At 47.0% G+C, this 56,596-nt stretch carries 56 protein-coding genes and 1 pseudogene (1 of these 57 cut by a window edge); 28 read left to right on the top strand and 29 right to left on the bottom strand.

What is annotated here, in order from left to right; all coding sequences use genetic code 11:
* Both JCM15548_RS06310 and JCM15548_RS06305 read left to right on the top strand, forming a co-directional pair.
* On the top strand, positions 1 to 793 hold the 3' portion of the coding sequence (locus tag JCM15548_RS06310) for a class I SAM-dependent methyltransferase (RefSeq protein ID WP_062123552.1). Its footprint begins 29 nt before the window's first position; only the last 793 of its 822 coding nucleotides appear in the window; the start codon falls outside the window, past its left edge; the stop codon is at positions 791 to 793.
* Positions 794 to 812: 19 nt separating this feature from the next.
* Positions 813 to 2,057, top strand: a complete 1,245-nt coding sequence (locus tag JCM15548_RS06305) for an ABC transporter permease (protein ID WP_062123549.1) — start codon at positions 813 to 815, stop codon at positions 2,055 to 2,057.
* On the opposite strand, the gene dusB is transcribed toward JCM15548_RS06305, so the two are convergent.
* A complete protein-coding gene (dusB, locus tag JCM15548_RS06300) occupies positions 2,017 to 3,036 on the bottom strand; it encodes a tRNA dihydrouridine synthase DusB (protein ID WP_227625532.1) in 1,020 nt (339 codons plus the stop codon). The genes JCM15548_RS06305 and dusB overlap by 41 nt on opposite strands.
* Positions 3,037 to 3,225: 189 nt before the next feature.
* Between dusB and JCM15548_RS06295 the strand changes: the two genes are divergently transcribed.
* The 4 genes from JCM15548_RS06295 to JCM15548_RS06280 are packed head-to-tail and all read left to right on the top strand — an operon-like array spanning position 3,226 to position 6,005.
* The gene (locus JCM15548_RS06295) at positions 3,226 to 3,603 is read left to right on the top strand and encodes a hypothetical protein (protein ID WP_157482465.1); all 378 of its coding nucleotides are present in this window, start codon (positions 3,226 to 3,228) and stop codon (positions 3,601 to 3,603) included.
* Positions 3,604 to 3,635: 32 nt separating this feature from the next.
* Positions 3,636 to 4,805, top strand: coding sequence for a tetratricopeptide repeat protein (locus JCM15548_RS06290; protein WP_062123537.1), 1,170 nt, complete (start codon positions 3,636 to 3,638; stop codon positions 4,803 to 4,805).
* On the top strand, positions 4,778 to 5,233 hold the full coding sequence (locus tag JCM15548_RS06285; RefSeq protein ID WP_062123526.1) for a LytS family sensor histidine kinase: 456 nt from the start codon (positions 4,778 to 4,780) through the stop codon (positions 5,231 to 5,233). The genes JCM15548_RS06290 and JCM15548_RS06285 overlap by 28 nt, the downstream gene beginning before the upstream one ends.
* Positions 5,226 to 6,005, top strand: coding sequence for a LytR/AlgR family response regulator transcription factor (locus JCM15548_RS06280; RefSeq protein ID WP_062123523.1), 780 nt, complete (start codon positions 5,226 to 5,228; stop codon positions 6,003 to 6,005). Before JCM15548_RS06285 ends, JCM15548_RS06280 begins: the two co-directional genes overlap by 8 nt.
* Here JCM15548_RS06280 and trpS read toward each other — a convergent pair.
* Positions 6,002 to 6,991, bottom strand: a complete 990-nt coding sequence (gene trpS / locus JCM15548_RS06275) for a tryptophan--tRNA ligase (RefSeq protein WP_062123513.1) — start codon at positions 6,989 to 6,991, stop codon at positions 6,002 to 6,004. The two genes, JCM15548_RS06280 and trpS, sit on opposite strands and share 4 nt — an antisense overlap.
* A 348-nt stretch (positions 6,992 to 7,339) precedes the next feature.
* A complete protein-coding gene (locus JCM15548_RS06270) occupies positions 7,340 to 8,110 on the bottom strand; it encodes a phosphatase PAP2 family protein (RefSeq protein ID WP_062123510.1) in 771 nt (256 codons plus the stop codon).
* Between the two features lie 99 nt (positions 8,111 to 8,209).
* Here JCM15548_RS06270 and JCM15548_RS06265 point away from each other — a divergent pair, with 99 nt between their 5' ends.
* The 5 genes from JCM15548_RS06265 to JCM15548_RS06250 all read left to right on the top strand — a co-directional run bounded on the left by JCM15548_RS06265 (position 8,210) and on the right by JCM15548_RS06250 (position 12,108).
* Positions 8,210 to 8,698 carry a DUF4890 domain-containing protein gene (locus JCM15548_RS06265; RefSeq protein WP_162198184.1) on the top strand — a complete coding sequence of 163 codons (489 nt, stop codon included), beginning with the start codon at positions 8,210 to 8,212 and terminating at the stop codon, positions 8,696 to 8,698.
* Between the two features lie 69 nt (positions 8,699 to 8,767).
* The gene (gene nadB / locus JCM15548_RS06260; RefSeq protein WP_062123504.1) at positions 8,768 to 10,363 is read left to right on the top strand and encodes an L-aspartate oxidase; all 1,596 of its coding nucleotides are present in this window, start codon (positions 8,768 to 8,770) and stop codon (positions 10,361 to 10,363) included.
* Between the two features lie 229 nt (positions 10,364 to 10,592).
* Positions 10,593 to 10,994 (top strand): RNA polymerase sigma factor, encoded by a 402-nt coding sequence (locus JCM15548_RS06255; RefSeq protein ID WP_227625531.1) that lies wholly within the window; start codon positions 10,593 to 10,595, stop codon positions 10,992 to 10,994.
* On the top strand, positions 10,973 to 11,077 hold the full coding sequence (locus JCM15548_RS23215; protein ID WP_227625537.1) for a hypothetical protein: 105 nt from the start codon (positions 10,973 to 10,975) through the stop codon (positions 11,075 to 11,077). Before JCM15548_RS06255 ends, JCM15548_RS23215 begins: the two co-directional genes overlap by 22 nt.
* Positions 11,074 to 12,108 carry a hypothetical protein gene (locus JCM15548_RS06250; RefSeq protein ID WP_062123501.1) on the top strand — a complete coding sequence of 345 codons (1,035 nt, stop codon included), beginning with the start codon at positions 11,074 to 11,076 and terminating at the stop codon, positions 12,106 to 12,108. Before JCM15548_RS23215 ends, JCM15548_RS06250 begins: the two co-directional genes overlap by 4 nt.
* Positions 12,109 to 12,147: 39 nt before the next feature.
* On the opposite strand, the gene JCM15548_RS06245 is transcribed toward JCM15548_RS06250, so the two are convergent.
* Both JCM15548_RS06245 and JCM15548_RS25135 read right to left on the bottom strand, forming a co-directional pair.
* A complete protein-coding gene (locus tag JCM15548_RS06245) occupies positions 12,148 to 13,005 on the bottom strand; it encodes an LLM class flavin-dependent oxidoreductase (protein WP_262486915.1) in 858 nt (285 codons plus the stop codon).
* Positions 13,006 to 13,031: 26 nt separating this feature from the next.
* A complete protein-coding gene (locus JCM15548_RS25135) occupies positions 13,032 to 13,166 on the bottom strand; it encodes a hypothetical protein (protein ID WP_262486914.1) in 135 nt (44 codons plus the stop codon).
* Positions 13,167 to 13,670: 504 nt separating this feature from the next.
* On the opposite strand from JCM15548_RS25135, the gene JCM15548_RS06240 reads away from it, so the two are divergent.
* The 4 genes from JCM15548_RS06240 (at position 13,671) to JCM15548_RS06225 (ending at position 18,397) form a co-directional block, all read left to right on the top strand.
* Positions 13,671 to 14,606, top strand: a complete 936-nt coding sequence (locus JCM15548_RS06240; RefSeq protein ID WP_062123498.1) for an outer membrane beta-barrel protein — start codon at positions 13,671 to 13,673, stop codon at positions 14,604 to 14,606.
* A gap of 55 nt (positions 14,607 to 14,661) precedes the next feature.
* Positions 14,662 to 15,981, top strand: coding sequence for a WG repeat-containing protein (locus JCM15548_RS06235; protein WP_083985001.1), 1,320 nt, complete (start codon positions 14,662 to 14,664; stop codon positions 15,979 to 15,981).
* A gap of 191 nt (positions 15,982 to 16,172) precedes the next feature.
* A complete protein-coding gene (locus JCM15548_RS06230; RefSeq protein ID WP_162198183.1) occupies positions 16,173 to 17,996 on the top strand; it encodes a T9SS type A sorting domain-containing protein in 1,824 nt (607 codons plus the stop codon).
* Between the two features lie 155 nt (positions 17,997 to 18,151).
* Positions 18,152 to 18,397, top strand: coding sequence for a hypothetical protein (locus JCM15548_RS06225; RefSeq protein ID WP_062123487.1), 246 nt, complete (start codon positions 18,152 to 18,154; stop codon positions 18,395 to 18,397).
* Here JCM15548_RS06225 and JCM15548_RS06220 read toward each other — a convergent pair.
* The 4 genes from JCM15548_RS06220 to JCM15548_RS06205 all read right to left on the bottom strand — a co-directional run bounded on the left by JCM15548_RS06220 (position 18,394) and on the right by JCM15548_RS06205 (position 22,608).
* A complete protein-coding gene (locus tag JCM15548_RS06220; RefSeq protein WP_083985000.1) occupies positions 18,394 to 19,149 on the bottom strand; it encodes a ThuA domain-containing protein in 756 nt (251 codons plus the stop codon). The genes JCM15548_RS06225 and JCM15548_RS06220 overlap by 4 nt on opposite strands.
* A gap of 78 nt (positions 19,150 to 19,227) precedes the next feature.
* Positions 19,228 to 19,569, bottom strand: a complete 342-nt coding sequence (locus JCM15548_RS06215; RefSeq protein WP_062123481.1) for a HepT-like ribonuclease domain-containing protein — start codon at positions 19,567 to 19,569, stop codon at positions 19,228 to 19,230.
* A complete protein-coding gene (locus JCM15548_RS06210; RefSeq protein ID WP_062123477.1) occupies positions 19,562 to 19,858 on the bottom strand; it encodes a nucleotidyltransferase family protein in 297 nt (98 codons plus the stop codon). The genes JCM15548_RS06215 and JCM15548_RS06210 overlap by 8 nt, the downstream gene beginning before the upstream one ends.
* 65 nt (positions 19,859 to 19,923) lie before the next feature.
* Positions 19,924 to 22,608, bottom strand: coding sequence for a cytochrome c biogenesis protein CcsA (locus tag JCM15548_RS06205; protein WP_062123474.1), 2,685 nt, complete (start codon positions 22,606 to 22,608; stop codon positions 19,924 to 19,926).
* A gap of 134 nt (positions 22,609 to 22,742) precedes the next feature.
* On the opposite strand from JCM15548_RS06205, the gene JCM15548_RS06200 reads away from it, so the two are divergent.
* The 4 genes from JCM15548_RS06200 to JCM15548_RS06185 all read left to right on the top strand — a co-directional run bounded on the left by JCM15548_RS06200 (position 22,743) and on the right by JCM15548_RS06185 (position 26,482).
* Positions 22,743 to 23,960 (top strand): DcaP family trimeric outer membrane transporter, encoded by a 1,218-nt coding sequence (locus tag JCM15548_RS06200; protein WP_062123470.1) that lies wholly within the window; start codon positions 22,743 to 22,745, stop codon positions 23,958 to 23,960.
* 57 nt (positions 23,961 to 24,017) lie between these two features.
* A complete protein-coding gene (locus JCM15548_RS06195) occupies positions 24,018 to 24,482 on the top strand; it encodes a DUF4268 domain-containing protein (protein WP_062123467.1) in 465 nt (154 codons plus the stop codon).
* A gap of 5 nt (positions 24,483 to 24,487) precedes the next feature.
* The gene (locus tag JCM15548_RS06190) at positions 24,488 to 25,510 is read left to right on the top strand and encodes an agmatine deiminase family protein (protein WP_062123464.1); all 1,023 of its coding nucleotides are present in this window, start codon (positions 24,488 to 24,490) and stop codon (positions 25,508 to 25,510) included.
* A gap of 87 nt (positions 25,511 to 25,597) precedes the next feature.
* Positions 25,598 to 26,482, top strand: coding sequence for a carbon-nitrogen hydrolase (locus tag JCM15548_RS06185; protein ID WP_062123461.1), 885 nt, complete (start codon positions 25,598 to 25,600; stop codon positions 26,480 to 26,482).
* Between the two features lie 13 nt (positions 26,483 to 26,495).
* Here JCM15548_RS06185 and JCM15548_RS06180 read toward each other — a convergent pair whose 3' ends face one another.
* Together JCM15548_RS06180 and JCM15548_RS06175 are read right to left on the bottom strand one after the other, a co-directional pair.
* Entirely contained in the window at positions 26,496 to 27,155 is a 660-nt protein-coding gene (locus tag JCM15548_RS06180) for a DUF6048 family protein (RefSeq protein WP_062123458.1), read from the bottom strand.
* The gene (locus JCM15548_RS06175) at positions 27,133 to 27,606 is read right to left on the bottom strand and encodes a DUF6452 family protein (protein ID WP_157482463.1); all 474 of its coding nucleotides are present in this window, start codon (positions 27,604 to 27,606) and stop codon (positions 27,133 to 27,135) included. Before JCM15548_RS06175 ends, JCM15548_RS06180 begins: the two co-directional genes overlap by 23 nt.
* Positions 27,607 to 27,895: 289 nt before the next feature.
* Here JCM15548_RS06175 and JCM15548_RS23210 point away from each other — a divergent pair, with 289 nt between their 5' ends.
* The 5 genes and pseudogenes from JCM15548_RS23210 to JCM15548_RS06160 all read left to right on the top strand — a co-directional run bounded on the left by JCM15548_RS23210 (position 27,896) and on the right by JCM15548_RS06160 (position 32,664).
* A complete protein-coding gene (locus JCM15548_RS23210; RefSeq protein ID WP_227625529.1) occupies positions 27,896 to 28,543 on the top strand; it encodes a M16 family metallopeptidase in 648 nt (215 codons plus the stop codon).
* Positions 28,471 to 29,222, top strand: a pseudogene (locus tag JCM15548_RS26190) (M16 family metallopeptidase). The gene JCM15548_RS23210 and the pseudogene JCM15548_RS26190 overlap by 73 nt, the downstream one beginning before the upstream one ends.
* Positions 29,223 to 29,318: 96 nt before the next feature.
* Positions 29,319 to 30,368: a M16 family metallopeptidase gene (locus JCM15548_RS23200; protein ID WP_227625528.1), complete on the top strand. Its 1,050-nt coding sequence runs from the start codon at positions 29,319 to 29,321 to the stop codon at positions 30,366 to 30,368.
* Between the two features lie 17 nt (positions 30,369 to 30,385).
* Positions 30,386 to 31,375, top strand: a complete 990-nt coding sequence (locus tag JCM15548_RS23195) for an insulinase family protein (protein ID WP_227625527.1) — start codon at positions 30,386 to 30,388, stop codon at positions 31,373 to 31,375.
* 275 nt (positions 31,376 to 31,650) lie between these two features.
* Positions 31,651 to 32,664 (top strand): methyl-accepting chemotaxis protein, encoded by a 1,014-nt coding sequence (locus tag JCM15548_RS06160; RefSeq protein WP_062123452.1) that lies wholly within the window; start codon positions 31,651 to 31,653, stop codon positions 32,662 to 32,664.
* A gap of 95 nt (positions 32,665 to 32,759) precedes the next feature.
* Here JCM15548_RS06160 and tyrS read toward each other — a convergent pair whose 3' ends face one another.
* Both tyrS and JCM15548_RS06150 read right to left on the bottom strand, forming a co-directional pair.
* On the bottom strand, positions 32,760 to 34,052 hold the full coding sequence (gene tyrS, locus JCM15548_RS06155) for a tyrosine--tRNA ligase (RefSeq protein ID WP_062123449.1): 1,293 nt from the start codon (positions 34,050 to 34,052) through the stop codon (positions 32,760 to 32,762).
* An 80-nt stretch (positions 34,053 to 34,132) separates the two neighbouring features.
* Positions 34,133 to 34,678 carry a CvpA family protein gene (locus JCM15548_RS06150; RefSeq protein ID WP_162198182.1) on the bottom strand — a complete coding sequence of 182 codons (546 nt, stop codon included), beginning with the start codon at positions 34,676 to 34,678 and terminating at the stop codon, positions 34,133 to 34,135.
* Between the two features lie 180 nt (positions 34,679 to 34,858).
* Between JCM15548_RS06150 and JCM15548_RS06145 the strand changes: the two genes are divergently transcribed.
* Positions 34,859 to 36,013 carry a DUF418 domain-containing protein gene (locus JCM15548_RS06145; RefSeq protein WP_062123441.1) on the top strand — a complete coding sequence of 385 codons (1,155 nt, stop codon included), beginning with the start codon at positions 34,859 to 34,861 and terminating at the stop codon, positions 36,011 to 36,013.
* 74 nt (positions 36,014 to 36,087) lie between these two features.
* Here JCM15548_RS06145 and xyl3A read toward each other — a convergent pair whose 3' ends face one another.
* The 5 genes from xyl3A to JCM15548_RS06120 all read right to left on the bottom strand — a co-directional run bounded on the left by xyl3A (position 36,088) and on the right by JCM15548_RS06120 (position 45,172).
* Positions 36,088 to 38,694, bottom strand: coding sequence for a xylan 1,4-beta-xylosidase (xyl3A, locus tag JCM15548_RS06140; RefSeq protein WP_062123438.1), 2,607 nt, complete (start codon positions 38,692 to 38,694; stop codon positions 36,088 to 36,090).
* Between the two features lie 167 nt (positions 38,695 to 38,861).
* Positions 38,862 to 39,803: a metallophosphoesterase family protein gene (locus JCM15548_RS06135; protein WP_227625526.1), complete on the bottom strand. Its 942-nt coding sequence runs from the start codon at positions 39,801 to 39,803 to the stop codon at positions 38,862 to 38,864.
* A gap of 48 nt (positions 39,804 to 39,851) precedes the next feature.
* A complete protein-coding gene (locus JCM15548_RS06130; RefSeq protein WP_062123435.1) occupies positions 39,852 to 41,603 on the bottom strand; it encodes an RNA-dependent RNA polymerase family protein in 1,752 nt (583 codons plus the stop codon).
* Between the two features lie 10 nt (positions 41,604 to 41,613).
* Entirely contained in the window at positions 41,614 to 42,246 is a 633-nt protein-coding gene (locus JCM15548_RS06125) for an inorganic diphosphatase (protein WP_062123432.1), read from the bottom strand.
* A 154-nt stretch (positions 42,247 to 42,400) separates the two neighbouring features.
* The gene (locus JCM15548_RS06120) at positions 42,401 to 45,172 is read right to left on the bottom strand and encodes a TonB-dependent receptor (RefSeq protein ID WP_062123429.1); all 2,772 of its coding nucleotides are present in this window, start codon (positions 45,170 to 45,172) and stop codon (positions 42,401 to 42,403) included.
* 330 nt (positions 45,173 to 45,502) lie between these two features.
* Between JCM15548_RS06120 and JCM15548_RS06115 the strand changes: the two genes are divergently transcribed.
* The gene (locus JCM15548_RS06115) at positions 45,503 to 46,060 is read left to right on the top strand and encodes a porin family protein (RefSeq protein WP_062123426.1); all 558 of its coding nucleotides are present in this window, start codon (positions 45,503 to 45,505) and stop codon (positions 46,058 to 46,060) included.
* A 106-nt stretch (positions 46,061 to 46,166) separates the two neighbouring features.
* Complete coding sequence (locus tag JCM15548_RS22230; RefSeq protein ID WP_173427652.1) at positions 46,167 to 46,340, top strand: hypothetical protein; 174 nt, start codon at positions 46,167 to 46,169, stop codon at positions 46,338 to 46,340.
* Here JCM15548_RS22230 and JCM15548_RS06110 read toward each other — a convergent pair.
* The 8 genes from JCM15548_RS06110 to JCM15548_RS06075 form a co-directional block, all read right to left on the bottom strand.
* Positions 46,337 to 46,816 carry a DoxX family membrane protein gene (locus JCM15548_RS06110; RefSeq protein ID WP_227625525.1) on the bottom strand — a complete coding sequence of 160 codons (480 nt, stop codon included), beginning with the start codon at positions 46,814 to 46,816 and terminating at the stop codon, positions 46,337 to 46,339. The two genes, JCM15548_RS22230 and JCM15548_RS06110, sit on opposite strands and share 4 nt — an antisense overlap.
* A gap of 228 nt (positions 46,817 to 47,044) precedes the next feature.
* Positions 47,045 to 48,793, bottom strand: coding sequence for an autotransporter-associated beta strand repeat-containing protein (locus tag JCM15548_RS06105; RefSeq protein ID WP_062123422.1), 1,749 nt, complete (start codon positions 48,791 to 48,793; stop codon positions 47,045 to 47,047).
* Positions 48,790 to 49,749 (bottom strand): pectinesterase family protein, encoded by a 960-nt coding sequence (locus JCM15548_RS06100; protein WP_062123420.1) that lies wholly within the window; start codon positions 49,747 to 49,749, stop codon positions 48,790 to 48,792. Before JCM15548_RS06100 ends, JCM15548_RS06105 begins: the two co-directional genes overlap by 4 nt.
* 88 nt (positions 49,750 to 49,837) lie before the next feature.
* Positions 49,838 to 50,767 (bottom strand): ImmA/IrrE family metallo-endopeptidase, encoded by a 930-nt coding sequence (locus JCM15548_RS06095; RefSeq protein ID WP_062123418.1) that lies wholly within the window; start codon positions 50,765 to 50,767, stop codon positions 49,838 to 49,840.
* A 12-nt stretch (positions 50,768 to 50,779) separates the two neighbouring features.
* Positions 50,780 to 51,112, bottom strand: a complete 333-nt coding sequence (locus JCM15548_RS06090; RefSeq protein ID WP_062123416.1) for a type II toxin-antitoxin system RelE/ParE family toxin — start codon at positions 51,110 to 51,112, stop codon at positions 50,780 to 50,782.
* A gap of 36 nt (positions 51,113 to 51,148) precedes the next feature.
* Positions 51,149 to 51,364: a hypothetical protein gene (locus JCM15548_RS06085; protein ID WP_062123414.1), complete on the bottom strand. Its 216-nt coding sequence runs from the start codon at positions 51,362 to 51,364 to the stop codon at positions 51,149 to 51,151.
* Between the two features lie 264 nt (positions 51,365 to 51,628).
* A complete protein-coding gene (locus tag JCM15548_RS06080) occupies positions 51,629 to 52,234 on the bottom strand; it encodes a hypothetical protein (protein ID WP_062123410.1) in 606 nt (201 codons plus the stop codon).
* Positions 52,235 to 52,250: 16 nt separating this feature from the next.
* Entirely contained in the window at positions 52,251 to 54,686 is a 2,436-nt protein-coding gene (locus JCM15548_RS06075; RefSeq protein WP_227625535.1) for a M23 family metallopeptidase, read from the bottom strand.
* 18 nt (positions 54,687 to 54,704) lie between these two features.
* On the opposite strand from JCM15548_RS06075, the gene JCM15548_RS21925 reads away from it, so the two are divergent.
* Positions 54,705 to 54,953: a hypothetical protein gene (locus JCM15548_RS21925; protein ID WP_162198180.1), complete on the top strand. Its 249-nt coding sequence runs from the start codon at positions 54,705 to 54,707 to the stop codon at positions 54,951 to 54,953.
* 140 nt (positions 54,954 to 55,093) lie between these two features.
* Here JCM15548_RS21925 and JCM15548_RS06070 read toward each other — a convergent pair whose 3' ends face one another.
* The 3 genes from JCM15548_RS06070 to JCM15548_RS21920 form a co-directional block, all read right to left on the bottom strand.
* Positions 55,094 to 55,450 carry a PAAR domain-containing protein gene (locus JCM15548_RS06070; RefSeq protein WP_369403678.1) on the bottom strand — a complete coding sequence of 119 codons (357 nt, stop codon included), beginning with the start codon at positions 55,448 to 55,450 and terminating at the stop codon, positions 55,094 to 55,096.
* 8 nt (positions 55,451 to 55,458) lie between these two features.
* Positions 55,459 to 55,596, bottom strand: a complete 138-nt coding sequence (locus JCM15548_RS26185; RefSeq protein ID WP_369403677.1) for a PAAR domain-containing protein — start codon at positions 55,594 to 55,596, stop codon at positions 55,459 to 55,461.
* Positions 55,597 to 55,632: 36 nt separating this feature from the next.
* A partial coding sequence (locus JCM15548_RS21920) for a phage baseplate assembly protein V (RefSeq protein ID WP_227625524.1) occupies positions 55,633 to 56,596 on the bottom strand: 964 nt, incomplete at its 5' end.

Below are 56,596 nucleotides of genomic sequence, written 5' to 3'. Positions count from 1 at the left end.
CGGCCAGGTTTTCAACATAAACCCCTACTTAAGAGCCCTGTTTTACAGCCTGCTGGACCTGCTGCTGTTGCGCTCCTGGCACATTCGTCGTGAACTGAGAGCCTGGCGCAAGGAAGCCCCTGTTAATGCAAGCGTTTTAGATGCCGGCTCTGGTTTTGGCCAATATGTTTGGCGACTGGCGAAAATGGGCCGACTATTTCGCATCACCGGTGTGGATGTCAAAGAAGAACAAGTGGCCGATTGCAACCGATATTTTGAGCGAATGGGCATGGGTCACCGCGCTCATTTCAGATGCGAGGAACTGGAAACCTTTAACGAAACGGAGCGTTACGATTTGGTACTATCGGTGGATGTGATGGAACACATCGAAGAGGACGAAAAAGTCATGAAAAACCTGTGCCGCTCCTTAAAGCCCGGAGGCACCCTACTCATATCCACCCCTTCAGACCAGGGAGGGTCGGATGTCCACCACCACGACCACCACGAAGGCGCCAGTGGATTTATTGACGAGCATGTGCGCGACGGATACAATATAGATGACATAAGTGAGAAATTACTAAGAGCCGGGTTTTCTTCTGTAGAAGCCAGATATTCTTACGGAAAGAGTGGCAGTCTGGCCTGGAAACTGACCATGAAGTTTCCCATTCTGGCACTCAATACGACAAGGCTGCTTTTTATCCTTTTACCTTTTTACTATCTGCTTGTATATCCATTGGCCTACCTGTTGAACCATATAGATGTGCGGGCACATCATAAGACCGGCACGGGCCTCATCGTTAAAGCCATCAAATAATGAAGGATAAGCGCCGATTATGAAAGTAAACATCGCCATACGCATAGCTGTCAGGTATCTTTTTGCCAAAAAAAGCCAGAACATCATCAACGTTATCTCCTGGATATCAGTGACAGGCGTATTGGTGGGTGCCATGGGCCTGCTGGTGGTGTTATCCGTATTCAACGGACTGCATGGGCTTATCGGCTCTTTGTATGGCTCATTCGACCCCGACCTGAAAATCGAGGCGGTACGAGGAAAGGTTTTTCAAACAGATTCTATTGACTACGCTTCCCTGGTATCAATGGATGGTGTGGCGCACATCACCGGGGTGGTAGAAGACCACACCCTTTTTCGCTTTGGGCAGCGGCAGGTACCCGGACAAATCATGGGGGTGGATGATGCCTTCAACAAGGTTTCCGGCATTGACTCCATCATTGTTGAAGGTGCCTTCCGGCTCAGAAACAAAGACATCTATGAGGGGACCATTGGCTTTGCCCTGGCCGACCAGTTGAGCCTGAGGCTCAACTTTGTTACACCCCTCATGCTTTATACCCCGGAGCGCACCAAACGGATTAATCCGGCCCGGCCCGATCAGGCCTTCAAAACATCTTACATTCAGCCTTCGGGCATTTTTATGGTGAATCAACTGGAGTACGATGCCAATTATGCCCTGATTCATATCGACAAAGCCCGCGAAATTTTAGATTACCCCGCCTCCACCGTCTCATGGCTGGGTGTTAAAGTGGCCAATCCCTCCGACGTTGAAAGCGTAAAAAAAAGCATTTCGGAGCTCTTGGGTGAGCCATACAGGGTGCGCAACCGGGAGGAACAACACGAGACCTTTTTTAAAATGATGGCCGTGGAGCGCTTAATGGCTTACATCATACTCTCCTTCATTCTGTTGATTGCGATTTTTAATGTCATTGGCACGCTTTCCATGCTCATTTTTGAGAAACGTCAAAGTATTTCAACACTGCGCAGCATGGGGGCCCAAAGGCAACTCATTCACCGCATTTTCTTAATAGAAGGATGGATCATTTCCCTGGCCGGCGCCGCTGCCGGATTGTTACTGGGAGCTGCCTTGGTTTGGTTACAACAGACTTATGGACTGATACGTTTTCAGGGAGGGGGCAACTTTATTGTTGAGGCTTATCCCGTATTGCTTCGCTGGCAAGATGTCGTCACCGTCTTTTTAACGGTTTCCATCACAGGCTTTGTGGCAGCCTGGTATCCTGTCAGGGTTATTGTTCGTCGCTATTATGCGGAGTTGCAGAATAAGTAAAACCGGCATATTTCTGCTTAACCTGCGCCAGCAATTGCTCAATTTCTTCCAGACTATTGCTTTGCAACAACTTAATTTTAATCTCCCGGAAGTTGGGCAGCCCCTTGAACGTTACAGCGATATGTCTTCTGGTATGCAAAATACCTTTTCGCTCGCCAATCCACTCAACAGTGTTGCGCAAATGACGGGCAATCAGGTCCACATGCTCATCAATTTCAATGGGAGGTAAATACGCCCCCGTATCCAGAAAATGGCGAATTTCCCTGAATATCCAGGGTCGCCCGATGGATCCCCGGCCAACCATAATGGCATCCACCCCATAGCGGTCAAAATAAGCACGGGCCTTCTCCGGTGAGTTAACATCTCCGTTACCAATAATGGGGATGTGCATGCGTGGATTGTTCTTAACAGCACCAATTAATTCCCAATCGGCTTCGCCGGTATACATTTGCGCACGCGTCCGGCCATGAATGGTCAATGCAGCCACGCCCACATCCTGCAATTGCTCAGCCAGCTCAACAATGACCTTGGAGTCCTCATCCCAACCCAATCGGGTTTTAACGGTGACCGGTAATTTCACCGCCTTCACCACTTCACTGGTAATCTTAAGCATCAGCGGCAGGTCGCGCAACATACCTGAACCGGCTCCTTTCATGGCAATTTTTTTTACCGGGCATCCAAAATTAAGGTCAATTAAATCAGGATTAACCGCTTCGGCAATTCGGGCTGCTTCCACCAATGCCTCCACCTCTTTGCCATAAAGTTGAATCCCGACCGGTCGCTCCGTATCCGAAAGCGTCAACTTCTTTTGCGTCTTCTCAATCTCCCGGACCAAGGCATCCGAGGAGACAAACTCGGTATACAACAAATCGGCCCCAAATTCTTTACACATGCTTCTGAACACCAAGTCGGAGACATCCTCCATGGGAGCTAACAACAGGGGCTCATGACGTAATTCAATACTTCCTATCTTCACCATTCCTCTTTTTCTTATCACCCAACTTATCTTTACAGGCAAACGCCCAAAACTTCATCAGGAAATTGGGTGGTTTGATGTAAAAATGAGCGACAAAGATAAACTAATTCATAATTCCAATCTAAGTTATGCAGTACTACGTTGCCATTTTTTGTATTTTGGCACTAAATTAATTAATCCATTACAGGACCAATGGAGCAACGATTACTAAAATGTTTCAATCGCACCAATAAACGCTTGGCATTTTTCCCCCTATTATTTCTCCTCATCATTGCCTTTGGTAGTTGTAATGATGACGCTGTCACTGCATCCGTATCAGAAAACATTTCCAACAAACCTGTAGCCACCGACTCCCTGGTGGTGGATCAGCTTATTGAACGCTCCAACCTCTTCTTTAATGAAACAGGCTCTAAGGCAGAGGCCTATGACGCCTTTTTGAAAGAAGCGCTGGACATTGCCGGCAGAAGGGGGCTTGTTTCTCAGGAAGCCATCATTTATAACACCATCGGGAAGCGCTATCGAAACCGCTCGCAATATGGCGAAGCCTCAAATACCATCACCGTGCGTTAAAACTGGCTCAGAGTATCGAGCAGACCCGCTTATTGGCGGATGTATACAATCAAATAGGTGTTGTTTACCGCCGAACGGATGACAATGCCATGGCGCTGGACATGCACTTTAAAGCCTTAAAACTGGCCGAAGAGGTGCAGGACACTTTCAACATCAGCGTTTCCATCAACAGCATTGGCAATGTCAACTTCAACCTGGGACGTTACCACACAGCCATTGAGTACTTTCTGCGCTCCATGGAGCTCTCAAAAGTGATGAAAAACAGTCTGGGATTGGCCATTAACAATCACAACATTGGGGAATGTCTGCTGAAACTGGAGCAACCCGACAGTGCGCTGGTCTATTTTCTGAAATCTCTGGAGTACAATTCTGAAATCGGGAGCAGGGTGGGTCAGTCGATCTGCTTCAACAGCATCGGCGCCTCTTACATTGCCAAAAATGAACTGGAGCTGGCCGAGGACTATCTGGAAAGATCACTGCAGATCAACCGAAAGCTCGGAGATCTGATGCAAGTATCCATCAGTCTCGGCAAAGTCGGTGAGGTCAACTTGTTAATGGGTAATTACCACATAGCCCGAAAGCACCTGGAAGAATCACTGGCCATGGCTGCAAAAATTGGCACCCGCTTTCAAGCCGAAGAAAGCGCCCGCTTGCTTTCTGTTTTACACGAAAAAACCAATGATTACCGCAAATCACTGAATTATTTTAAGACCTCCACCGAATACAAGGACAGTATCCTGAATGAAAAAAACATGTACCACCTCACCACCATGGAGGCCATGCTGGATACCGAAGCACAAAGGGACAGAATAATCCAGCTCAACCAGGAAACCCTCATTCAAAAATCCGTCATGGGCCGCCAAAGGCTGATGCTCACCATTATCATCATAACCTTGATCGTGCTGATTGTGGTTGCCACCATGCTGGTTCTGCAGCACCGTTTACGCAACAAGTATAACAACCTGAAAAACCAGCATAAACTGCTGCGTTCACAAATGAATCCGCACTTTATTTTCAATGCTTTAAGTGCCATTCAGGTTTATGTCCTTGAACACGACATTGAAAAATCCACCAAATTCCTGACCGATTTTGCCAAGTTAATGCGACAAGTGCTCAAACTTTCGCACTATGACTATATTTCACTTAAAAACGAGGGAGAAATCCTGGCTATTATTTGGAACTCCAGCAGCTCCGATTTATGACGCCTTTTGGTTTTAACATACACATCGATCCCAGCATAGATCCGCATGCCATACTGGTTCCTCCCATGATTACCCAGCCCTTTGTAGAAAATGCTGTGGAGCATGGCATCAAAGACCTGCACGAAAACGGCTTTCTTGATATTCGTTTTAAGCAGGTCAACAAACAAATGATTATTGAGGTAGAGGACAATGGCGTTGGCATACACCATTCCATGCAACAGAAAAATGACAAGACCAAAAGCCATGAGTCCATGGCTATAAAAATCACCAAAGAACGCCTGGATGTAATCCATAACGACTCAGGTGGCAAGGTGGGGCTGGAAATTATTGATAAGAAAGATGTCAATCCTTTTGACCATGGAACGCTGGTCAGAATTATTTTACCTGTAGTGGAACAAAACACATCCAAATCGTCAACAAATGGATAGTTATAAAGTAGTGGTGGTTGAAGACGACTTGTTTTCAAGACGTGTGGTGCGGTTGATAATAACCAATCATTTTCCTGAATTGATCGTAGTTGGGGAATGTGGCTCGGTCAAAGAGGCTCACGGTATTCTCCGGGACACAAAACCCCATTTGGTCATTCTCGACATTCAGCTGGAAGATGGCAATGCCTTTGACCTGCTCAACCAGATGAACCCGGAAGATATTGATTTTAAAATTGTATTCATGTCCTCCTACCAAAGTTATCTGGAGGAAGCCGTGCAATTTGCTGCCGTCGATTTTTTAAAGAAACCCTTTGATGAAGGAGAATTTGTATTGGCATTGGATAAAGCCATTGATTCCATCAACGACATAGAATACAACCAGCGGCTGAGTGTCATGTTCAATAATTTGAATAAAAATCAGGCTGAAAAAATCATGCTGTTCCAGTTAGATAGCGGGCCCTATACGGTTCCTTTAGTAGAAATAGAGTGCGGGGAAGCCAAACCCGGAGGGGCCATTTTTCGGCTGGTTTCCGGCTCCGACTTTAAGGTTTCCATTCCCCTTAGGCGCTACGAAATATTACTCAGTAAATATGGTTTTTTTCGCTGCCACCCTTTGTTCGTCATCAACCTGAATCTCATAGACGCCATCGATATCCCGACCTTGACCATTCGGTTTAAATCGGGGCATACCGTTCCCTTTGAGGACTGGCGGCGTCCTTCCTTATTAAAAAAGTACAACGAAGCGAAGGAGCAGGACCTTTCCCAAGGTTAAAAAGAACGAAAACCAATAATTTCCCGCACCTCCCGGACCGTTTTTGCTGCGCTCTCATGTGCCTTTTCCTTACCCATGGCCACCACCTTACGCAAGTACACCTCATCCGAAGCTATCGCCTTTATTTTTTCGCGCATAGGTTCGTTAAAAGCGATGATATCTTCGGCCAGCTGCTTCTTTAAATCCCCGTAACGGATGCTGCAAGTGCTATACTGCTCCTTAAAAAAAGCAAGGGTTTCAGGCTGAGAGACGACCGACATGAGTGTGAAGAGATTGTTCACAGGTTCACTCACCGGAGAATTGGGCTCTGTTGGTCCCGTATCGGTAACGGCCTTCATGACTTTTTTGCGAATAACCGCCGGCTCATCAATCAGATAAACACCATTGCCCTCCGATTTCCCCATCTTGCCAGACCCGTCCAGTCCGGGTATTTTCACCAAAGCCTCCCCATAATTAAAGGGCTCAGGAATGGGGAAATATTCTTTGTCATAAATCCGGTTAAAACGGGCAGCGAACTTGCGTGTCATTTCCAGATTCTGCTCCTGATCTTTACCCACGGGCACTTTATTGGCCTGATGAATAATGATATCGGCAGCCATCAAAACCGGATACGTCAATAAACCTGCATTCACATTATCGGGATGCTTGCGCACCTTCTCCTTGAAGGAAGTCGTCCGCTCCAACTCACCCACATAGGCATTCATATTGAGCAGCAAAGTCAGCTCAGCTACCTCAGGCAAATCGCTCTGAATATAAATGGTCGATTTTTCCGGATCGAGCCCGGCCGCCAAATACTCTGCCAGAACCTGACGAACATTTCCGTGCAAATCTTCAGGCGTAGGATGGGTCGTCAGCGAGTGATAATCGGCAATAAAGAAGTAGCAATTATAATCATTCTGCATCTTCAAAAAATTCCTGACTGCACCAAAATAATTTCCCAAATGTAAATTTCCCGTTGGCCGGATACCACTCACTACTTTTTCCATGACAAGCTATTCTATATCTATATTAAAAATAAAGCAAAACAAGCGTTTTGTCTCCTGACAAATAACCAACTGCAAAAATAATCAACAAAACGGCAAATAACTCCCATAAACCCCACTTTTCTCACCCCCACATCCCCACTCCCCCCTTCCTACCCATCAACCCTTCCTCCCCCATCAACCCTATTAACCCTATCAACCCAATCATCCCCATCAACCCCTATCATCCCCATCCACCCTATCAACCCTATCGACCCTATCGACCCTATCGACCTAATAACCTATCGACCTATTATCCCGCTTCGCGGGACTCCGCTTCGCTCCGCCTCCCAACCTATCGACCTATTGCCCCTAAAAAAACACCCTCACCCCCCCCGGAATAATCTCCACATTCGGATGGTGTGCAAACAGATAACCGGAAATAAAGCCCATGCCACCACCCAACATCACATCAGAGAGCCAGTGTTTATTCTGATAAACCCGGCCGGCCGCCACCGAAACCGGAACCAGGTATATCCAACGGCTGTACTCCTCTGCAAAGGGCGTAAACAAGGCAAAAGCCAAAGATGCATGTCCCGATGGCAAAGATTTATACGAATCCCTGCCGCCCGGAAAAGGTTTAAATTGATAAGCCTCTTCGTTGTTAAACGGACGCGACCTTCCGGCCAAATGCTTCAGGCCCTCAGTGGCCAGCGCCGTCACCACCACCGACTGCATGGCCTTTAGAGAAGTCGACTCCAACCTTTCATTCTTCAAAATAAAACGCGCTGCACTGTAGGTCAGCACCACCGCAGGGACCACTATGGTTTTCTCTCCGCCGGCATCCGTCCATACCGCCAATTGATCCAGGAAATCACTCTGGTTGTTCCGGATAAAATCATTCACCGGCTCATCCAATAAAAAGGCAGTCATGGACAGTCCCAGCACAGCCGGCACCATCTCTTTGATTTCAGGCGTATAGCTTCGCCCGAGACACAACGAATCCCCTCCCGACGTTTGAGCGGAAGCGGAAGTTCCCACCATTAAAAGCATCAGTAGCAGTAAGCGCCATCTGATCTTATCAGAACAACCAACCTTCTGTAAAAAGCGGCATGTCAGTTTATTAATCACAAAAACACTCATTCTGGCATGTTTTTTGGAAAGACAAGTTACGAACCTACTAAAAAATATGCATCCATTGACAATTGCAGGAACCCATTTACATCACTAAATTCATTTACCATGAAAAATTTTAAATTATCCATGATGGCATTTATGGTGGTAGCCATTTCATCCTTCACCTTTACCATGAATGCGCAACAAACCGAAATCAAGGAGCGCAAACAGCGCACCTTTGACGCGGAGCAAATGCAGGAAAACAGACTGGAAAAACTAAAAACGGAACTCAACCTGACGGAGCAGCAGGAGGCTGAAGTAAAAGCCCTTATGGACGAGCGCCAAAAAGAAATGGAGAAACACAGAACCGAGCGCGAGGAAGCCATGAAAGCCATGCGAGATAAGCACGTTGAACAAGTTAAGGCGGTACAGGAACGCCAAAAAGCGCATGACGCCAAAATGAAAGACATCCTCAGTCCGGAACAATACGAAAAATACGAACAGCTCAACAACAAGCAAAAAGAAGCAATGAAAGAAAAAATGAAAGAACGCAGAAGTGACCGGATGGAACGAAGAAAACCCAGAATGTCTAAAGAGAAACCTGTACAGGAATAACATTGAATTCGAAAACATACGGCTCTTCTTTTTTTTGTACCTTTGTAACCATTAATCAATGGTTCAACCATGCGTACAAAAGATACTTCTCACAGGAAAAAATTTGATTTTCTGATCATTGGCAGTGGCATTGCCGGACTGAGTTTTGCCCTCAAAGTAGCCAAACACGGCAGCGTTTGCGTTATCAACAAACAAAAACTGGACAACACAACTACCGTCTATGCCCAAGGCGGCATTTCTTCAGTCACCTATCAGCCCGATGATTTTGAAAAGCACATCAACGACACCCTCATAGCAGGGGCCGGTTTGTGCCATCCGGAAGTAGTACGTAAAGTAGTCACCGAAGCTCCGGAACAAATTCAGCAACTGATGGAGTGGGGCACGCGCTTCGACAAAACCAAAGATGGAAAGTTTGACCTGCACCGTGAAGGTGGCCACTCAGAACACCGTATATTGCACCATAAGGACAATACCGGGCACGAAATTCAGCGGGCCCTGACCCATGCCGTTAAAAGCAATCCGAAAATCACTGTATTGGAAGATCATTTTGCCGTGGAGATCATTACCCAGCACCACCTGGGCGAAAAGGTGAACCGTTGGCGAAAAGACATTCAGTGCTATGGTGCTTATGTGCTTAACCGACAATCCAATACTGTTGAAACCATATTGGCCAAAGTCACCCTGATGGCCTCAGGAGGCGTCGGGGCTGTGTACCAGACAACCACCAACCCCACTTTCGCCACCGGCGATGGGGTGGCCATGGTTTACAGAGCTAAGGGCACCGTTGAAAACATGGAATTTATTCAGTTCCATCCCACGTCCCTTTACAATCCCAAAGAGCGCCCCTCCTTTCTGATAACCGAAGCCATGCGAGGATTTGGCGGCATTCTGAAGCGGAAAGACGGCCAAAAATTCATGCACAAATACGATGAGCGGGAAAACCTGGCACCCCGCGACATAGTAGCCCGCGCCATCGACAGCGAACTTAAAGCGACCGGTGACGAGTATGTCTATCTGGATGTTACCCATCGGGAAGCAGACGAAATAAAAACACATTTTCCCAACATCTACCAAAAGTGCCTTTCTTTGGGCCTTGACATTACCCGGGAAATGATTCCCGTGGTTCCTGCCGCCCACTATTCCTGTGGCGGTATAAAAGTCGATATGAACAGTCGTACCTCCATTCACCGCCTGTATGCCGCCGGAGAGTGCAGCTCGACGGGCCTGCATGGAGCTAATCGACTGGCCTCCAACTCTCTGCTAGAGGCCGTGGTCTATTCGAACGCAGCCGCCAACGATGCAGCTGAGCAAATTAAAAGCCTCAACTTTTGCGACCGGGTGCCCGAGTGGAACGATGAGGGCACCTCCATTCCCGAAGAGATGGTATTGATTACCCAAAGTCAGAAAGAACTGGAGCAAATCATGAGCTACTACGTAGGCATCGTTCGGTCCAACCTTCGGTTAAAGCGGGCCATGGACCGACTCGAAATACTTTACCACGAAACGGAGAGTCTGTTTCAACGTTCGGTGGTTTCGGAAGAGCTCTGTGAACTGAGAAACACGGTGCAGGTAGGTTACCTCATTATTAAAATGGCCCAGCAGCGACGCGAAAGCCGTGGCCTCCATTTCAACGCCGACTATCCCAACCAACTCGAAACCCATTAAAATACATGACCGATCATTTCATCCCTATAAAATTTATCTCTATTTTAATATTTGTTCCGTCGCCCTTTTTTCCGCGAGTTCTAACGCTGAATATTCAGAAGCAGTTTTAAGTTTTTTCGATACGCAGAAAAATTTAAACCCTTTCTCAGAAAATCTATGTTTTTTTTGATTTTCACTGTAACTTTATTGTAGCTTTAGTTGTCCTACCAGAAACAGCAACGCATCAGGCATGACCGAACAAGCATACAACCATTGTGTCGAACTGCACGCCGACAACCTCTATCGCTTCATTCTTAAGAACATAAAGGATGAAGATAAGGCGTCGGATATTGTGCAGGATGCCTATGAAAAAATGTGGCGCTACAAAGAGGGCGTGGATCCCGAAAAAGCCAAAAGTTACCTCTTCACCACGGCCTACCATGTTTTGGTGGACACGGTTAAAAAAGACCAAAAGATGGTCCCCTTTGAACGGCATACCCCCACAGACTATTATACCGACAGTCAGTATTCAGACCTCAACGACATTTTACACCGCGCCATTGACCAGCTTCCGGCAGATCAAAAGATGGTGCTCATGCTGCGCGATTATGAAGCTATTCGTATGAGGAAATTGAGAAAATTACAGGGCTGACCGAAAGCCAGGTGAAAGTTTATATCTACCGGGCGCGGGTTTTTCTGAAGAAGTACATTGGTAAAATGGAGGTGGTACTATGAACAGGCAACACATACCTATCAGCAGAGACAATTACGAGATTTGGTTCATCGACCATTTGGAAGGACAGCTCTCTGAGGCAGAAAGCGATATGCTTCAAAATTTCCTGCTGGAAAATACCGATTTAAGCATTGAATTGGAGAATTTAGCAGATGTTACACTGCAAGCCCCTGCCAGCAGCGGTTTTCCTAATAAAGCCTTATTGAAAAAGGCTTCAGCGCCTTTTTCAGAACTCAGCACCTACGACTATCAAATGGTGAAGGCGATCGAGGAAGGCGCCCCGGTACCTGAGAAGGTAAATATGTCAAGCGCTGCGGCCCAAACAGACTGGGACTTGTACCAGAAAACAAAACTGCCAGCCGCCGCCATTAGCTATCCCCATAAAAATAAACTCAAGCGGAAGCGCATGGTCTTAATGCCCGTGGCATTCAGGGCCCTTGCCGCAGCCATTCTCTTACTTATCCTGTTCAATGTCAGGGATGATATGCCGTTGTACGACCACAGCAACAATAATCTGGTGGCCGTCACCGAAACACCACCGACCATTGAACATACTCCTTTGCTCTCTCAATCAGGGAAGGAGACCGTTGCCATCCACCAGGCAACCGCTGACATGGTTGCACCTGATATATTAGCCTCAACCAACAGCGCTAATGCCGAAGAAACAACTGTAGAAGAGGTTCCGGAAATAAACAAAGAAAGCCCGGCCCCATTACCTGCGCCTAAGTTAGCAAGCCTGCCAACACCCCATTTGCCCAACAGTTATGAAACCGGGCTGCGACTCATGTTGCCCCAATATGTAGAAAACCATCAACTGATGGCCAGTCTGTCCGACCAACCCATGCCCCGCATGGCAGAGCCCGACACCAAAACGTTGCTCAGTCGAACCTCTAACCTCATCAAGCAGGTAAGCCCCTTCAATCTCTCCTACAACAAGGTGTATGATGAAGAGGGAGAGCTGGTGGCCATCAACCTGAGCGGAGACAACTTCGAAGTGGCCCAGAAAATCCCCAAATGGTGGGGCACCAGATAATTCAAAAAGCCCCATCTGCCTACCTATCCAATAAGCACTTTATCCCAAAAGGGGCTTCACTTCTTTTCCCATGAGTCGAATGGATTGTTTCACCTGCTCATGACTGAGTCCGGCACTGTCCATCTGAAAAGTCACCCTGGAAATCCCACCCAGGGCTTCGCTGTGACGCAGGATTTTTTCTGCCACCTCCTCGGGACTACCTATCAGAAATGCACCGGTGGGCCCCGTCTGTGAATCAAAGCGATGACGGGTCACAGGTGGCCAGCCACGCTCTTTTCCAATTTTGGTAAAGGCTTCGGCATAGCCCGGATAAAACTCATCCAAGGCCGTATTGGTGTCGCTACCTACGTAACCCAGTGAATGCAAGCCCACTTTCAAATCCTCCGGCGCAAAGCCCGCTTTGGCACCCGCCTCCCGGTACTTATCAATGAGCGGTCTGAACCGATGGGTTTCCCCACCAATAACGGCCACCATCAAAGGCAAGCCCAGGGTTCCGGCCCTTACAAAGGAGGCCGGTGTACCGCCAACCCCCAACCAAATGGGAATTTTCTTTTGAATGGGCCGCGGATAGATGGCCTGCTCGTGCAGGGCAGGTCTGAACTTCCCCGACCAGGTCACCCTTCGGTTATCACGTATCTTTAAAAGCAAATCGAGCTTTTCGGTAAACAACTCGTTGTAGTCGTCCAGACTGTAGCCGAACAGCGGAAAGGCATCAATGAAGGACCCTCTTCCCACCACCATTTCGGCACGGCCCTGCGACACCAGGTCGAGCGTAGCAAACTCCTGAAACACCCGCACCGGATCATTGGCACTTAAAACCGTAACGGCACTGCCCAACTTAATACGTTGCGTTCTGGCAGCCGCCGCTGCCAGAATAACCGCGTGGGCCGAGTCCATATACTCCTCGCGGTGATGCTCCCCATTCAAAAATCGAGACCCACCTCATCCGCCAACTGCATCCTTTCCAGCAACTCATTCAAAGCCTTCATGCTTTCCTCTGCCCGCTTTTCCTCACTGCTCACATGCACCGCTGCAAAACTATCTATACCTAATTCCATATCAAAACCTCTCAATAAAACATTCTGTTAAAACAAATATCACACTCAACCTTATAACTGTCAACTATAAAAATAGTTCACCTCATTCCCCATTCACTCCCCCTCCCTATCAACCCATCCCACCCCATCACCCCATCTACCCTATCGGCCTAATACCCCATCGACCCCATCGACCCTTCTCACCCTATCCACCTAATAACCTAATACCCCATCAACCCCCTCTACCCACTCCACCCTTCTCACCCTATCACCCTATCACCCTATCGACCTATCGACCTAATAACCTAACGACCTAATAACCTAATACCCCATCAACCCCCTCGACCCTTCTCACCCTATCATCCCGCTTCGCGGGACTTCGCTTCGCTTCGCCTATCGACCTAAAAAAAATTCGCACCCCCCTGTAACTTTTCCATCCCCTCCCCTGTCCTATCAACAAAAGCGAACCGGTACGCACCTTTAAAAAACAAGACAACTATTAATTAATCAGAAAACACCCATCCAATGAAAGCAATACCTACCAACAAACGCAAATACTTCCTGCTATTGGCAGCCTTCACCCTAATGACCTTCACCATTTATGGTCAGGAAGACAAAAAGGAAATCAGGTCCACCAGGGACCTCGTGACCGTTGAAGAAACAGTAGACCGAACCAGCGTCACCTTTCCAGGCGGATCGGTGCAAGTCGATAACTTTAGTGACACCATAACCCGCATCACGGTGGGTCAAAAAAAGTTTATCATCCTGGACGATTCAAAGGATGGTACCACCAAAATACGCATGGTACACCAACCACGCAAAGATTTTAAGGGACATTGGGCCGGTGTGGATCTGGGCCTCAACAACTTCTTCTCCCAGCCTTTTGACACCTCATTGCCCCAGGACGCTCGCTTCATGGACCTGAACACCGGAAAATCGGTAGCGGTGGGCCTCAACCTTTTTCAGCAAAGCATTGGTCTTCAAAAAAACAACAACACAATAGGACTGGTAACAGGCTTAGGCCTCACCTTTAATAACTACCGATTGGATTCAGAGTATATTGTGGAACGGGATGAAGAAGGCCATACCAGCTATAGCATAACCGACCGCGATGTGAAAAAGAACAAGCTCACTACCTCCTTCCTGACGGTTCCGCTTTTACTGGAAGCACAGATTCCTTCCGGTAATGGTTCCAACCGCCTTTTTATCAGTGGCGGTCTTTACACCGGCTTTAAATTGCGCTCACACACCAAGGTTGTTTACTATGACGACGCCGGTAAGGAAAAAGAAAAATCAAGGGCCGACCTCAACGTTAATTCCTTTAAATACGGCGCTACCGTCCGCGTTGGCTATCGCTTTGTCAAGCTCTTTGCCACCTGCGACCTGAGTCAGATGTTTCAAAAAGATCAGGGACCCGAACTTTACCCCTGGTCGGTAGGACTCACCCTGATCAACTTTTAAATACGCTCCAACCCCAAACACTGTTAAATCTGAGTCATTATAAAATCCTTTCGTCATGAATCCAATACTATTCTTCTTAATGCTCTTTCCCTTTCTATTGCAAGCCCCTTCCGTCTTCTCACAGGAGATCACAGAAACGCCATGGGAACGAAAATGGGAAATGAAACCCGGCATTTACCGGGTGCTGCTCAACGGAAAAGTGGGCATCGTGGATGACAACAACGAACTGTTGGTTCCCTGTCAATTCGACCAGGTTTACGGACTCAATGATGACCACTTCGTCACGGTACTAAAAGACTTTAAAATAGGTCTCTATCATTTAGAGAAAGGCCTGATCCTTCCGGCAGAATACGATCAGATATGGCCCTTTGAAAACGAGAGAGCCAAAGTGCTCATCAACGGCAAAATGGGCCTGGTAAACACGAAGGGACAGATCGTCATCCCCCCCATCTATGATCAGATAAGTCCCTTCGACGATGGCATGGCCATGGCCACCATCGGCAACGAAAGTATTTACATCAATCATCAGGGACAGCTGTCGGGTGCGCCGGTTAAAACCACCCCCATCCCCTCTGAAGCAACAGAGACCAGCACCTGGCCCGATTCCACCGATGCCCCTGCCCGGCAAAAACCGGCGGTAAAAATTGGACGCGAGCAAGTCAACCAACAAGAAACGTATAGCCGCGAGATCACCATCAGATCGTGGCCCGACAAGACACCTAAAAAAAGACGCCATCACTTTAATGGCCACCTTTCAGGTATCACGCTGGGCATAAACGGCTATTTGGATGAAGAAATGCAAGAGACGGTACCTGCCGATTACGGTTTTATGAGTACCATCCATGAAAAGTCCATTGAATTTGGCATCTATCCCTTTCAACAAGATGTTCGGCTGATTGGCAGCCACGTGGGTCTGGTCACCGCCATTGGTCTCAAATACAATAACTATCGATTCGATATCGGCCAGATGACCGACATCAACGAGGCCGCCAGGCCGTGGTTTCCCGACTTGTCGGACAATGCCCGCATCAGCAAATCCAAACTGACCACGGTCAACTTAAGCATTCCGCTTGTATTTGAAGTACAAATTCCTGAAGGCAATGGGAAAAGCCGCTTCTATCTGAATGGTGGTATTGAAGGCAACTTGCGACTAAAATCACACACCAAATTAGTCTTTCGCGATGAAGGCAGCCGTGACAAACGCAAAAAAAAGGGTGATTTTGGATTAAACGGCCTGCGATACAACTTCATTGCCCGGGCCGGATACGACGATTTTGGCATCTATGCCACTTACTCCCCGGTGCCCTTATTTAAAAGTGAGGCGGGACCCGAGCTCTATCCTTATTCAGTAGGCATAACGTTTAGCTTTGATTAAAGATGGCAACGGAAAAGGACGCAAAGTCACCTTTGCCTATTACGAAGGATCATTTTAGGTTTCCGGCTTGCCAGAGGCAAGCAGGAAACCTATTTCAACAAGTTTTTGACCCATTTTTACACACCAGGGGGCTGTAAGCCACTTACATTTGTATTGAAAAAGTTCTTATCAAAACCACAATACCAATGTATATGAAACATTTGCTACTCCTCCTTATTTCTCTGTCCTTTACCTGGGTCAACGGACAAACGCCTGCTTTTCCGGGTGCCGAAGGTCACGGCCGTTATGTAACCGGCGGACGCGGCGGTGAAGTTTACCATGTCACCTCCCTCAACGACAACATGAGTGAACAGGGCACCTTGCGCTGGGCCTTAAACCAGCCTTCTCCCAAGACCATTCTTTTCAAGGTCTCAGGGACCATCCTATTGAGCAGTCCCCTCAAAATAAACAAAGGAAATGTAACCATTGCCGGCCAATCGGCACCAGGCGATGGCATTTGCATCGGCAACCATCCTGTGAGCGTTAACGCCAACAATGTGATTGTTCGCTACCTGCGCTTTCGCATGGGAGATGGCGATCTGGCCAATGCCGATGGATCGGATGCCTTTGGATCGCGCGATTACTCAGACGTCATTATCGACCATTGCTCCATTTCCTGGAGCACCGACGAATGTGCCTCTTTTTATGGGATGACCAACTTCACCATGCAATGGTGCCTCATTTCAGAAAGTCTTCGCCTGTCGGGCCACTCCAAAGGCCCCCATGGCTATGGCGGCATCTGGGGCGGTAAAAATGCCACTTTTCACCACAATTTAATGGCCCATCATGACAGTCGCACCCCCCGCTTTGGACCAGCCGTGAGTACCCAGACAGAAGAGAATGTGGACTATCGCAACAACGTCATCTACAATTGGGGTGGCAATGGCGCCTATGGAGGTGAGGCCATGAACATCAATATCGTGAATAATTTCTATAAGCCCGGACCAGCCACACCTAATGGAGCCAAGCGCGGCAGAATTCTGGCCTACGACAAAAAAATCGATCTCTCTGCGGGCGACGGATTCTATCCCATTAACAATCAATGGGGAAAACTCTATGTCAGCGGAAATGTCGTAGACAACAGCACCAGTAGTGGCAGCGACATCACCCACTGCAACAATGCCACGAACAACAACTGGCCCTATGGCATCTACAACCAAATTCACTCGAGGTACAGCATATCCGCCGCTGAAAAAGAGCAGATGAAACGCGCCATCCCTTATGAAAAAGGATGGGTCACCACCCATTCAGCCATCAACGCCTACGAGAAAGTTTTGGAACATGCCGGCGCATCCCTGGCACGGGATGATCACGATTCCCGCATCATTGAAGAGACACGTACCGGCACGGCGCAATTCAAAGGACTTTCAGAGCACAACGGAAAGAGCACCGAAACCGTTGATGGCGTCACCATCAACTGGAAAAGCGTGGGCTATCCCCACTGGGGAATCATTGACAGCCATTATGACATCCGGCCGGCAGATGCGCCCGTGGACTGGACCCCGTGGCCCATTCTAAATTCTGCGGAAGCTCGGGATGACTCCGACAAGGATGGCATGCCCGATGCCTGGGAATTGGCCAAGGGACTGGATCCCAATGACCCTTTGGATGGTAAGCAAGCTACCCTGGATGCGGAATATACCAATTTGGAAATGTACCTGAACAGCCTTGTAGCCACCATCACCAGTGACCAATACGAAGGAGGTGTAGGCGGCACCACCAGTCTGGCACCTCAGACAGCCGCCAAAATATCCATGCATCCCAACCCAGCCACCAAGCAGCTGACCATAGCCGGACACGCCCCCATGCGATCCATCACCATTTATAATCAATCCGGCATCGATTGCCAAAGTCAGGCAGCCAATGGTCAGACAACATCGGCTCTGGAACTGACAAAACTTTCTCCCGGCATCTATTTCATCCGTGTGAACTATGAAAATGGCGCCACCCATACAGAGAAAATCATCAAACGCTAAGCCCTCTGAATCCTATTTCCCCTGAGATGAACCATACATTCACCTCAGGGGAAATTTTTGCCTTCCATCCCCCTTGTTCAAAGTCGCTACCAACTATTTCTTCATTGAAGAATTAGCTGTATATTGTAGTGTCTAAAGAATATAAATCCTGCGCTATGTCCACCGACCTGAAAGAACTACTCATCATCCCGGATCGCCCTTTGGCTGAGGAAATCCAACGAGAGATGGAAGGAGCCGGCATCTATTCCCTGCTTCAGTCCGACAACCCGGCAGCCTCCGTCATGTCCATTTATGGTGGCCCCTCCGTATCGGAATCCATCACCATTCTGGTTCATCAGGACACCTACGACCGCGCCATCGAATTCATCCAAACCAGTCCCTATTGGGAGTTGCTGAACTAATCTTTACGGCCATTCGGCGCAGCTACCCAATGAATGGCATTGTGCAACAGTTGCCGGAAATTGGGGTTTTCGTAGGCCGTTTCGCCATGGCCGTTTATGAGAAAAACGATCCGGGATTTACCAAAAGTATTGATCCACCCCAGTTCGTGGCCGCTTAATTCATGATTGGTGGTCAACAAAACTTCCACATCATCCTTCACAAAGTAGTGATTATAGACCTCGTCCAGAATGTCAAAATCTTCCATCCCTGAGGTGATCGGATGCTCCGCATTGACCACATTTACCCGGTATTCAACATCGTGCTGATAAACCGACTGCAAGGTATCCCCTTCTTCTGTAATCAAGGGCGATTTGTTGTAGTACCTGCCACCAATAATATCTGTAAACTGATCCCACTCTCTGTAGGACAACAATGAATGGTGCAGGAAAATCGCCGGGGCCCCTTCCTTAAAAAACTGCAGCATGTGTTGTTTTTGCTCCTCTGTCGGCACAACCACCTCGGGCATATCATAAAAAACAAGCGCATCAAACTGACGGACACTATCCGTTCCAAAAAAATCAAGAACTTCAGGGTGCGTAATTTCTGTCGGATTCACATTCTCAAAACGCTCAAAAACGGCCCAAAACGCTTCGCGGTTAAAGGACCTGTCATCGGTCACAACCAAAACTTCGAGTGGCTTTTCAGATGCTTTATGCGCTATGTCGCAACTGCCCAAGAAAAGCACTAAGAGGAATAAGACTGTTAATCGCATTATTGACAATTATAATTAATCTGTTGGATCTTTACTTAATAACAATCGACTCTTCTATTTTAATCAATACTCAATTATTTATTCGTTTTCAATAACTTCTTTAATCTGAATGTTAAGCTCAGGTATTTTATTTTTAACGACATCCCAAACAATGGAATAATTAACGCCCATATAATCATGGATTAAGCGATCTCTCATGCCTGCCATATTTCTCCATTTAATGGTATTCCATTTGAACTTAAAGTCTGCAGGAATCTTTTTAGTAGCTTCTCCAATTATTTCTAAGCTCCTGATAACAGCACGTTTTAAGGTTTCATCCTCCAAGAAATCGTCTTTAGATTTATCTGGAGTAACTACGGAAATGATGAAAGAGCACTCATCAAGGATATGCTTCAGATATTCAATTGGTTCTTTAGACATATTGGACTTCATTTAAAATCCTGGGACCTATATAAGGGCTTAGCCCATTTTTGGTAACAATCTCAACCCGTTGATCCTTAAACAAGTTCTCGATAAGGTCGTAAACAGCCATATAGTTATCAAAATTTTCTTTGTCAGGTTCAAAATCAATCAAAATATCAATATCACTAATTTCTGATTGCTCATCTCTTACATATGAACCAAATAAACCAATGGCTTTGATTCCATAGCTGGAAATCTCTCCTTCTTTGGCCTTAATGGCACTCAAAATAAATTCCTTTGTTGTCATAAAACCACCTTTACACAAATATAATCATCTTTTGTCTCTCAGCCAGCTATGTGTGTCGAAAAATGCTAGCCCTTAACCTTCTGCATTTTTGCCTCATTGAGTTGCGACCAAACAATCAATACCCCGAAAACAGCGAGGGTGTAATAGACAAAGACGGGGATGGGCACCGGATCGCCACCGGCGTAGGAGTGCATGCCTGCCAGGTAGTAGTTAACGCCCAGATAGGTCATGATGACCGAGCTGAAGGTGAGCATGGCCGCCGTGTTAAAGGCCACCTGGCCTTTAAGGCCGGGAATCATGCGCATGTGCAAAACAAAGGCATAGAGCACGATGGTGATGAGCGACCAGGTTTCTTTGGGATCCCAGCCCCAGTAGCGGCCCCACGACTCGTTGGCCCATACGCCACCGAGGAAGGAACCGATGGTCATCAGGTAAAGCCCGGCCGTTAAGGACATCTCATTGACGGAGGTCAATTCAGTGATGGTCAGTTGCAGTCGCTCATAATTACGACCATTGCGCAGAATGACAATCAGCAGACTCAGGAAACCCAACAAAGCACCCAGGGCCAGAAATCCGTATCCGGCTGTAATGATGGAAACATGCAGGGTGAGCCAGTACGACTGCAACACCGGTACCAGATTGGTAATTTGCGGATTCATCCAGCTCAGGTGGGCAATCATCAGTACCAGTCCGGTAAACAACCCTGAAATGGGAAGAATCATGGTACTTTTGCGCACAAAAATAAAGGCCGCAAACATAATGGTCCAACCAATAAAAATCATCGACTCGTATCCATTACTCCAGGGGGCGTGTCCGGCCAGCACCCAACGCAAAGCCATCCCAAAAGTGTAATAAATGAAACCGCCCAAAAGCAAAACCAGGCCAATTCGCATCACCCATTTAAATTCCAGTTGTGGCCTCAGCAAAGACACAAACTGAAACAAAAGCAAAACAGCTCCAATACCAAAGAAATAGGTCGATAACCAAAGAAAAATACTCAGTCGGTTATACAGCAATTCCAAATTCAAAATCGTGTCAGAAGGCAGCAGTTCTTCAGAATGGCTCTCCTGATAATCCCGAATTTTAACCAGTTGTGCCGAAGCCTTTTCCTGCTCTCCCAATCGCACCGCCGCAATAAACTCACTCAAGGCCCCGGTAACAAACAGACTGTCGGCAGCAGACAAGGTCCTTGGCCGGGAAGTGGGCGTGTACCACGGCAACATTAAATCCTTTGACGATGGAAAAATGCGGTGCAGCTGGCCCATTTGGGTAATGTAAAAAACATTCACCTGCTCATCAATCTTGATCAGTTCCTGCTCCTGCTTGTTGCGCTCTGCGGGACTCCTGCGATGGGCAGCATCCACCATCTGATGCAGCAGATAGTGACGGTTGGCATCGAAAAAATCGACAAAAGCCGCCTTCTTTTGCGTCACTCCCAAAATCTCCCTCAATTGAGGATCCTTAACCGTAATCAAGGGTGTGGTCTGCCACTCTCCGGGATGTGTGAAAAAACCCAACACCATCTGATCGGCCGTCATACCTTGAAAACTGTGGTGCTTGACCAATTTAAGGGCGATTTCCTGGTGAAGTGAATTGAGTGGCTTAATGCGCCCCCCTTTATCCTGAACCCATACAGCACCAAATTCCGCGGCCATTTCTTTATCCGGAACCGGCGGCGTTTGTCCCACCACCCCCTGGGCCCCACCCAACGTGACCATTACCAACATCACCGAAGCCAGCTTTTTGCGCCTGCGGTGGGTCCGGTCCACCTGATGCAATAAGGCTCTGAAGCGGGTGCCCGGGGCGAATAAAGCCCAAAACATTCCCAGCGTCATCAAGAAATAGCCGATATAAGTCACAATGGTACCCGTTCCGTCATGGTTCACCGACAACACTGTTCCCTTTTCATCCTGGTCATACGAACTCTGATAAAGTCGATACCCTTTGTAACTCAATATATTATTCATAAAAACCGAATGGTCCTCCTCCACCGCATTGGCCGCATCGATCAAGGTCACCTCACTTTTATAACCGGAGGGACTTTCAGAACCGGGATATCTGTCGAGCACAAAACGATTCAAACGCACACCAAAAGGCAGTTCAATGGGTTTGGCGCCAAACCGTGCCCTGAAGCGGCCACCGGGTAATTCCAAAACGGCCGCATCGCCTATGGCGTTGCGGTTTCCCTGCACCATCAGGTGGTGGGTTTCTCCCTCGTGCACCACCTCCAGGACCAATTGCTCATCTTTAAAAGCCACACTTCTGACCTTGAGCTTTTTATCCCCTGCCATCAATGTCGCCTTAAAGGCATGTGGCGTTGCAGGGGAAAGATAGGCCGGCACTGAAACCAGGTCGGTCTCCTCCCCGGATTGCCATTCGGCCGTTACATGCGGATCATAGGAAAACATGATGTTCTCGGTTTCCCCTTCCCGAATGTGCAATAATCCCTCATAACCAATATAGCGCGTAATGGCGGCTCCTGCCAAAATGATGAAAAAGGACAAATGAAACAGCAGTACCGATATTTTTTCTTTGCGCCACATTTTGAAACTGAAAATATTTCCCAGCATATTGAGGGCCAGCAAAAGCATGATCAGCTCAAACCACCAGGCATTGTAAACCAAATGTTTGGCGGCCGGGGTGCCGTAGTCATTTTCTACAAAAGTAGCCATGGCCATGGCCGCCGCCCAAATAATAAATAAACCACCCATCATCCATGGGGCTGAGATAATTTTAACAACCTGCTTCATATGCGAAAAATATTGATATCAACGAAAGAATGTAAATATATAACTTATTGGCGAAAAGCCTAAATTTGACGCATTGACAAATATTTTGTTTTTTTGCAGGCAATATCCAACTAAAACTAAACCACAAAAACCTCATGCGACGTTCTTTTTTATTATTCATCAGCTTGATTTTGAGCCTTTCTGCCTACGGTCAGGACGAAAAGCCCTTTGAGATCTCCCTGCACGGCTTCATTGCCGTTGATGCCTCTTACAACACCCGGGCCAGTCGCCAGGCACGAAACGAACACATTTATCTATATCCATTGCCGGAACGGACAGATGCCCTAACCGGAAAAGACCTCAACGACCGGGGCAGGTATGACATGGATGCCGCCCACTCCCGTTTTGGCCTGCATATTAAAGGCCCCACCATTCAGGGCGTATCCGTTTTTGGTTTGCTGGAGGCCGATTTTTTAGGCGACGACCGCGTGGCCGATTCCGATTTCAGAATGCGGCACGCCTACATAAAATTGGGGTACAAAGACTTCAGCTTCGTGGCGGGACAAACCTGGCATCCCTTTTTTATTCCTGAAAATTTTCCCCAGACCGTCAACACCTGTGTCGGGGTGCCCATGCACCCCCTGAGTCGAAATCCCCAACTCCGTTTTAACTGGCATGTGCAGAACAACCTCGAACTCTCGGCCACCTTTCTGGAACAGAACAACTTCCGGACAGCAGGCTTCCCTACCGGCAGTGAAGATGCCGGCCTTCCCGAAGTCGTTCTGCAAGCAAAAATAGGTGGAACGGGTCCCGCCTGGGCCTCCCTGTCGGCCGGCTACAAACGCCTCGCCATTCCCGAAGCACACGACCCCCAGAAAGTCCACCCCGAAGTCGCCAGCTTTCACTACCAGGCCAGCTTCCGTTACCAACTCCCCGGCTTGACCTACCGCATGGGCGCCTTATACGGACAAAATAATTCAGAACTGGTAATTCCCGGTGGCGTTGGCCGCGTGGTTAACACATCCGATACCCATCCGGAATACCAACCTTTGGCATCGGCCACCCTTTGGATAGATCTCAACAGCACGAATAAAACCTGGGATCCGGGAATTTTTGCCGGATATATGACGGCCATGGGCGCCTCTGAAGAAGTGACGGTTATTCCGGAACTATCCATGAACCCCGATGTGACAGACGTAATTGCCATTGCCCCCCGCTTAAAATACCACCTGGGCACGCATACCTGGATAGGAGCTGAGTACATGTGGACACAGGCCGGATGGGGACAATCCTTTGACAATTTTGGGGCACCGTCTGATGTTGAAAACTATACCAACCATCGTTTGTTGTTATCTGTGAGATATCATTTCTAACCGACGAAAAAAGTGTCCGTCATGCCTACAGTTTTGGCCGTAAAATAATCTATTCATATGCTAAACAAAGAAGAATCGAAACAGGCCAGATTGGAATTTTGGCAGCGCCTGACCAGCAAAACCCGGCGCTTGCCGGGTCAGAAGGGACGCAAAAGATTCTGGATTTTTGAAAACACCGGCATTAAGGGACTGGATTTGCGTTTTGATGTGGACCGCGAAAAAGCGCGCGTGGCCCTCGAAATTAACAGCAACAATGAGGATCGCCGATTGATGCTTTTCGAAAAGCTCGAAGCCGCCAAATCGGTCTTCGAGGCCGCCTTTGGTGAGCCCCTTATCTGGGATTTTGCCTACGAAAAACCCACCGGGGAAAGCGTTTGTCGCGTTTATGTAGAAACCCCCGGGGACATTCTCAATGAAAGCCTTTGGCCCGACATGCTGTTTTTTCTGATCGATCGAATGATAAAAATGGAAGCGGCCTTTTTGGAAGTGAAAGATTATATGCAAGCCAACATTAACGAATAAACCCCATGTCACAAAGAGTTTTTCCCGCTGAGTGGGCACCACAAAGTTCGGTTTTGCTGGCCTGGCCACACCCCGAGACAGATTGGGCGCACATGCTTCACGAAGTGCAGGCCTGTTTTCAGGAGATTGTCACGACCATTGCCCGTTTTGAGGAAGTGATTCTTTTGGTACCGGACGAAGTCACTGCTGAAGAATTAAGGCCCAGATTCCCTGCCCGGGTTAAGTTACCCGTTATAGCAACCAACGATACCTGGGCACGTGATTTTGGCCCCATCAGCATTAAAGAAAATGGCCACTGGTCGGTACTCGACTTTCAATTCAACGGATGGGGCCTCAAGTTCCCCGCCCATAAAGACAACATGGTCACCCGCCTGCTGCTTGGGGCAGGCCTGCTGGCGCCGGACATACAATACCAAAACCACCTCAATTTCACGCTTGAAGGGGGCGCCCTTGAGAGCGATGGTGCAGGTACCCTGCTCACTACTGCTGAATGTCTGCTATCGACCAACCGCAACGAACAGTGGGGACAGGCGCAAATTGAGACCTACCTAAAGGAAACGCTGGGTATTGAACGGGTACTGTGGCTGACCAAGGGCTTCCTGACCGGAGATGATACCGACAGTCACATCGACACACTGGCCCGCTTCTGCAGTAAAGAAACCATTGCCTATGTACAGTGTACCGACCCGGGGGATGAGCACTATGAGGCGCTCCAGGCCATGGAAGCCGAACTCAAACAATTTGTCACTGCAGACGGACTTCCCTACACCCTGGTACCTTTACCCATGGCCGATGAAGTGATCTTCGACTGGGAACGCCTGCCGGCCACCTACGCCAATTTCCTGATCATCAACGGTGCCGTATTGGTCCCTACCTATGAAAGCCCCAAAGACGGGCTGGCCTTAACCCAAATGAAAAAGGCCTTTCCCCAACACGAGATAATTGGCATCAACTGTCGGCCCCTCATCAAACAGCACGGCTCGCTGCATTGTGTGACCATGCAACTGCCCAAAGGGGTGACCAACTAAGTAACAATAACTTATTTTTACCATATGACCACTTAACCTACTGCTGATTGGCTATATTTGTGATGGCAGTAAAAAGGCATTTCAACCATGAAAAACATTCGCACAGCACTCATACAGCAAAGCAATGGCGCTGACATCAGCGCCAATATCCAGAAACTGGAGAACAATATCCGTCAGGCGGCCCAACAGGGCGCCCAACTGATCGTCCTCCAGGAATTGCACAACAGCGTTTATTTTTGTCAGACCGAAGACACCAACCTGTTCGATCTGGCCGAGACCATTCCCGGTCCCTCAACCGACCGTTTTGGAGCGCTGGCCAAAGCGCTGCGTGTGGTCATCGTAACTTCCCTCTTTGAAAAGCGGGCACCCGGCCTCTACCACAATACAGCTGTCGTCTTTGAAAAGGATGGCGCCATGGCCGGACAATACCGCAAAATGCACATCCCGGATGACCCGGCCTATTACGAGAAATTCTATTTCACGCCCGGCGATACGGGCTTTGAGCCCATAAGCACATCGCTTGGAAAACTGGGCGTGCTCGTGTGCTGGGACCAATGGTACCCCGAAGCAGCACGCCTTATGGCACTCCGCGGTGCCGACCTGCTCATTTACCCCACAGCTATTGGCTGGGAGAGTACCGACAGTGACGAAGAAAAAGCACGGCAAAAAGACGCCTGGGTCATCAGTCAACGCGCCCATGCTGTGGCCAACGGACTGCCAGTAGTATCTGTGAATCGTGTGGGACATGAACCCGACCCCTCCGGCATCACCAATGGCATCCAATTTTGGGGCAACAGCTTTGTGGCAGGGCCTCAGGGGGAATTTCTTGAGCAGGCCGGTAACAGTGATGAGGCTCTTTTATTGGTAGATATCGACCTCCAAAGGTCCGAGTCCGTCCGGCGCATCTGGCCCTTTTTGCGCGACCGGCGCATCGATGCCTATGACAACATCGTCCGGCGCTACATCGATTAAGACGTCTTTGAAACTATCGGGTCCAGGGAATCATGTATTCCAGAACGTAAGAAAACCCGGCATTCAAGCGGCTGTCTCCATTCCCAAAGCCCGGAACAATGTAGGGTTCCATCAAACTGGCGTTATTACTGGCCACCGACACCCGGATATGCAAGTTCCAGCTCATGTAGAAGTTCTTAAACAGTTCGGCGCGGGGACCGCCCGACAATTCAATCCAGTGGGTATTAATGGTATTGGAACCCATTCTGCCGGTGTAGTCCTCCCAATAGCCATTCTCCACCAAAAAATAGGATGATCCCTGCTCCTGCAAGGCAAATCCATACTGCAAACCCACCAGCAGATTGTCCTTACTCCCCTCCTCTTTTTTGGGCAGCACATCCATCTCCGCCCCTACACGTATAAAAGTACCATTGGAATCGTAATGATAAGCCGTCTTTTCAAAATTGACATTTTCAAAGCCGGCTTCGCCAATGAAAAACAAATCTTCCTTTAAATTGATGCGCGTTAAAAAGGAGATGCCTGTGCGGTCGGTGTCGAACAACTTATTTATGGGACCGGCCAAATTCACCCCCAGTGTAAACCCGCGGGGAACTTCAACTACCTCCTGCACCACTTGGGACCGGACAGAAAGACTCAAAAAAAACAGGACACTAATAAATATATATCTTAACATTTTCAAAGTTTTCGCTATAGTTAACCTCTTTAACGTCAATGGCCACCGAATCTACAAAAACCCGCGTAAACCAAACACTGTCAATGGTGAAATTAAAAGTAAATCCGCATTCCCTCGAAATATAGGCCATCTCTTTGGAATGACTGAACCAAAGCGTATCCCTTAAACTATTGTTATCAATCACAAAAATGGTGGTATCTTGATCAAAGGACAGGGGCAAAAACATGGTTTGAAAGGTTTCTGTGGCATAAATGGAGTCTCTTTGGGGATGAACGCCAAAAACAGAACTGTTCTGAAGCATGGTATCCTTGTCCACACTTGAGCGGCCACTGTAAAACCCGGTTTGCACCGCATGCTGATTGGACAGGCAAATCTGGTCCTGGGTACACGATGCCGGCAACAACCACAGTAGGGCCACGACTATATAAAGAAATATTTTAAAGCACTTCATATTATTTGGTCTATGACACAAAAGTAAAAATAATTCAGAGATGGGACCCTGTTATTCGCTGCAAAAGAAATACCAGCATGAATCTGTTCGATAATGGACACACCCCTGTCCCATAACGGACACTTTCATCCCTGCCGGATTAAAAAAAAAGAGTGGACAACCACATAAGCATCAAACCATTTTGACTTTTGGTTCAAATTTTGATAAATTGTCGCTGTTTATTCTGTTTTCATTACAAATTCACCCGATGAGTATCAATAACCCTATTCTATTATTAATCTAAAAAATTATGACGCATTTGAAAAAGATCCTGATTGCATCACTGATTGGCTTGGTGACAACCGTGCCATTATCTGCCGGTTCAGGCGAAATTAACTTTTCAGAGTTTACACTTGATAACGGCTTACATGTTATTCTGCATGAAGACAACTCTACGCCCATCGTAACTGTGGCGGTCATGTACAATGTGGGTTCCAAGCATGAGCAGCCCAACCGCACCGGTTTTGCCCACTTCTTTGAACACCTGATGTTCGAAGGCACCAAGAACATACCCCGTGGCGAATATGCCAAATTTGTAGAGCGTGCCGGCGGCACCCTCAATGCCAATACATCGGCAGACCGCACCTATTATTACCAAACCCTGCCATCCAACCAGCTCGAACTGGGCTTGTGGCTGGAGTCGGAGCGCATGCTTCATGCCTCCGTTGATTCAACTGGCATAGCCACCCAAAAGCAGGTGGTGATTGAGGAGAAAAAACAGAGCTATGACAACCGGCCTTATGGTACCATCCTTATTGAAACCATGAAAAGAGCCTTCAGCAACATCCCTACCGCTGGACCACCATTGGTGATCCGGAGCACATCATGGCGGCCAAGGATGAGGAGTTTGAGACTTTTTACAAGACCTTTTATGTGCCCAACAATGCCGTATTGGTAGTGGCCGGCGACATCCATAAAGAGCAGGCCCAATCATTGGTCGAAAAGTATTATGCCGATATACCAACCGGAAGTCCGGACATTTACCGTCCCAACATTGTGGAGCCACCTCTGGGCACCGAAGTGAGAGATACCATATTTGACAACATTCAGGTCCCGTTGGTATTACAGGCCTACCGCACCCCTGCTATGAATACCCGTGACTATTTTGCCATTGACATGCTGGCACGCTTTTGTCGGGCGGACAAAGCTCACGTCTCTACCGCGAATTGGTTGATAACAAACAATTGGCGCTGCAAGTGGGTTCCTTTCCCATCCCCTTCAACGAACCAGCCATCAATCTCACTTTTGCCTTCTCTAACATGGGAATTGACCCTCAGGAACTGGAAGCGGCCATGGACACAGAAATTGAGAAGGTCAGAAATGAGCTGATTCCTGAAAAGGAATTTCAAAAACTTAAAAACCAATATGAGAACCAAATCATTGGTGGCAACTATAAAATTGCTGAAAGAGCGCACAATTTGGCCACGGCTTACACCTACTTTGGCGATGCTTCGCTCATCAACAAGGAGCTCGACCATTACATGGCCGTAACCCGCGAAGACATTCAGCGCGTAGCTCAAGAGTACTTTACGGACGACAACAGGGTGGTGCTTTACTATTTACCCAAGCAGAATTAAGACATACCTGAATTTATAACCTAAAAGAGACCGATTAGAACCACTCTTATCTGACCAACAGAAAGAAAGGCGCTAATCTCTTAAAAAAACAATAAAATGAGATCCATATTTTCAATCCTATTGCTAAGCCTGTTTGCCTCAGGCCTAATGGCTCAACTGGACAGAAGCACCCCTCCTGAGGCCGGTCCGGCCCCCCAAATCAACATCGGTGAATACGAGAAATTCACCCTTAAAAACGGGCTCCGGGTATTTGTGGTGGAAGACCACAAGCTTCCCATGGTGGCCTATAATCTTACACTGGACATCGACCCTGTTTTCGAAGGCGAAGCTGCCGGTTACGTCTCTCTGGCCGGTGATTTAATGCGCTCCGGAACCACTAACCGGAACAAGGCGGAAATCGATGAATCCATCGATTTCATAGGCGCCACACTCAACACCCATTCCAAGGGCATTTATGGCCGGTCGCTGAAAAAGCACAACGCCACTTTATTGGAATTGATGTCCGACGTACTGATGAACCCAACCTTCCCCCAAGAAGAGCTGGAGAAAAGCCTCAAGCAGATGGAAACCGGCATTCAGGCGGAAAAAAATGAACCCTCGGCCATTGCCAACAACATTGCTTCGGTTTTGCGGTATGGAAAGGACGATCCTTATGGAGAAGTGGTTTCGGAAGAAAATCTGGCCAATATCACCACCGGTCATTTAAAAACCTATCACCAGACCTATTTCAGACCCAATGCGGCCTACCTGGTCATTGTGGGGGACATCAGTGTGAAGGAGGCCAAAAAACAAGCCAAAAAATATTTTGGCGATTGGGAAAAAGCAGAAGTGCCCGGGCACACATACAGCCAATGGCCCACCTACGAAGCACCCAAAGTCGCCATCGCCAACCGCGACGGCGCCAACCAATCCACCATCATGGTGACGCACACCCTTCCTTTAACACCGGGACATCCCAATGCCATCAAGGCATCTGTTATGAACCAAATTCTGGGAGGTGGCTCTTTCAACACCCGTTTGTTTCAAAACCTCAGAGAAGACAAAGGCTATACCTATGGCGCCTATTCGCGCCTGAGTACCGACAAGCGCATTGGTTACTTCTCGGCTTCGGCGCAGGTCCGGACTTCAGTGACCGACAGTGCCTGAACGAGATTTTGTACGAAATGGAACGTATGCAAACGGAGTTGGTACCTGCCGAGGATTTGGAACTCATTAAAAACATGATGACCGGAAGCTTTTCCCGCTCACTGGAGGATCCGCAGACCATTGCCAACTTTGCGCTGAACATTGAGCGCTATGATTTACCGGCCGACTATTACCGGACCTATCTGGAGAAAGTAGCGGCAGTAACAGCTGAAGATGTCATGGCCATGGCCAAAGAATATCTGAATCCGGAACAAGCCATCATCCTGGCCGTAGGCGAGGCGGATAAAATAGAGGAAGTCATGCGCGGCTTCTCGCCTGCCAGCGAAGTGACCCGTTACGATTATTACGGGCATGAAGTGAGCGGTGCCGTGGCCGTTTCTGACATCACAGCAGAAGAAGTCATCGAGCGCTACCTCAACGCCATTGGCGGACCCGAAGCCATTGAGACCATTCAGGATGTCACCACCACAGCGACAGCAGCCATTCAGGGCATGGAACTCAAAATGGTCACCCGTCAGAAAGCCCCCAACAAGCTGTTGGTAGAGACCATGATGGGCAACAACGTGGTTTCCAAGCAAGTCTTCGATGGTGCAAAAGGAAAAGTAACTTCCCCCATGGGTGAGCAGGAACTGGAAGGTGAAATGCTGGAACAGATGAAAGAAGGTTCGGCCATCATTGCCGAAACCAATTTCCTAAAGGAAGGTTATTCCATCGAATTGCAGGGCGTTGAAACCATCGACAACCGCGAATGCTACAAAATCATTGTTACCCGTCCCTCCGGCAATGAATCGACGGCCTACTATGCAGTGGCCGATGGCCTGAAGTACCGGGAAGTCAGTTCAACCCCCCAGGGCAATATGGTCACCAACATAAAAGACTATAAGGAAGTAGAAGGCTTTATGTTTCCACAAGCCATTAGCCAGTCGGTGGGACCACAAAACTTTGAGGTGACCATCGACAGCATCGAAATCAACACAGGAATGGAAGATGCGGTGTTTGAAAACTAAAGGTTCTTTTTAACCGCGAGATACCATAAAAGTGGGGTGGTCTGGAAAGACCATCCCATTTTTTTGTTTTTCAATGGTACCATTTTTAAAACAGGTAAATGAAGGTCTTGACTGACAATAAGATATGATTTCCCATATCCTTTCTGTCAAATGCATGCCAATTAACAATATGAAACTAAAATCAATTAAATATCTACAAAAACACTATTTTTCACATAATTATATCGCATTTTTTAATATTTTTGGCAAAACAACTTACATATCAACAAAAGTATATGACCATTTTTGCCATTACTGCCTCCCTGTTTTCATTTCTGGCAGGCTATTTACTATCCAGAAAAATTCATCAACCACCTCTAAAGGTGGAGCTTTCGACATCAGACACTGACATTAAACAACCCGACCTTAAAACCGATGAAAGCGCCCACCCCGGCATGTCGACCAAGGAAATGGAAAGACTCTCCATTGTGGCCAAACAGACGGAAAATGCCATCATGATTATGGATGCAGACGGTTACATAGAATGGGTCAATGAGGGCTTTACCCGGATGTACGGATATACTTACGAAGAATTTACGCAAACACTGGGAAGTCATATCAGACAAACGAGTTTTAGTGATGCCATAGAAGAACGCCTCTACAAAGTACAAAAAATGGGACAACCCGTTTTCTATGAAGCGTTAAACATTACCAGGGACGGCAAAAGCATATGGACCCATACCTCCTTAACGCCCATCTTTAACGATGCGGGCGAGCTGACCTATTTGGCAGCTATCGACTCTGACATCAGCCGAAGAAAAGAAAGCAGTGATGTGCTCCTGCAAACCATCGGTCAATTATCCCATAGCATCAATGAACTGTCGAGCAAGCAGCAACACCTCCTCAATGAAACGGCCAACATGATGCAAAGTGTTAAAGATGCCGGAGAGCTATTGGAAGAAACGACCTCCATCACCAGGTTCATCAAAGACATCTCCGACAAAATAAAAATCCTGGGTTTGAACGCCTCTATCGAGTCTGCCAATTTCAACTATTCCGGCATTCAAAACAGAACAGACACCAATGGCTTTAGAGTTATTTCTAATGAAATCATTCAACTCTCAGAAGATTCCAAGAAGCAAACCAACAGAATTTCAAACACCATGCTTCACCTTGAAAACTCCTTCAGCCATTTGAATAAGAACAAAGAATCCTTCAACCATTTCTCAGATGCTTTTTTCACCACACTCAACGATGTGAGAAAGGAGCTAATCCGGGTAGAACGCGTGGCTGAACAGCTCAACACCTAAAATGGATGACGAGCGGGATGAATAAAAAAAGGGACTGGCCGCTATGGCTGTCCCCTTTTGTGGTATTCAAAAAGCCCTTAATTCAACTCCATCAGTCACTGGGCAATAATCAGCGAATAGCTTTTTTTTCCTTTTTGCACCAACAGGTATTTGCCATTGAGCAGGGAAGTGCTGTTCACCACCACTTCGTGACTGGTCACTTTTTCCTTATTAATGCTGACACCTCCACCGGCAATGGTCCGTCGGGCTTCTCCCTTTGAAGGGAACACCCCCGCCAGCTCACTGATCAGGTCAATCACATTGGCACCGGCATCCAAAGCTGAACGGGGCACTTCAAAGACAGGTACCCCGTCAAAGACCGACAACAATGTCTTCTCGTCCATTTTGCGCAACGTTTCGGTAGCACCCTTGCCAAACAGTATCTGTGAGGCCTCCACCGCAAAGTCAAAGGCCTCACGGCCATGCACCATAACCGTCACTTCTTCGGCCAGCCGCTTTTGCAGCAGACGGGCATGCGGTGCAGTGGCGTGTTCAGCCACCAAAGCCTCCACCTCATCCTTAGAAATAAGGGTAAAAATTTTGATGTACTTCTCGGCATCCGCATCGGAAGTATTCAGCCAAAACTGATAGAATTGGTAGGGACTCGTGCGTTCCGGATCCAGCCAGATGTTACCGGTTTCCGTCTTGCCAAACTTCCCACCATCCGCTTTGGTAATCAGGGGACAGGTCAGGGCGAAAGCCTCACCACCGGCCACACGCCGAACCAGTTCAGTACCCGTTGTAATGTTGCCCCATTGATCAGAACCCCCCATTTGCAGCTTACAATTGTGGTTCTGGTACAGGTGCAAAAAGTCGTAGCCCTGTACCAATTGGTAAGTAAACTCCGTGAATGAAAGTCCCTGACTGGATTCACCGCTGATGCGCTTCTTCACCGAGTCCTTCGACATCATATAATTGACCGTGATGTGCTTGCCAATATCCCGGATAAATGAAAGAAAAGTAAACTCCTTCATCCAGTCATAATTGTTCACCATCAAGGCCTTATTCTCCACTTCGCCATAAAAGTCCAAAAACTGACTCAGCTGCTTTTTAATACTCTCCTGATTGTGACGCAAGGTAGGCTCGTCCAGCAGGTTGCGTTCGGCCGATTTCATCGAAGGATCACCAATCATACCCGTAGCACCACCCACCAAAACAATGGGCTGGTGACCGGCTACCTGAAAATGCTTCAACATCATCACACTCACCAGGTGACCAATGTGCAGCGAGTCGGCCGTGGGGTCAATACCCACATAAGCCGAAGCCATGCCCTGCTTCAAAAGCTCCTCGGTTCCGGGCATGATATCGTGGATCATTCCCCGCCATTTTAGTTCCTCAACAAAATTCATGGAAATATTTTTTCTTAATAAATGTTCAATTATTTAGACGCCCGCAAAGATATAAAAAACAAATTTTATCGGTACGCCTTTCAGGTAATTACCGGCGGAGGCACCTTCTCTTCCTCCCAAACCGGAACCAGATGGTCGAAATTGATATGAAAGAGGTTCATGGTAGCGGGCGCAAATCGGTGCAAGGGCTCAAACAACCACGAATCGTGGCGTGTTTGGGGTGAAAAAATCTTTTGGCCCAGGCCAAAAGATTCCAGCAAAAGAATCACGGCACTCAACAGAAAAGCCGCCTTCACCAGACCAAACAAAGCACCGGCCAAACGGTTAATCCATCCCAAGGCAATGGCCTTCATCAGCTTATCAATGGCATGCGCCAAAATATGCACCGCAATCACCACAGCGATGAAGACCATGACAAAGGCCACCACTGAAAGGTGCTTCGATTCCATAAATCCCGACAACCAACGGGCCGTCACTTCAGCAAACATCACGGCACCGATAATCCCCAAGACCAAAGCCGCCAGCGAAGCCAGTTCAATGACAAAGCCATTTTTCAAGCCCTTTAAAAAGAACAGAAGCAAAAATATGCCGGCAATTATATCAAAAAGCAACAGACCCTGAATCATAATCATTATCATCTACTGAAAAAAAACCCTCCACAAATAAGGCTTAAAAGTAAAACTTTATTCCCAAGCAGCCAAGTGACCAGATGGTCCACTCATTCCTGAATTTTCACCAGACAAGGTGCCCTCCCCTATTTTCAGAAAAATTTGTATATTCGACCGAAAAATTTTAAAACCACATCAATGGCTGAGACACAACGTTTGACCGTGGTAGATGCCCTCAGAGGCTTTGCCATCTTATCCATCATGCTGCTGCACAACATCGAACACTTTGACCTGTACCATTTTCCCGACTATCTGCCCCAATGGATGAAGGCCATAGACAGCATTATCTGGGACAGTCTGTTCTTTCTCTTTGGCGGAAAATCCTATGCCATATTCGCCCTGCTGTTTGGTCTTACCTACGCCATCCAATTTTACAACCAACAGCAGCGGGGCCATGATTTTAGCGGCCGCTTTTTGTGGCGGCTTTTGCTCTTGCTGATGTTTGGTATTTTCAACTCCATCTTTTATGAAGGGGACATTCTGGCCATTTATGCCGCAGTGGGCATCCTCCTCGTCCCCTTTAGAAAACTCAGCAACCAAGTGGTGCTCATCGCCGCCATCCTTCTGATGCTTCAGCCACTGGAATGGGGCAAGCTGGTTTATATCCTAACCCAGCCCGAGTACACCGAACCGGCTTCGCGCGCCAACATCTATTTTGCAAAAATTGGTGACTACCTCATGCATGGCAACTTTTGGGAAGCCGCCAAAGGCAACCTCATCAACGGCCGCTCCGCCGCCTTGTATTGGTCGCTCGAAAACGGGCGTTTCTTCCAAACCGGCGCTTTATTCCTGCTCGGATTTTTACTGGGTCGAACCCACAAATTCAGTCCCACCCCCGGGAACAAGCTCTTTTGGCAAAAAGCACTCCTCATGGCCGCCCTTGCCTTCCTACCGCTATACCTGCTTAAAGAAGCCCTGCCAGCCACAGACATTCGTCCGGCCCTTGTAAGTCGCCTGCAATTAATCATCACCTCCTGGTCGAACTTCTCCTTCATGGCAGTGCTCACCGCCGGCTTTGTCCTTTTGTTCGAACAAACCTTTGTCCGAAAGGCCCTCAACCGACTGTCACCTCTGGGGCGCATGAGTCTCACCAACTACGTGATGCAATCCATTGCCGGCTCCTTTATTTACTATGGGTACGGACTGGGGATGTATGCCTACACAGGCGCCACTCTGAGTCTGGCCATCGGCATAGTACTGGCCCTATTGCAAACCCTTTTCAGCTCGTGGTGGTTCAGGACGCACCAAAGAGGTCCACTGGAGCAAATCTGGCACAGATTGACCTGGTTGTAACTTAATTTATGAGCTAAAAAAAGCCTGCCTGATTCATCCGATAGGCAGGCTTTTTAATTCCACAATGCGGACAATTAAGGGGCCACAACAGTCAGCGGCACTGCTTGTAAATCTTCCATTCGGGAAGAACTGCCGACCATCAATCGGTAGTCGCCCCCCAGGGGCGTCATTCGCTGGGCTTCAGCATTCCACCATTCAATGACTTCGGGGGTCAGCTGAAATTTCACATCAACCGTTTCGCCCTGTGCAATAAACACCCGCTTAAATCCGCGCAAGGTCAACAAGGGACCATCTGCATCATCGGGCTTCTGCAAATACAGCTGAACCACCTCTTCGCCGTCAAAGTCGCCCGAATTGGTGACGGACACCGTCAATGTGGCTTCCTCGCTGAGCGAAACGACTTCGCTGCTCAATTCGGGTGTTTCATAATCAAAAGTGGTATAGCTCAGACCATAACCAAAAGGAAAAACTGGCTCCCCCCGGAAATAGCGGTAGGTACGATTGGTCATGTTGTAGTCTTCAAAATCGGGCAACTGGGCCACATTCTTGTAGAAAGTCACCGGTAAACGCCCCGCTGGGTTGTAATCGCCAAACAATACCTCCGCCACGGCCGTTCCCCCTGCTTGTCCCGGATACCACGCCTGCAAAATAGCCTGGCAATACGTCAGCTCCTCCTCAAACCCAATGGCTGAACCGGAGCAATTGACCAATATAATTTCTTTTCCTGCTTCATGCAAGGCCCGCAACATTTCCCTCTGGACAGCCGGCAAAGCAATGTCGGTCCGGTCGCCTCCGCTGAACCCGGGTAAATCCACCCCCATTTCTTCCCCTTCCAAAAAAGGAGAAATACCCGAGACAAAGACCACCACATCGGTATCTGCCACACGTGCCACAGAGGCCGGTATATCCACCTCTGCCATATAGCCTATGTTAAAATTCAGTTCCGCCTCCGACATATAATGGGCAAATTCCAACTCTATTTCATAGGCCTTGCCTTCTTCCACATCCATCTTATATTCCTGCTTACGACCACCGTGGTTCGACCGGTGTTCAAAAACAGGCTCACCATCAATCAGCATGCGGGTTACCCCATTGACATAAAAATGAAAAAACACTTCCCCGCTTCGTTCCGGGTAGTAAGTGCTGGTATAGCGGGCCGAAAAATCAGTCAGGTTAACACCCGGCGCAAAAACCGTAGCACCGCCTGTATGGAAATGGAAAGGCGTATTAACCTGGGTCACCACGTCGGGACTGCCTTCCCGGTCGGGATTGTTCCAGTATTCAGCCCTGAAGCCCTGTCCGGCTTCACTGATGCACTGATCAAAAACACTCGAAAAAATGCGGTCACCCACCCATTCCGTCCCCTGCTCATAAATCACACGGTCATCACTGCCCAAGGTCTGGCGGATGCCCTGCAGGATGGTGGTTGTGCTCGCGGGTGTTCCATTATAATTGCCCCATTGCATCAGCGAATCGTTGGCATTGGGTCCCATAACCGCAACGGTCAATCCGCCCCTTTCCAAGGGAAGTCTGTTATTTTCATTCCGTAGTAAAGTCATCGACTTACGAGCCGCTTCGAGAGCCATGGTGCCATGTTCGGGAGAAGAAACGATGGAATGAGGAATTTTCGACCACTCCACTTTCTCATCCGCATCCATTTCACCCAGCTCAAAGCGTGCTATGAGCACGCGAAGCAGTGATACATCCAACTCCTCTTCAGAGATCAGTCCCCGTTCAACCGCCTCGATCAGGGACGGATAACTGTTCCCACAATTCAAATCGGTACCCGAAAGCACAGCGTCGGCTGAGGCTGTTTCCGCATCCGGATGGGTGGCATGTGCCTCCTTATTGTAGAAATCATTAATGGCCCAGCAATCAGAGACCACTACCCCGTCAAAACCCCATTCATTGCGCAGAATATCCATCATCAGTTGGTCACTGGCACAACAAGGCTCGCCCTCAAAACGGTTATAGGCGCACATCACCATGCGCACATCGCCATCGATCACCAGTTTTTTAAAGGCCGGCAGGTAAGTCTCGTGCAAATCCCGCGGCTTAATGTTATGGGCATCAAAGGAGTGGCGGTTCCACTCGGGCCCCGAATGCACCGCAAAGTGCTTGGCGCAGGCATGCAGTTTGTCATAGCCTTCGCCCCGCTCACCCTGAAGTCCCTGCACTACCGCCGTACCCAGTACCCCATTCATAAAAGGATCTTCACCATAAGCCTCCATGCCCCGTCCCCATCTGGGGTCCCGAAACACATTGATGGTAGGCGTCCACATGGTCAGTCCCTGGTAGCGCCCAAACTCGCCCTGTGATTTAAAGTAATGGTGTTTGGCGCGCGCTTCGTCCGACACCACCGAAAAAATATCCAGCACCATGTCGCGGTCGAAAGACGCCGCCATGCCTACCGGCTGAGGAAATACCGTGGCCCTGCCGGCACGTGCCACCCCGTGAAGCGCTTCGTTCCACCAGTTGTATTCCTGAATGCCCAGTCGCTCAATGGGCGCATTCCGATCCAGCATCAGCGACACCTTCTCTTCCAGAGTTAACTTTGTCAACAAATCCGCAGCCCGTTCTTCCGGCGAATAAGCATTGTCCTTCCAGACTTCCGTGCTGCAGGCACTTCCTGCCAGCAAAAAAACACTTACCAAACAAACACCAATTAGCTTCCGTATCATAGCTTTTCATTATTTAAAATTCAACCCAACAATTTTAAACAATATTTAGCATTAAAAAGTGGAAAAATCGGGTTATTAAGAGGAGGTTTTGGCGATCCAATATTTTTAAATTGAAAAACGGTGTTTTTATAAATCCGACAGAAGGATGTACTTACGATAGGCCTTTTCTAGTCTTGCAAAGGAAGCTCAAAAGAATAGGCGTGCTCATTCCGGACAGTGTCCCCTACCGCATAGGTATCAACAGAAACAGACCCATCCCTGACAATGGTCATCACCCGGAACATGGCTGTGTGATTGGTCTCATCGGGAATTTTGGTGCGCTCCAGTGCAGGAACATGCAGGTAATGCACATGACCCAATTTCTTGGAGTGAATCACACGGTCCATATCCATGTGGAGGTCGCCGGAAACTACCACGGCCAGGTTGGGTTGCGCAATCACTTGTTCTTTAAACAACTGGTTACTTATGCCTTTGTCCGCGTTTTCGGGATAAACCCCTTGCTGGGCGCCGTGCACCACCAGCACAACCGGCTTTGGGGCCAGGCGCTGAAGCTGTTCAAGAATCCACCCCGCACCGCTGTCGTCAAAATCCCGGCCATGGTCGGGCGAAGCAAATACAAATGCCAGCTTATCATGGTTGACCACATAACTCGGGCTTTCAATTTGACTGTTCCACATCTGCGCAAAATACAGATACCGCTCCACGGTACTTCCATGCTCCTCGTTACCCATTATCGGGTAAAAAGGCAAGGTGAGTTTTTGCAACACCTCAGTAGCCGCTTCATACTGGATCTCTGTTCCTTTGTGGGCTATGTCGCCAACACCAATGACAAAGTCCATAGGCAGCGTTTGAGCAAGGGCATTTACATGTTTAACCGCCGCATCCATGTGTGGAAACTCCGCACATGGCTTTGGCTCAGCATCACCTAAGAGTGCGACACGCAGCAAAATGGAGTCCGTTTCATCCGCCATTCCTTCCAGCATGAATTCTGATGTCACTGCAACAGAATCTGTGGCATCAACGGCATTGCTGTTTTTTCCCGGGTTACTTTTACACCCTACCAGTAAGACTGAAAGGATAATGGCTGCAAATTTCAATGTTTGAATCATATTCGTCGATTTTTTTTGGTTTTAATTAATTTTGCGGATTGAACAATCCTATTCGGTTTCCAGGTCAATAGAAATGTACTTATTATAACCAGAACCCCCTTTGCTTCCGGCATCATAAATGAACCCATAAACAGGAAAACCCTTCTGGCGGTCCAGCACACTGCCCCTTACCCAGGAACCATCAATGTTGGGAACAAGCAATTGGGCCTCGGGTATTTGATCGGTATCGCTTATATTAACAAGATAGATATCTCTATCTTCTTCTGAAATGAAAGTAACAATGATCTGATCTTCCCAAACTACCATATCAGCCCCCGCCTGATCAGAATCAACTGCGTTGGTCACCACTGGTCGGTCAGATACCCTGACAGGTTCTGACCATGCCTGGCCCGAAGACCTTTTACTCAAATAAAGATAGCCGTCGGCTTGTCTGAAAACAGCCACAGTAACCTTTTCACCAGGCAAATAAGCCAAGGGAAGAATCGCCATGCCTTCACTTTCTGTGGTCCCCAAATTATGCGCCAACTGTTGGGGCAGGGTGAGTGAATTATCGGTTAATAATTGCCGGCTCCATCCTTTGCCATCGAAACTCTTATATGTAACATCCACCGTGCCATCGGGAAGGCCAACCACGGAAGGATTGGTGAAGCCCATTGGGTAATCATGATTAAGGTATTGAGCCTTGCTCCAATTCCCTTTGGGTTCAAGAATGCTGTATTGCAACTGATCCCCTGCAGCAAACACAGCAACCAGACTACCATCCGGCCGAAGGGTAACATCTGCTACCTGCGTGGGCGGTTCTTCATGGGCCGTGATGAGATGGCTATCCACCATCCACCGGTCTTTGCTCTTTGAATGGTCAGATGTGGCAAAGGCATGATGGTAAACGCCTTCTGATATTTGATGCACGATATGAATGATGCCATCGTCTGACCTGACAGACCCCAGACCTTCCAGATCGCTGATATGTGGTCGGTTTTCGGCATCCACCTCAAACCAGGACTCACCTCCGTCAATGGACTTAACCATCATAAAGAAGTTATCGGTTTCGGTAGGTTCCATGATAAAATACAATTCGCCCTTGCTGCTTTCGTAGGGCCCTATGCGGGCAGGTGTTTCCACAAAAGTGCCGCCAAGATGTCCCTTAGGCACCTCCACCGAAAACTCAGGTGTGGGTCCGGGAAGTGGTCGTCCCAAATGATCCACCAATCGCACCGCGAAACGATCGCCATCTCTCACCAGTTGAGGACCATCTGCCCATCTGCGTACCACCAGGGCAAATTCCCATTCCGCTGAGGCGCCTGTTGCCGGTTCGGGATACCATCCCGGGGTTGTGGGCGCCAGATTGATACCTGCACCCGGGTTGGCCGGTCTTTTAGACACATCAATCAGATTGTCGGCTTCTTCCCCAAAGAAAAATGCGTCACAACTGACCATACTCATAACGGGCGATGCAGCCGAGGGATAAGGAAATTCATGGGCCTCCATGTAGGTCCAGGGGGCATCGTTCCAGCGATATTGAAGACTGTATTGCCGGCGGTAAAAAGAGGCGCCGCTCTCCACTTCGAAGCGAATGCGAAACGGAGCATCCACTGTTTGAACGGGAGCATTGTTGAGCGGCATGGCCCATCCCAGGTCTTCATCCAAATCCATCTCAAAATCAGACCGCACACGAAATGCGGTTACCTGGTCCGTTGAATACACAGAGTCCTTGTCCGCCATTTGAGCAATTATCTGACGGGGCAGAAACGCGCTTCCCGTTAAAAAAATACCAGCTAATATTACATTTATTGATTTCATTGTTTACGTTTTATTCAACATACTCAACATGCGCTGCTTTTAAATAATCAACAGCATCTCTTTCATCATTGACAGAAAGAATTTCCACCCCACCGAACCCTTTGTAATGCAAGAGCCAAAGTTTAATAATATCCATGACACCGGGATAATCCCGGATAAGCATTTCAAGTGAATTTACATCAAAGCCAGGTTCATCCATATTTACAGCCAATAATTTTGAATCGGATTCATCATTATCCAGCATATGGATGATTCCAACTATCCTCACCCTTGCGATCGCTCCACGATTGCTTGCCGGGCCAAAAACAAATACATCCACCGGGTCACCATCCCCACCGGATGTTTTAGGAAGCACAGTCTGAGGTACAAAACCATAATTGGCCGGATAGGGCAGGTAGTTGATTACCCTGAAAGAATCAGGGTTAACCTGCTCCCATTCTATTTGTCCGTTCGCCTGATTGACTTCCCATTTTTGGTTGCTGCCGGCAGGTATTTCAATAACTACATTAACCAATGAATCGGACGTAAATGGAGCAACATCATGCAGAAAGTTGACTGTATTCTTCACCGCATTCTCCTCCCGACTCAAATGGGCACAAGCATTCAGCAAAACTAGCAGTCCTAATGAAAACCAGACTTTCATTCATCTATAATTTAGTTATATAATGGGTCTAATAGGAACCTTCATCTGTGACACTTTAGATTTCAATCAAAAAGCATGGATGCTGAACGGTAAAAACCGTTCAGCATCCATGTAAGATTGAACTTAGTTTTCTGGTTTCATTCGATCAAACAATTTATAAATCAAACTTAACACCAAACTGAAAACGTACGTTGTAATACTCAGCCTGCATTAACCTCGAACTTACACCCTGGTAATAGTACAAAGGCGTATTCAGTAAATTATTGGCCTCGGCATACAACCTGAATTTTGGCGTAATGGCATAGTTGGCGTTCACGTCCAAATGAACTGTTTCATTGTAGTACCGGTCGTAAAAAGCCTCCTCGCCAAACTCATCCACAAAGTCAGATGAGTAATTGAGCGATGTCCTGAATGAAAAACGCTTACTTTCATAGGACAAAGACCCATTAAAGGTATGCTTGGCCGTACCCGGAAGCGAAATGTCATCGTCCTCGCGGCCTTCGATGCGGAAATCACTGATGCTACTGGTGGTATAAGTGTAGTTGGTGTACACCCCGAAATTTTTCCAGAAACCGGGCAGGAAATCCAACTGACGTTGAGCGGCTAACTCAAGACCAAAGATCTCTGCATTACCACCATTGATGGGCTGACTGTAAGTATCCCAGGTTGTTCCTTCAAAAAGGTAATTTTCACGCGTTTCAGTCACAATAAAGTCCTTGATATCTTTATAGAAAACCCCTCCTGATAGAATACCAATGCTTTGAAAGTATTTCTCGAACATCAAGTCGAAATTCATGGAAGTGGTGGGAATCAATTCTGGGTTACCGATGGCTATTTCATTGTCTTCACGTTCAATCTCCCTGTATGGAACAAGAGAGAAATAATTGGGCCTGGCCAATGTATTGGTCCATGCAGCCCTTAAAATGGTGGTCCGGTTAAAATCATATTTCAGGTGCAAACCGGGAAGAACGTTCACATAAGAATCAGAGACCTTTTCGCTCAACGTATTGACATCTTCATCGGCATCATACTGGTTGCCCTGGTATTCCTGCGAAGTATTTTCGACACGGACCCCGGCAATGACCAGCAAATTGGGACCCAGGTTTTGGTTCAGCATGACGTAGCCGCCAACAATATTCTCAGTGGCATTAAAATTACCGGCTTCCTCTTCGACTATCGGCTCTTCTTCAAACAGCGAGGAGTTGGTTAAATCCAGCTCTCCCAGATATTCTTTGGATACCTGCTGACCTGCTGCATAGTCCCCTGCCAGGAAATTATCTTTTGTAAGGTTTTCAAGGTTACCCAAGGTGGCAGCATTAAAAGCATCTTCATCGTTAGGACTGTATTCGAACATTCTATTATTCCGCATTTTTTCCTTGCCTTTGTAACGCACACCCAATTTAAGGCTGTTTTTAAAGTCATCCTCCAGCCAGGGAATTAAGAAATTCAGCTTAAAGTTTTTGTCGATATCCTCTGTCAACTGAAATTCCTCGGTAATTTCAGCAAACGCATAGTCAGAACTAAAATCAGCGGACGATGAGGGAGACACTCCGGTCACCTTAGGCGCTCCCTTATCTGTAAAATCAGTGGCAAAAGTTAAATCTTCTACCTCATACACAATGTATCGTTCGTTGGGTCTTTCTTCAGAGGCTTTACTGTAAGAAGCTGTCCAATCGGCACTAACCGGGCCCAATTGATGGTCGCCACCCAAGGTGAAATTCATCATGCGCTGATCTTCCAAACGGGCATTTTTGGTATCCGGATTACCCCCTTTGGTTTCCTTTTCCATCATCCCTATCCATGCATTGGCATCTTCATCAAATTCGATGTCTTTATAAACCGTCCGGTAACGGTTTTCCCAGTCGTTACGATGGTTATAGATACCGTTGGCAAAAAGTGTATGGTTTTCGTTGAGCTTATAATCAAAACTCAAGGAATAACTTTGGCGAATACGCTGCAAATAGTACTGACGGATCTGTATTTCTTCCGTAAAAGCGGTGCCGTCTTTATCATTCTCATCCATGTAATCCCATTCCGACTCAAAATTATCACTGCCCAATTGGTGATTGTGATAAGAGGCGCTGGCAATGACCCCCAACTTGTTGTTCAGAAAGCGGTCTCCGATGACAAAAGCGCCGTTGTAAATGGGCTTTTCGACCAAAATATTATATCCCGATCCAAGCGTTAAACTCACCCGACGGTCGTAGGGTGCAGAGCGGGTCACCAGATTTACCGCACCACCAATGGCATCGGCATCCATATCGGGCGTAACCGCTTTGTTAACTTCAATAGATTGAATCATATCAGCCGGGACAAGGTCCAGCTGCACGGTGCGGTCTTCAGCTTCAGCAGAAGGGATGCGTTCACCATTGACCATCACCGAGTTATATTGCGGTGAGGTACCTCTGATGTTTCCAAAGCGGGCTTCGCCCTGGTCATATTGTACATTAATACCAGGAATTCTTTTCAAGGCATCACCGATATTGGCATCCGGGAAACGGCCCACTTGATCGGAAGAAATGATATTGGTGATGTTTCCCTTGTTCATTTGCGTGTTAAGGGCTTTTGACTGGCCCTGCAACTGTCCGCTTACCACAATTTCAGATAACTCAATACCTGATTTCAGACTAAAATCCACCACAGCTGTTTCGCCATCTTCCACGGAGACTTGCTTTTCATCCGGGTTAAAACCAATGTAAGTAACAGATAATTGGTAGGCGCCACCTGGAATTCCCGTAATGGTAAAATAACCATGATTATCGGATATGGCCCCCTTGTTAATGGATTCAATAAATACGGCGGCACCGGGCAATGAAAGGTTATCGGCATCCAAAACCCGTCCTTTTATAACGCCGGATGGTTCCGCCTGGACAGCAAGTGCCAGGGTTAGAAGAAAAACAGATAAGAAAAATTTTAGCTTTGTCATGATAATTTGTAGGTTTAAATTATTCGACAAAACTTAGGTGGGCATATTACTTAAGGGTTAATTAAGAGTTATCGCTACCTTTATTATAATGCTCAGGTTAAGTCTTTGTTAATTGCTTTAGTGATCATTGTTTTTTTTGCAAACTGTAACTTAGAAATCTAAATCTATAGGGTTAAATTCTTTTAATTTAATCAATGTGCTCTTTGATATTAACCCCTTCAACGGCCCAACAAAATAAGTGATATATGTAATCTTATGTAATACTTGTGTAACATAAGGAAGGCAAAAGGGAACCACCTTTGTCACCTTCATAAACCAATTAAAAAAAACATGAAAATAGCCATTACAACACTCATCTCTTTTCTTCTATTCGTTGGTGTTGCCAACGCTCAGCACGTCAACATAGGCGTAAAGGGCGGACTTAATGCCTACACGCTTACCGATGGAAGTGTTTTTGACCATGACCTGAATGTAGGTTTTAATCTGGGCCTTATCGGCCACGTTCATCTGGCGGATCCCATTGCCCTGCAACCTGAATTGGTGTACTCCATGCAGGGAAACAAAAATACAAGCCTGAATTACATTAACATTCCATTGATTTTTCAATACATGTACGACAATGGTTTCAGATTACAAGCAGGTCCTCAACTCGGCTTTTTAGTCAAAGCCGAATCAGAAATTGCCAACAACCAGGTGGATGTAAAAGACCAATTCGAATCCATTGATTTGGCACTGGGCGTTGGCATGAGTTATGTCAACCCAGCCACCAACTTTGGTATGGATTTAAGATACAACCATGGACTTTCCAACATCAGTAAGATAGATGGAACATCCGTTTACAACAGGGGATTTCAGGTAGGTGTTTTCTACTTATTCAATCACAATTAATTAATAGAGCAGGAAGGACATTAAAATGTTCCTTCCTGCTCTATTTTACTCCCTCAAGGCATGATATCAAAGTTGACCTTATGCCCATAACCATTAAAAAAACTATATGAGAAATCCTTCAGCTCCTAAAAAAATCACCTGGATAATTGGCATAATTGCCGGAATACTAGGAATTATAGGCCACTACGCCCGTGTCGATTTCTTGACGGAACACAACTACGTTTTACTGCTGGCTGGTTTTATCGTACTGGCCGTTGGCACAACTTTCAAAGGCATCTAAACCTTATTATTCTTCAAAACCCTCCCATCCTCAGGATGGGTTTGGTTTTTTCGAGGCGGTTCAGCCACCAGCTTTCCACCTCTTACCGTAGCCCCAATCACAATCCCTGCACTTATAATAACAATATTTTTTATAATATACTGACCTTCCAGTGTAGGCACAAACGGAATACTGGAAAACGTTTCAAAGGGGAAAAAGAAAATGGGCGAAATGGTTCCCATCATCTGAAGGAAGAGCAAAAGCAAAGTCTCTCTGAGAAAAAGCCTGAATATCAACCCAATTCCGATAAGTGTTTCCCAAAGAGCCAGAATGGGCATGGACAATTCCGGACCAACAAGCCCAAAACTAAGTATAGAAATGGTTCTTGTGGCCAAATCCGCTGCAGAACTCAAGCCCGGGAAAAACTTCAAAACGCCGAACCACACAAAGATGATACCCAGGCTGACCCGCAAAAAAAGAATTCCATTTGCAGCCATCCATCTCGTTAAACGATGATCCAAACGGGTGAGTTGTTTTGTTTTTATTAGCATATAAGCAATATAGATGATTAAAACACATAAACATTCAGCAAAAGGGTATTGTTTATGAAGATACCTATAATAATTAAACAATCTGCCCGTCAATATCTGAATGAATGCTAATGGCATGTAAAAAAGCAGCAAGAGCGTTCATCCCTTACTGCCTTTTGCATCTATATGTTGCTTCTATTTGACAACTGAAATTTTCAATAGTCCCGAAGTCGACGATTTCACCACGTAAACGCCTAATGGTAATTGAATGTCGAGCACATTGCCTTCAATTCTTTGGTCCATAACAAGATGTCCGTTAAGCGCATAAACCTGAACCACTCCCAGTTGTGCCTGACTGGTGGTTACGGTATTGTTGTAGAATTTCAAGTCCTGATTCAATCGAGCGCTGCTTAAACGGGTAGATGATCCCACTTTTAACTCTCCGGCACCCTGGAAAAAGTCGCCATGGGACGCGCTGGTGAATGTACCCGAGTTGTAAACCGTTTCACCCAGCGTTAATTGACCGAGGGTAATATGGGCATCCAAAGTGGCCTGTGCACCACTGGCCAGAATAAGTTCATTGTCGACAGAAGTGCTTTCGTCGTGACTAAAAATAACCCGGTTATTGGCACCCACTGAAATGGTGGCGCTTCCAAATGCGTTGGCACTTGTTCCTTGAACGGCCACCACCCCGTTGGCGTTCGAAGCGGGTGTGGTCAAATCCCAAAATCCATCGTAGCCGGAGTTGTCCCCGGAAAGAATGGCAGTAGCCGTTGTTGATTCAGAACTACGGGTGTTGCGCACTGAAATGGTGGCACTCCCGGAAATGGTCCCTGTCAGGGTCAGGGAACTGTTCTGACTGCTGCTCATCTCAAAATTGAAATCTCCGGCTGCCACTATCGGGGCTTCCAATGCAAAACCAGTACCGCTGGTAGCATAGGAGAGTCGGTTACCTCCTTCAAAAGTGAGACTTCCGGTAGATTGATGGGCGCCACGCATCCGCAGTCGCCCCTTCCCATTAACAAAAATAACATCTGCCGGATAAATGGTGCTGGTGGTTTCCATCTCCCCTTCACAAAAGACGGTTTCACCCGCTTCCGGCATTAATGCAGGTGTATAATTGGATGCCACATCCCAGTTACCACCCAAAAACATAAAGGAAGCGGGTCGACCAATAACGATGGAACCCGTACCACTGATCAGTTCCGGATGAGTACTGGCATCATAAGTGCCAATCGGTTGCATCACATTGTCCATATAGAACTCGCTCAGAGTAACAGTCGCATTTAAAGAGAGCGCTGCCCCTGTAGCCACCTTCAGTACAGACTGCGGGAAAAAGGCATTGTCGTGCCCAACAACCAGCGTGGCTCCTGACTCTACTGTCACATTTCCATTGCCCAATGCATTTTCCACAGAAGCTTCCAAAACACCTGCCTGTACCTCAACCGTGCCTGAATAATCAGTATTGTTGGCCGCCAGAATAAGCGAGCCCTGCCCGGTTTTTATCAGAGCGTGTACTCCGGTAATGGTCGCATTAAGCGTCAGCACCCCCTCAATATCAAAAGTATTGCTCTCTTTGGTACCAATCTGTCCACTCAGGGCCACCTCAGAACCGGCCGTCAACCGACCTCCGTTCCCGGCTATGTAGTTGGCAGTGCTGGACTGGGCAATATGGAGCGTTGCCCCATTGGATAGATTAAGGTCCGCCAGAAAAGCATCTCCATCCGCATCAATAACGGTGCTGATGCCATCGGCATTGGCAATTTCGCCATTGCCGGGAATGCCATTCGGATCCCAGTTTTCAGGGTTGCGCCATCCGGCGTTGGCACCTGCTCCCGTCCATGTGTAGGTAGTAACCAGAGGGGCCTCTGCAGACGGATCCCACCCATCCGTTCCGCCCAGAACATCCTGCACCGTATAGGTGAGCGCCTCTTCATCCGTCATGGCCCGCAATCCAACCCAGTTGCCCGACCGCTCATATCCGCACCCGGTCCGGTATTCTGATATTCATACAAGTGCAAATCCGGACTGGTAGGTGCATACGACATATTCCATGTATCGCCCCATCCTTGTGGGTTGAGCATATCCGGAAAACTACACCTCAACCAGCTTACTTTTGGGTAGTTGTGCCAGGGCCGGCCCAACCTGAAGGTGGTGCCGTCATCCCCATTGCGCGGACTACCCGTCACATAGGTTAAATCACACGCATTGAAAACATAACCATATGGAGCACTTTGCGAAGTGGCGGGTGCCGTAATCCAGCCACCGCCCCAGCTGCGAATTTCGCAAGCCTGAAAAAAGGCCGTACCACCGCCGTAAATATAATCTGTACGCCCCAGAATCATGCAGTTTTCAAAATAGCTTCTCTTGCCATCCGTCCAGAGATAAATCGTGTCCTGATACCCCTTTAGGTCGCAATTAACAAACACCACTTTGTCGCCCCTAATAGTAACAGCCTGCGCCTGTCCCACAGGTCCCGCCGTATTTTGAATGGTCAGATTTTCAGCCCGGAACCCGTCACCGTGAATAGATAGGGTAGCTGAAGTCCGAATGTTATCGCCGGTCCATTTCTCCGCATCCTCCGCCGGACACTTACCTGTCGGGCAATCATAAATATGGTAAGAAATAATGGTCTGATCGCGACTTTCCCCCAACAGAGTAATATTGGTTTTATTGGCAGGAACGATCAACTTCTCCGTATCGTACAATCCGGTTTTCACCAGAATAATGGTCCTCCTGCTTTCATTGGAAGGCGCCGCATCAATGGCATCCTGTATTTTGGTATAATCACCGGAACCATCCAGCGCCACCGTTATGTCGGGCGTAAGCGCCACCGTCATTTGACAAAAACCAAAGACGCCCAAAATCAGAAAAATGAAGAAAAGAGATTTGTTTTTCATAGCTTGTCAGATATTGATTTGTAACCTGACACAAAGGTAAACCATCGCTCCCCTCCTATAATGGTAATAATTGGTATTAATAGGGAGGCTATCTGGTAAAAGATGGGGAAGTATGGCTAATGGCAAATTGATTGGCTTCTTCTTCTTTCTTATAATCAACAGCTGCAAAGTCTACATTCTCCAAAGAAATATATTTCTTTCCGTGTAAAACAATGTGTCCCAGTTCATGAAAAAAAGTGAACCAAAAATTTTCATCCTTTTTAAACTGTGCTTTCAATTGAATAAGCGGTGTGTTATTTAACCATCTTGTGGACCCGCTTAGTGGCACTTTAGGCAAAGATGGCGTCAACAGCAACAAAACGCCCGCCTGCAAACAAATCTCATATAAATCCTCAAAGAAATTAATGGCTTGCCCTATCATTAATTGACGCATCTTAGGAATGCTCCTTTTTAAAATTTTCAAATCGAAATCCGGAGTCTCTATTTGCTTTGACTTTAACTCGCCTTGTCGTAACCATGCAGAGATGGCGTATGGCTGGTGCGTACGTTTCAAAGAAGTATAAGCTGCAACCTTTAACTCCGTTTCCAAATAGAGTTTTTCCCAAGCGATGTGTGAAGCCACACCAAAATAATTCATTAGGTTAACAGCCCTTTCGTCTGGATTTCGAGTAGCCACAACCCAATTATGTTGTGCCATTTCCGCATATGGAAACTGACTGGCCCATTCTGCAGCATTTGCAATTGCCTGCTCATGTTTTTTACGCGCAACATACTCATTATATCTCGCTTGTTTGTTTATCCAAAATTGTGCAGGTATTTGTGTAACTTTTTCAAACAGTATAGCCATTTCAGGAGTCAGCGAACTTTCTTCTTTTAAAACTGCAATAATGGTTTTTTCAGGCTTACCTGTTCTTAGAGCGAACTCTTTCCTGCTCATGCCCATCTCCTCCAGCTTCTCGTTTAAAGTAATGGCAGGGTGAAGAACTACATCCGGCAAATATTGATTCTTTATTTCCATAATGGTTTTGTTCTAGTGATAATCAATAATTTCAATTATCGCAACCACCCTCATTTCTGTTAAAATGGGGGTACCATGTTCATTTGCAGGCACAGGCTGTATTGCTGGCTCAAATATTAACCGATAGGGGTGATCTAAATTGCAAGCCCATTGCCCGTTTCTGTCCCCTGACAAATTATGAAAGTTCCCTGGTAAAAACTGTAGCTCTTTGAAGCTTTCCACATCTCGCATATCTCCCAGTCTTTGATGATATTTTAGGGCCCTTTCATTGCCAAGCTTTTTTTGCGCAAGGGCAAAATTATTTGCCCATTTTTCTAGTTTCTTATTTGCAAAGGTAATATTCATTTATCAAGAATGCAAAATAATTATTTACACTTACTGTTATTTAAAATTCCGACTTAGGGGGTTATGAAGGTCATCTGCTTTCTGACCTTGTCCGGATGCTGCTCGGCCCATTGAAGAACAATTCCATCCATCCATTAAATCATTCTTTCTTTCTATCAACTCTAGGGCACTTGCAGTTACACTTTTATTTGGAAAACCACAAGCAAGAAGCACAATTGCTAATAGTTTTACAGTTTTAGATTTTAAGCCCATGTCTTAGTTCATTTTTAAGCATTTTTCAAACTTTTCAGCATACCCTTTTATTAAATCCGGAACTGATTGAATACTATTAATGACCCTTCTTGCATTGAAATAATCACATTCTTCAGAATTGATGTAATCATGAATCGATTTTCCTGTAAGCACTTAGTTTCGATAGTTTAAGTGCTGTGTAGTGATTGTTCAGTGGTCCGGCTTTTAGAGGAATACTGGCATTCACATGATGGGGGTGGATAATTTGGAAAGCAAGACAGAGACTCAACAGGGAAATAAACGAGCAACATAGAATAATTTTCCATCTTTAAAGAAAAAGCAAATGACATAGTCCAATGCATCCATGTTCTCCTTAAACTTCAATAGTGTCAAATTATTACCATAGGGATAATCATCGATATCGACAACCTCCCTCCGCTCAAAGGCTTGCGTGAACAATATCGAGAATTCCTGTAAGGTAGTTTCTTTGTCAAACAACAAATCATTATAGATTAACCTTATACCTTCGTTCAGTTTAATACTTTCAGCTATTATTGAATCATTTTTCAGGTGAAACTTTAAGCCGCCGCGATATACCAACTCATATTCATCATCAAAAAGATGCTGGCAGTGATCGTAATTCTCGACAATAGAATCTGGTTGGCCAAACTTGGAATTCAAACTAGTTAGACTCGTAAATGTTGACATTCCGTTTATCTTCAGCTCATTCCAGGCTAACACCTCTGATTGCGTTAACCCCTCTTTTTCACTTTTAAAATATTGGCTCATAGCCTCAGAGGAAGGCTTACTGTTTGTTGTTGCTTTAGTCTTTTCTTTGATCGTACACGCCAATATAACCAGAGCACTAAACAATATTACCAGTCTGCTCATTTTCTAAAATATTTAATTAATCCCAAAATTTTTGTGCTACTTCCTCTTGAAACTGTTTATCCTTAATAGCCATATCAGATTCATTCTTATAATCAATAAAAAATGCTGGATTACATCTGTTGCTTAAGCCTGGCGCACTCAATTTATTACGAATCTCAAAATGCAAATGTGGATCCTTTGAACTTCCATAACCAGTTGTTCCACTACTCGCGACAAGCTGTCCGCCGGCGACTTTATCATTAACAGACACATAGCAATCATTTAGGTGTGCATAAAAAAGAAATAATGGACCATTTAAGTTAAATCCCTTACCATATTGAAGCTCCCCCTTATCTTTATACAAAAGGGAATAATCCTTCTTGCAGTCAACGAAGGAATCTATATCCTCTATTTCAATAATAAGAACCTTACCATAACCTGATTGGTTCTCAACTTTCTTAACCACACCATCAAAACAAGAGTATACCTCAGTATCAGGTTTTGCTAAAATGTCAACACCCTGATGCTTAGAATTTGAGTTCAATGTTCGAACATTTCCAAAAACGTTATGCCAAGGGCGATAGTTTCCATTTTGCGTATATAGACATAGCAAAGAATTTTTGATTGGCTCAAAAATTTGATTCCCCATACGCCTCATCCCCTCCACAAACGCAATGGGGTGAAAATGATAAACAACCGGATTGTTTACAGGAAAGGGGCTGAGAGGGATTTCCTCGTCGGATCTAAACTTACGGTAGAGCCATTTGACACCTTCGTAGGTTAAGTATCCACCAGTTGTTAACGGATTGGTTAATAAAGCACCTTTGACAAATTTTGAGGCATAACTTCCTTTCCGTGATTCAATCTCCTCCCATATGGCCAATTGCTTTACTTTGGCCTCAAAGGCAGCCATGCGTTCTTTCTTTAAGGTCTCTAACTCTTGCTTGCGCGCTTCATCTTCTTCCAGATCAATTCCTTTTTGAAGCACTTGCTCCACTTGTTTTTCCAAGGCACTAAAATACCTGCCGCCATAAGCCCATTCACTGTGGTGCTTACAGACCAGTTTCGATAGTTTATCTACTGTGTAGTGATTGTTCAATGCCCTTTGCAATTCAAATGGCTCTAAAATTCCATTTTTATTTTCATCAACCAGCTTGCAGATTTCTTTAAGGAATTCTGATTTATTCTTGAAATCATAAATATAGTCGTTGTTGACATCCTCCAAAATCCTAAAACCAAATTTATCCCAGTCGTAGGCGCTAAATTTGTCCGACAGTTCCTCCTCCTTTACCAGACCTTGGTAATACCGCGCCACTCCATTCGGCTTAAGCTCCTTGAATTCTAACAAATACCACTTTTTTCCATCCGCATCAGAATACTCCAAGCCGTTTTTAAAGTTGACAACAACATCTGATTCCAATGTTCTACTTTCCCTTTCGTGGAATTCCGGATTAAGAATATTAATCTCCATTAAATCCGTATTCAAAACATCATAATCCTTGGTTTCAGTTATCGAGTCTGGCATTTCGCCAGAGATGCTAAGTTCTCTGGCTGCAGGCATAACTGCAAATTCTGGTGCAATCCCCAGTTCTGCCTCATCTTGCTCTTGTGGAACCTCATAGGTAATGACCTTCTTTTCAATCATCTCCTTTTTTACCCAAAAAACCCTGCCGCTGGCGGGGTTAAGATGGCGGACCTTTCTTTTCTTGCCTTCAAGTTGCTCCAGCAATTCTACAGAATCACCTACTCTGGCAATGTCACCAGCCACCTTATTAAACGCCTCTATCCTGTCACTTTGGGAAGCCAGAAACTCGTAAGTCTTATTACCACTGTCATATTCTCCAAGAGCTTCAAAACGGTTATTTACGGTGACTTCAATATTGACGATCTCCACTCTTTGGTAATTTTCAGAACTGCCGGATAATAGCTTCACCTTACTGTTTTTGGCGACTTTCACAGGAAGGGACACCTTCAGTTCAGTGCCAGCAAACAGCTTCGTATAGTATTTCTTATCCTCACCATCTTTTTGGCTATTGGCCAAAAAGTCCTTTACACCATCGGCGGTAAACACCTCCAAATGCGCGGCGCGATAAGCCTCATGTTTCTCAAAGCCATTTAAACCGGCATAACCAATAACCGTTCCCGCTTTCACTTCCATGCAAACATTGTTAACCTTATCACACAGATCCTCCTTCAGCGTAACAACGACTTCCTTTTCCAGTGAGCTGTCGTGGCAATAACCCTCCAATTCATTAGCACCATAGTTCACAACCTTTAACCACCCGGTTTTCCCAATGGATTCAGGCGCAATTTCCAGAACCTCTTCAGGCGGCATAAGAGCTAAAATATTGTCAGCTACTTTAGGTTCTTTTCGTAAGCGAGCCCCCACCTTTCCGGCAAAGGTGTCCTTGACGTCTTTACGCACTTTGTAAATCTCACCTTCAAAAATATCCGGAATTTTATTTTCCGGCATATCCTCCAAAGACGTCAGATGGTTATAAAAGGAATAGAAAGTCAGCTTTTGTCCCTTAGGGCTTTCATAATCGTGTTGTACCAGCACAAAACCATTGGAGTAATGCCCCTCTCGCCCACCTATTTCTTCTTTAAAGTAGGTCCTGGGCACCCTAAAGGCGACTATTTTACCATCGGCAATAACCCGAATGGCTTTATCTGTCTGAAAGTGAACACCTCCGTGCCAGGTGTTCATCCTTCCAATAGGATAGTAACCAGTTCTGTTTGAGGCGCCCTTCAAATATCTAGACGCAGCCGGATCCTTTTCATTAATATCAACCGGATATACAAATTTCATAGTGAATCAGTTTTTTGCTAATGAAACCTTTATCAGTAAACAATTTATCAAATTAGAAGATTAGATCAAAGTTACTGGCTAAAACACAGGTCGGATAAATAACCGTGCTGCTTGGCTTCTTCCTTCACCAGCTCTTGGTTGGCTTGTGCCTCAGTCATCTTCTTTGCATGTTCGTTACCACTAGAAGCATCTTTGAATTTATTGATTGTTATCTCAATTTTTGAGAAAGTGGGCACGGGAATATCTGCTAAAGAGGCAAAGGCCTTCTTATTCGGTGTGGCCGAACTTATCAGCACGGTTGGCTCACCCTGTGCGATGCTGCCACCGTGGGCAGTCATGCTACCCATGGTGGCAACGGGTGTGCCGTTCATTAATACCGTGGGTTCTCCCTGCATGATGGTGTCCGGAGGACCAGTGCAAACGCACATATCACCCATCAGGCAGCCGGCTTTCCGTTGATCAGCACATTGGGAGCGCCGGGTCCACTTACCGGACCGCCTACATGCGGGACGTACCCAGTTACCATTGAGCATATATGCATGCTTCCTATGGTGGCTATTGGTTTTCCTGCCATGGTCTAATTTTTTAAGGGTTATTAGTATGGGGTTATTTATATGACTTCTACCTTTCCGCCACCACCCTGCAACACAGTCATGGTTCCTGAAATATTGGTTTGAACGCCCCCTTTGATTTCCGTATTTTGCTTTCCTTCAGCATTAAGATTTTGTCCCTTTAAAGTCAAATCCCTGCTTGCTTCTAAAATAGTAGCTCCTTTGGATTTTACGCCGGTATCTTTTCCCGATTGTAGCCCAAGGTTCTCTTCAGCGGTCATGACAATATTCTTCGAAGCACCAAAATCCAGATTTTCTTCTGCAACCAATTTTATGTTCTTAGCACCAATTTCAATGGTCTCCATGGCCTGAATTTTTATGGACTTCTCAGTGGTGTTGAATTGAATTACATTTTGTTCCCGGTCATAGATGTTGATCTTTTCAGCGCCGTCGGTGTCGTCGAACTCGATGGTGTGGCCGCTGCGGGTGGTGATGGATTTGAGGTTGTTGTCGGGCGCCATGCCACCGCTGTTGCCCTGGTGGAAGAGGCTACCGGCGACGTAGGGCCGGGAGGGGTCACCTTGCCCGAAGGCGACCATGACCTGGTCGTCGATTTCAGGAATGAAGAACAGGCCGCGGTTCTTTTCGATGACACTGCTGGTGCCGGCATCGGGTGTCTGCACCCGTATCCAGTTGCTGTTTTGATCGCTGTTTTGCCAGAGAAAGCGCACGCGCACGCGGCCGAGGTTTTCGGGGTCGGCGTTGTCAATGACCGTTGCCAGTTCGGGAAAGGCGGTGGGCGGCGTGACGTTTTCGGGCAGTGGCAAGGTCTCGGTGGCACCGGCCACACCTTTAAAGGTGTTGGCGTACAAGCCTTTGTCGTCCACCGTGTGCGTGATTTCGAGCACGCGGTAGCGGCCCAGATCGGGCCCCACATCTTGCTGCAGCGATTCGGGCAGACGGGTGCTGACCATCTCGCCCAGACGGATGGCGCAGGTGTTGCTTTGGCCTTCAAACGCGGAA

This window comes from Geofilum rubicundum JCM 15548 (assembly GCF_000974365.1).
Classification (GTDB): Bacteria; Bacteroidota; Bacteroidia; order Bacteroidales; family Marinilabiliaceae; genus Geofilum; species Geofilum rubicundum.
Note: the sequence above shows the minus strand (reverse complement) of the source record. Positions and strands in the feature narration are given on the sequence as shown.

What these genes read in the sequence shown, in the direction of transcription:
- JCM15548_RS06305 (WP_062123549.1), top strand. Translation starts at nt 813, where the DNA reads ATGAAAGTAAACATCGCCATACGCATAGCTGTCAGGTATCTTTTTGCC.
- dusB (WP_227625532.1), bottom strand. Translation starts at nt 3,036, where the DNA reads ATGGTGAAGATAGGAAGTATTGAATTACGTCATGAGCCCCTGTTGTTA.
- JCM15548_RS06295 (WP_157482465.1), top strand. Translation starts at nt 3,226, where the DNA reads ATGGAGCAACGATTACTAAAATGTTTCAATCGCACCAATAAACGCTTG.
- JCM15548_RS06280 (WP_062123523.1), top strand. Translation starts at nt 5,226, where the DNA reads ATGGATAGTTATAAAGTAGTGGTGGTTGAAGACGACTTGTTTTCAAGA.
- trpS (WP_062123513.1), bottom strand. Translation starts at nt 6,991, where the DNA reads ATGGAAAAAGTAGTGAGTGGTATCCGGCCAACGGGAAATTTACATTTG.
- JCM15548_RS06270 (WP_062123510.1), bottom strand. Translation starts at nt 8,110, where the DNA reads ATGAGTGTTTTTGTGATTAATAAACTGACATGCCGCTTTTTACAGAAG.
- JCM15548_RS06265 (WP_162198184.1), top strand. Translation starts at nt 8,210, where the DNA reads ATGAAAAATTTTAAATTATCCATGATGGCATTTATGGTGGTAGCCATT.
- nadB (WP_062123504.1), top strand. Translation starts at nt 8,768, where the DNA reads ATGCGTACAAAAGATACTTCTCACAGGAAAAAATTTGATTTTCTGATC.
- JCM15548_RS06255 (WP_227625531.1), top strand. Translation starts at nt 10,593, where the DNA reads ATGACCGAACAAGCATACAACCATTGTGTCGAACTGCACGCCGACAAC.
- JCM15548_RS06250 (WP_062123501.1), top strand. Translation starts at nt 11,074, where the DNA reads ATGAACAGGCAACACATACCTATCAGCAGAGACAATTACGAGATTTGG.
- JCM15548_RS06245 (WP_262486915.1), bottom strand. Translation starts at nt 13,005, where the DNA reads ATGGACTCGGCCCACGCGGTTATTCTGGCAGCGGCGGCTGCCAGAACG.
- JCM15548_RS25135 (WP_262486914.1), bottom strand. Translation starts at nt 13,166, where the DNA reads ATGGAATTAGGTATAGATAGTTTTGCAGCGGTGCATGTGAGCAGTGAG.
- JCM15548_RS06240 (WP_062123498.1), top strand. Translation starts at nt 13,671, where the DNA reads ATGAAAGCAATACCTACCAACAAACGCAAATACTTCCTGCTATTGGCA.
- JCM15548_RS06235 (WP_083985001.1), top strand. Translation starts at nt 14,662, where the DNA reads ATGAATCCAATACTATTCTTCTTAATGCTCTTTCCCTTTCTATTGCAA.
- JCM15548_RS06230 (WP_162198183.1), top strand. Translation starts at nt 16,173, where the DNA reads ATGAAACATTTGCTACTCCTCCTTATTTCTCTGTCCTTTACCTGGGTC.
- JCM15548_RS06225 (WP_062123487.1), top strand. Translation starts at nt 18,152, where the DNA reads ATGTCCACCGACCTGAAAGAACTACTCATCATCCCGGATCGCCCTTTG.
- JCM15548_RS06220 (WP_083985000.1), bottom strand. Translation starts at nt 19,149, where the DNA reads ATGCGATTAACAGTCTTATTCCTCTTAGTGCTTTTCTTGGGCAGTTGC.
- JCM15548_RS06215 (WP_062123481.1), bottom strand. Translation starts at nt 19,569, where the DNA reads ATGTCTAAAGAACCAATTGAATATCTGAAGCATATCCTTGATGAGTGC.
- JCM15548_RS06210 (WP_062123477.1), bottom strand. Translation starts at nt 19,858, where the DNA reads ATGACAACAAAGGAATTTATTTTGAGTGCCATTAAGGCCAAAGAAGGA.
- JCM15548_RS06205 (WP_062123474.1), bottom strand. Translation starts at nt 22,608, where the DNA reads ATGAAGCAGGTTGTTAAAATTATCTCAGCCCCATGGATGATGGGTGGT.
- JCM15548_RS06200 (WP_062123470.1), top strand. Translation starts at nt 22,743, where the DNA reads ATGCGACGTTCTTTTTTATTATTCATCAGCTTGATTTTGAGCCTTTCT.
- JCM15548_RS06195 (WP_062123467.1), top strand. Translation starts at nt 24,018, where the DNA reads ATGCTAAACAAAGAAGAATCGAAACAGGCCAGATTGGAATTTTGGCAG.
- JCM15548_RS06190 (WP_062123464.1), top strand. Translation starts at nt 24,488, where the DNA reads ATGTCACAAAGAGTTTTTCCCGCTGAGTGGGCACCACAAAGTTCGGTT.
- JCM15548_RS06185 (WP_062123461.1), top strand. Translation starts at nt 25,598, where the DNA reads ATGAAAAACATTCGCACAGCACTCATACAGCAAAGCAATGGCGCTGAC.
- JCM15548_RS06180 (WP_062123458.1), bottom strand. Translation starts at nt 27,155, where the DNA reads ATGTTAAGATATATATTTATTAGTGTCCTGTTTTTTTTGAGTCTTTCT.
- JCM15548_RS06175 (WP_157482463.1), bottom strand. Translation starts at nt 27,606, where the DNA reads ATGAAGTGCTTTAAAATATTTCTTTATATAGTCGTGGCCCTACTGTGG.
- JCM15548_RS23210 (WP_227625529.1), top strand. Translation starts at nt 27,896, where the DNA reads ATGACGCATTTGAAAAAGATCCTGATTGCATCACTGATTGGCTTGGTG.
- JCM15548_RS23200 (WP_227625528.1), top strand. Translation starts at nt 29,319, where the DNA reads ATGAGATCCATATTTTCAATCCTATTGCTAAGCCTGTTTGCCTCAGGC.
- JCM15548_RS23195 (WP_227625527.1), top strand. Translation starts at nt 30,386, where the DNA reads ATGGAACGTATGCAAACGGAGTTGGTACCTGCCGAGGATTTGGAACTC.
- JCM15548_RS06160 (WP_062123452.1), top strand. Translation starts at nt 31,651, where the DNA reads ATGACCATTTTTGCCATTACTGCCTCCCTGTTTTCATTTCTGGCAGGC.
- tyrS (WP_062123449.1), bottom strand. Translation starts at nt 34,052, where the DNA reads ATGAATTTTGTTGAGGAACTAAAATGGCGGGGAATGATCCACGATATC.
- JCM15548_RS06150 (WP_162198182.1), bottom strand. Translation starts at nt 34,678, where the DNA reads ATGATTCAGGGTCTGTTGCTTTTTGATATAATTGCCGGCATATTTTTG.
- JCM15548_RS06145 (WP_062123441.1), top strand. Translation starts at nt 34,859, where the DNA reads ATGGCTGAGACACAACGTTTGACCGTGGTAGATGCCCTCAGAGGCTTT.
- xyl3A (WP_062123438.1), bottom strand. Translation starts at nt 38,694, where the DNA reads ATGATACGGAAGCTAATTGGTGTTTGTTTGGTAAGTGTTTTTTTGCTG.
- JCM15548_RS06135 (WP_227625526.1), bottom strand. Translation starts at nt 39,803, where the DNA reads ATGATTCAAACATTGAAATTTGCAGCCATTATCCTTTCAGTCTTACTG.
- JCM15548_RS06130 (WP_062123435.1), bottom strand. Translation starts at nt 41,603, where the DNA reads ATGAAATCAATAAATGTAATATTAGCTGGTATTTTTTTAACGGGAAGC.
- JCM15548_RS06125 (WP_062123432.1), bottom strand. Translation starts at nt 42,246, where the DNA reads ATGAAAGTCTGGTTTTCATTAGGACTGCTAGTTTTGCTGAATGCTTGT.
- JCM15548_RS06120 (WP_062123429.1), bottom strand. Translation starts at nt 45,172, where the DNA reads ATGACAAAGCTAAAATTTTTCTTATCTGTTTTTCTTCTAACCCTGGCA.
- JCM15548_RS06115 (WP_062123426.1), top strand. Translation starts at nt 45,503, where the DNA reads ATGAAAATAGCCATTACAACACTCATCTCTTTTCTTCTATTCGTTGGT.
- JCM15548_RS22230 (WP_173427652.1), top strand. Translation starts at nt 46,167, where the DNA reads ATGAGAAATCCTTCAGCTCCTAAAAAAATCACCTGGATAATTGGCATA.
- JCM15548_RS06110 (WP_227625525.1), bottom strand. Translation starts at nt 46,816, where the DNA reads ATGGCTGCAAATGGAATTCTTTTTTTGCGGGTCAGCCTGGGTATCATC.
- JCM15548_RS06105 (WP_062123422.1), bottom strand. Translation starts at nt 48,793, where the DNA reads ATGACGGATGAAGAGGCGCTCACCTATACGGTGCAGGATGTTCTGGGC.
- JCM15548_RS06100 (WP_062123420.1), bottom strand. Translation starts at nt 49,749, where the DNA reads ATGAAAAACAAATCTCTTTTCTTCATTTTTCTGATTTTGGGCGTCTTT.
- JCM15548_RS06095 (WP_062123418.1), bottom strand. Translation starts at nt 50,767, where the DNA reads ATGGAAATAAAGAATCAATATTTGCCGGATGTAGTTCTTCACCCTGCC.
- JCM15548_RS06090 (WP_062123416.1), bottom strand. Translation starts at nt 51,112, where the DNA reads ATGAATATTACCTTTGCAAATAAGAAACTAGAAAAATGGGCAAATAAT.
- JCM15548_RS06085 (WP_062123414.1), bottom strand. Translation starts at nt 51,364, where the DNA reads ATGGGCTTAAAATCTAAAACTGTAAAACTATTAGCAATTGTGCTTCTT.
- JCM15548_RS06080 (WP_062123410.1), bottom strand. Translation starts at nt 52,234, where the DNA reads ATGAGCAGACTGGTAATATTGTTTAGTGCTCTGGTTATATTGGCGTGT.
- JCM15548_RS06075 (WP_227625535.1), bottom strand. Translation starts at nt 54,686, where the DNA reads ATGCCGGAAAATAAAATTCCGGATATTTTTGAAGGTGAGATTTACAAA.
- JCM15548_RS21925 (WP_162198180.1), top strand. Translation starts at nt 54,705, where the DNA reads ATGGTTATAAAAGGAATAGAAAGTCAGCTTTTGTCCCTTAGGGCTTTC.
- JCM15548_RS06070 (WP_369403678.1), bottom strand. Translation starts at nt 55,450, where the DNA reads ATGTGCGTTTGCACTGGTCCTCCGGACACCATCATGCAGGGAGAACCC.
- JCM15548_RS26185 (WP_369403677.1), bottom strand. Translation starts at nt 55,596, where the DNA reads ATGGCAGGAAAACCAATAGCCACCATAGGAAGCATGCATATATGCTCA.